Source organism: Ensifer sp. R-19 (assembly GCF_049905105.1).
Lineage (GTDB): Bacteria > Pseudomonadota > Alphaproteobacteria > Rhizobiales > Rhizobiaceae > Ensifer.
Genome location: NZ_CP184569.1, coordinates 1,012,215 through 1,067,014, shown reverse-complemented (window position 1 = coordinate 1,067,014; position 54,800 = coordinate 1,012,215). Strand labels below are relative to the sequence as shown.

At 61.7% G+C, this 54,800-nt stretch carries 56 protein-coding genes, 1 pseudogene and 1 riboswitch (2 of these 58 cut by a window edge); of the genes and pseudogenes, 27 read left to right on the top strand and 30 right to left on the bottom strand.

Annotated features, from left to right (window positions below; all coding sequences use genetic code 11):
- Window positions 1-29, top strand: partial view of a MarR family transcriptional regulator gene (locus ACN9MO_RS05210; protein WP_113132760.1) — the end only. It extends 448 nt beyond the left edge of the window; only the last 29 of its 477 coding nucleotides appear in the window; its start codon lies off the left edge, out of view; it ends in the stop codon at window positions 27-29.
- Between the two features lie 108 nt (window positions 30-137).
- Here the strand turns inward: ACN9MO_RS05210 and ACN9MO_RS05205 are convergent, their stop codons facing one another.
- From ACN9MO_RS05205 to ACN9MO_RS05165, 9 genes are all read right to left on the bottom strand, one after another.
- Window positions 138-2,333 (bottom strand): esterase-like activity of phytase family protein, encoded by a 2,196-nt coding sequence (locus tag ACN9MO_RS05205; RefSeq protein WP_112995501.1) that lies wholly within the window; start codon window positions 2,331-2,333, stop codon window positions 138-140.
- A gap of 88 nt (window positions 2,334-2,421) precedes the next feature.
- Window positions 2,422-3,336, bottom strand: a complete 915-nt coding sequence (locus ACN9MO_RS05200) for a DMT family transporter (RefSeq protein WP_192494661.1) — start codon at window positions 3,334-3,336, stop codon at window positions 2,422-2,424.
- A 78-nt stretch (window positions 3,337-3,414) separates the two neighbouring features.
- Window positions 3,415-3,580, bottom strand: a riboswitch (FMN riboswitch).
- Between the two features lie 125 nt (window positions 3,581-3,705).
- On the bottom strand, window positions 3,706-3,981 hold the full coding sequence (gene hupB / locus ACN9MO_RS05195) for a DNA-binding protein HupB (RefSeq protein WP_057252351.1): 276 nt from the start codon (window positions 3,979-3,981) through the stop codon (window positions 3,706-3,708).
- A 220-nt stretch (window positions 3,982-4,201) separates the two neighbouring features.
- Window positions 4,202-6,622, bottom strand: coding sequence for an endopeptidase La (gene lon, locus ACN9MO_RS05190; protein WP_093232249.1), 2,421 nt, complete (start codon window positions 6,620-6,622; stop codon window positions 4,202-4,204).
- Window positions 6,623-6,996: 374 nt separating this feature from the next.
- Window positions 6,997-8,274 carry an ATP-dependent Clp protease ATP-binding subunit ClpX gene (gene clpX, locus ACN9MO_RS05185; RefSeq protein WP_034803621.1) on the bottom strand — a complete coding sequence of 426 codons (1,278 nt, stop codon included), beginning with the start codon at window positions 8,272-8,274 and terminating at the stop codon, window positions 6,997-6,999.
- A gap of 283 nt (window positions 8,275-8,557) precedes the next feature.
- Window positions 8,558-9,190 carry an ATP-dependent Clp protease proteolytic subunit gene (locus ACN9MO_RS05180; protein ID WP_057252356.1) on the bottom strand — a complete coding sequence of 211 codons (633 nt, stop codon included), beginning with the start codon at window positions 9,188-9,190 and terminating at the stop codon, window positions 8,558-8,560.
- A 291-nt stretch (window positions 9,191-9,481) separates the two neighbouring features.
- Entirely contained in the window at window positions 9,482-11,041 is a 1,560-nt protein-coding gene (locus ACN9MO_RS05175; protein WP_112995502.1) for a phospholipase D family protein, read from the bottom strand.
- A gap of 18 nt (window positions 11,042-11,059) precedes the next feature.
- Window positions 11,060-11,917 carry an endonuclease/exonuclease/phosphatase family protein gene (locus tag ACN9MO_RS05170; RefSeq protein ID WP_112995503.1) on the bottom strand — a complete coding sequence of 286 codons (858 nt, stop codon included), beginning with the start codon at window positions 11,915-11,917 and terminating at the stop codon, window positions 11,060-11,062.
- A gap of 162 nt (window positions 11,918-12,079) precedes the next feature.
- Complete coding sequence (locus tag ACN9MO_RS05165; protein ID WP_113132759.1) at window positions 12,080-12,727, bottom strand: VOC family protein; 648 nt, start codon at window positions 12,725-12,727, stop codon at window positions 12,080-12,082.
- Between the two features lie 204 nt (window positions 12,728-12,931).
- On the opposite strand from ACN9MO_RS05165, the gene ACN9MO_RS05160 reads away from it, so the two are divergent.
- Window positions 12,932-14,170: a cytochrome P450 gene (locus tag ACN9MO_RS05160; protein ID WP_113132758.1), complete on the top strand. Its 1,239-nt coding sequence runs from the start codon at window positions 12,932-12,934 to the stop codon at window positions 14,168-14,170.
- Window positions 14,171-14,207: 37 nt separating this feature from the next.
- On the opposite strand, the gene ACN9MO_RS05155 is transcribed toward ACN9MO_RS05160, so the two are convergent.
- The 7 genes from ACN9MO_RS05155 to ACN9MO_RS05125 all read right to left on the bottom strand — a co-directional run bounded on the left by ACN9MO_RS05155 (window position 14,208) and on the right by ACN9MO_RS05125 (window position 22,242).
- Window positions 14,208-14,552, bottom strand: a complete 345-nt coding sequence (locus ACN9MO_RS05155) for a cupin domain-containing protein (RefSeq protein ID WP_057252366.1) — start codon at window positions 14,550-14,552, stop codon at window positions 14,208-14,210.
- Between the two features lie 212 nt (window positions 14,553-14,764).
- Window positions 14,765-17,953 carry an efflux RND transporter permease subunit gene (locus ACN9MO_RS05150; protein WP_113132757.1) on the bottom strand — a complete coding sequence of 1,063 codons (3,189 nt, stop codon included), beginning with the start codon at window positions 17,951-17,953 and terminating at the stop codon, window positions 14,765-14,767.
- Entirely contained in the window at window positions 17,950-19,380 is a 1,431-nt protein-coding gene (locus ACN9MO_RS05145) for an efflux RND transporter periplasmic adaptor subunit (protein ID WP_112995507.1), read from the bottom strand. Before ACN9MO_RS05145 ends, ACN9MO_RS05150 begins: the two co-directional genes overlap by 4 nt.
- A complete protein-coding gene (locus ACN9MO_RS05140) occupies window positions 19,377-19,781 on the bottom strand; it encodes a FixH family protein (protein ID WP_112995508.1) in 405 nt (134 codons plus the stop codon). The genes ACN9MO_RS05145 and ACN9MO_RS05140 overlap by 4 nt, the downstream gene beginning before the upstream one ends.
- Window positions 19,782-19,892: 111 nt before the next feature.
- Window positions 19,893-20,288 carry a hypothetical protein gene (locus ACN9MO_RS05135; RefSeq protein ID WP_112995509.1) on the bottom strand — a complete coding sequence of 132 codons (396 nt, stop codon included), beginning with the start codon at window positions 20,286-20,288 and terminating at the stop codon, window positions 19,893-19,895.
- A 38-nt stretch (window positions 20,289-20,326) separates the two neighbouring features.
- Window positions 20,327-21,610, bottom strand: coding sequence for an O-acetylhomoserine aminocarboxypropyltransferase (locus ACN9MO_RS05130; RefSeq protein ID WP_112995510.1), 1,284 nt, complete (start codon window positions 21,608-21,610; stop codon window positions 20,327-20,329).
- Between the two features lie 203 nt (window positions 21,611-21,813).
- Entirely contained in the window at window positions 21,814-22,242 is a 429-nt protein-coding gene (locus ACN9MO_RS05125; protein ID WP_093232341.1) for a CoA-binding protein, read from the bottom strand.
- 179 nt (window positions 22,243-22,421) lie between these two features.
- On the opposite strand from ACN9MO_RS05125, the gene ACN9MO_RS05120 reads away from it, so the two are divergent.
- Window positions 22,422-23,258 carry a DMT family transporter gene (locus ACN9MO_RS05120; protein WP_093232243.1) on the top strand — a complete coding sequence of 279 codons (837 nt, stop codon included), beginning with the start codon at window positions 22,422-22,424 and terminating at the stop codon, window positions 23,256-23,258.
- Window positions 23,259-23,270: 12 nt separating this feature from the next.
- Here ACN9MO_RS05120 and ACN9MO_RS05115 read toward each other — a convergent pair whose 3' ends face one another.
- On the bottom strand, window positions 23,271-24,092 hold the full coding sequence (locus ACN9MO_RS05115) for an enoyl-CoA hydratase (protein ID WP_112995511.1): 822 nt from the start codon (window positions 24,090-24,092) through the stop codon (window positions 23,271-23,273).
- 168 nt (window positions 24,093-24,260) lie between these two features.
- Between ACN9MO_RS05115 and ACN9MO_RS05110 the strand changes: the two genes are divergently transcribed.
- The 4 genes from ACN9MO_RS05110 (at window position 24,261) to ACN9MO_RS05095 (ending at window position 26,295) form a co-directional block, all read left to right on the top strand.
- On the top strand, window positions 24,261-24,692 hold the full coding sequence (locus tag ACN9MO_RS05110) for a PaaI family thioesterase (RefSeq protein ID WP_057252377.1): 432 nt from the start codon (window positions 24,261-24,263) through the stop codon (window positions 24,690-24,692).
- 225 nt (window positions 24,693-24,917) lie between these two features.
- Window positions 24,918-25,382, top strand: coding sequence for a 50S ribosomal protein L13 (gene rplM, locus ACN9MO_RS05105; RefSeq protein ID WP_057252379.1), 465 nt, complete (start codon window positions 24,918-24,920; stop codon window positions 25,380-25,382).
- 2 nt (window positions 25,383-25,384) lie between these two features.
- Window positions 25,385-25,852 carry a 30S ribosomal protein S9 gene (rpsI, locus tag ACN9MO_RS05100; RefSeq protein ID WP_057252381.1) on the top strand — a complete coding sequence of 156 codons (468 nt, stop codon included), beginning with the start codon at window positions 25,385-25,387 and terminating at the stop codon, window positions 25,850-25,852.
- A gap of 104 nt (window positions 25,853-25,956) precedes the next feature.
- Entirely contained in the window at window positions 25,957-26,295 is a 339-nt protein-coding gene (locus ACN9MO_RS05095; RefSeq protein WP_110878262.1) for an antibiotic biosynthesis monooxygenase family protein, read from the top strand.
- 29 nt (window positions 26,296-26,324) lie between these two features.
- Here ACN9MO_RS05095 and ACN9MO_RS05090 read toward each other — a convergent pair whose 3' ends face one another.
- Window positions 26,325-26,798 (bottom strand): Lrp/AsnC family transcriptional regulator, encoded by a 474-nt coding sequence (locus ACN9MO_RS05090; RefSeq protein WP_057252385.1) that lies wholly within the window; start codon window positions 26,796-26,798, stop codon window positions 26,325-26,327.
- A gap of 115 nt (window positions 26,799-26,913) precedes the next feature.
- Between ACN9MO_RS05090 and ACN9MO_RS05085 the strand changes: the two genes are divergently transcribed.
- The 3 genes from ACN9MO_RS05085 to argC all read left to right on the top strand — a co-directional run bounded on the left by ACN9MO_RS05085 (window position 26,914) and on the right by argC (window position 29,879).
- On the top strand, window positions 26,914-27,705 hold the full coding sequence (locus ACN9MO_RS05085; protein WP_112995513.1) for a phenylalanine 4-monooxygenase: 792 nt from the start codon (window positions 26,914-26,916) through the stop codon (window positions 27,703-27,705).
- A gap of 127 nt (window positions 27,706-27,832) precedes the next feature.
- Window positions 27,833-28,795, top strand: coding sequence for an agmatinase (speB, locus tag ACN9MO_RS05080; RefSeq protein ID WP_425986808.1), 963 nt, complete (start codon window positions 27,833-27,835; stop codon window positions 28,793-28,795).
- A gap of 151 nt (window positions 28,796-28,946) precedes the next feature.
- Window positions 28,947-29,879 carry an N-acetyl-gamma-glutamyl-phosphate reductase gene (gene argC / locus ACN9MO_RS05075; RefSeq protein ID WP_057252391.1) on the top strand — a complete coding sequence of 311 codons (933 nt, stop codon included), beginning with the start codon at window positions 28,947-28,949 and terminating at the stop codon, window positions 29,877-29,879.
- 77 nt (window positions 29,880-29,956) lie between these two features.
- Here the strand turns inward: argC and ACN9MO_RS05070 are convergent, their stop codons facing one another.
- Window positions 29,957-31,060: a COX15/CtaA family protein gene (locus ACN9MO_RS05070; RefSeq protein ID WP_058321517.1), complete on the bottom strand. Its 1,104-nt coding sequence runs from the start codon at window positions 31,058-31,060 to the stop codon at window positions 29,957-29,959.
- A 174-nt stretch (window positions 31,061-31,234) separates the two neighbouring features.
- Between ACN9MO_RS05070 and ACN9MO_RS05065 the strand changes: the two genes are divergently transcribed.
- The 3 genes from ACN9MO_RS05065 (at window position 31,235) to ACN9MO_RS05055 (ending at window position 33,621) form a co-directional block, all read left to right on the top strand.
- Entirely contained in the window at window positions 31,235-31,447 is a 213-nt protein-coding gene (locus tag ACN9MO_RS05065; protein WP_057252395.1) for a DUF2842 domain-containing protein, read from the top strand.
- 35 nt (window positions 31,448-31,482) lie between these two features.
- The gene (locus ACN9MO_RS05060; RefSeq protein ID WP_058321518.1) at window positions 31,483-32,223 is read left to right on the top strand and encodes a metallophosphoesterase family protein; all 741 of its coding nucleotides are present in this window, start codon (window positions 31,483-31,485) and stop codon (window positions 32,221-32,223) included.
- Between the two features lie 153 nt (window positions 32,224-32,376).
- A complete protein-coding gene (locus ACN9MO_RS05055) occupies window positions 32,377-33,621 on the top strand; it encodes a GNAT family N-acetyltransferase (RefSeq protein WP_112995528.1) in 1,245 nt (414 codons plus the stop codon).
- 55 nt (window positions 33,622-33,676) lie between these two features.
- On the opposite strand, the gene ACN9MO_RS05050 is transcribed toward ACN9MO_RS05055, so the two are convergent.
- Window positions 33,677-35,866 carry a GumC family protein gene (locus ACN9MO_RS05050; protein WP_112995514.1) on the bottom strand — a complete coding sequence of 730 codons (2,190 nt, stop codon included), beginning with the start codon at window positions 35,864-35,866 and terminating at the stop codon, window positions 33,677-33,679.
- Window positions 35,867-36,070: 204 nt separating this feature from the next.
- Here ACN9MO_RS05050 and ACN9MO_RS05045 point away from each other — a divergent pair, with 204 nt between their 5' ends.
- From ACN9MO_RS05045 to ACN9MO_RS05020, 6 genes are all read left to right on the top strand, one after another.
- On the top strand, window positions 36,071-36,646 hold the full coding sequence (locus tag ACN9MO_RS05045; RefSeq protein WP_057252881.1) for a polysaccharide biosynthesis/export family protein: 576 nt from the start codon (window positions 36,071-36,073) through the stop codon (window positions 36,644-36,646).
- A 5-nt stretch (window positions 36,647-36,651) separates the two neighbouring features.
- Window positions 36,652-37,824 carry a glycosyltransferase family 4 protein gene (locus tag ACN9MO_RS05040; protein ID WP_112995515.1) on the top strand — a complete coding sequence of 391 codons (1,173 nt, stop codon included), beginning with the start codon at window positions 36,652-36,654 and terminating at the stop codon, window positions 37,822-37,824.
- A gap of 59 nt (window positions 37,825-37,883) precedes the next feature.
- Window positions 37,884-39,446, top strand: a complete 1,563-nt coding sequence (locus ACN9MO_RS05035; RefSeq protein WP_057252403.1) for an undecaprenyl-phosphate glucose phosphotransferase — start codon at window positions 37,884-37,886, stop codon at window positions 39,444-39,446.
- On the top strand, window positions 39,443-40,687 hold the full coding sequence (locus ACN9MO_RS05030; RefSeq protein WP_112995516.1) for an O-antigen ligase family protein: 1,245 nt from the start codon (window positions 39,443-39,445) through the stop codon (window positions 40,685-40,687). The genes ACN9MO_RS05035 and ACN9MO_RS05030 overlap by 4 nt, the downstream gene beginning before the upstream one ends.
- A 2-nt stretch (window positions 40,688-40,689) precedes the next feature.
- On the top strand, window positions 40,690-41,883 hold the full coding sequence (locus ACN9MO_RS05025) for a glycosyltransferase family 4 protein (RefSeq protein ID WP_113132756.1): 1,194 nt from the start codon (window positions 40,690-40,692) through the stop codon (window positions 41,881-41,883).
- A gap of 397 nt (window positions 41,884-42,280) precedes the next feature.
- On the top strand, window positions 42,281-42,781 hold the full coding sequence (locus ACN9MO_RS05020; protein ID WP_162733626.1) for a hypothetical protein: 501 nt from the start codon (window positions 42,281-42,283) through the stop codon (window positions 42,779-42,781).
- On the opposite strand, the gene ligD is transcribed toward ACN9MO_RS05020, so the two are convergent.
- Window positions 42,729-43,703 (bottom strand): non-homologous end-joining DNA ligase, encoded by a 975-nt coding sequence (gene ligD / locus ACN9MO_RS05015; protein WP_057252412.1) that lies wholly within the window; start codon window positions 43,701-43,703, stop codon window positions 42,729-42,731. The two genes, ACN9MO_RS05020 and ligD, sit on opposite strands and share 53 nt — an antisense overlap.
- Before the next feature lie 58 nt (window positions 43,704-43,761).
- Here ligD and ACN9MO_RS05010 point away from each other — a divergent pair, with 58 nt between their 5' ends.
- A complete protein-coding gene (locus ACN9MO_RS05010) occupies window positions 43,762-44,025 on the top strand; it encodes a hypothetical protein (RefSeq protein ID WP_156414689.1) in 264 nt (87 codons plus the stop codon).
- Between the two features lie 3 nt (window positions 44,026-44,028).
- On the opposite strand, the gene ACN9MO_RS05005 is transcribed toward ACN9MO_RS05010, so the two are convergent.
- Window positions 44,029-44,340: a hypothetical protein gene (locus tag ACN9MO_RS05005; RefSeq protein WP_057252415.1), complete on the bottom strand. Its 312-nt coding sequence runs from the start codon at window positions 44,338-44,340 to the stop codon at window positions 44,029-44,031.
- Between the two features lie 34 nt (window positions 44,341-44,374).
- Here ACN9MO_RS05005 and ACN9MO_RS05000 point away from each other — a divergent pair, with 34 nt between their 5' ends.
- The 7 genes from ACN9MO_RS05000 (at window position 44,375) to ACN9MO_RS04970 (ending at window position 49,617) form a co-directional block, all read left to right on the top strand.
- The gene (locus ACN9MO_RS05000; protein ID WP_162733625.1) at window positions 44,375-44,518 is read left to right on the top strand and encodes a hypothetical protein; all 144 of its coding nucleotides are present in this window, start codon (window positions 44,375-44,377) and stop codon (window positions 44,516-44,518) included.
- The gene (locus tag ACN9MO_RS04995) at window positions 44,515-44,925 is read left to right on the top strand and encodes a hypothetical protein (protein WP_057252417.1); all 411 of its coding nucleotides are present in this window, start codon (window positions 44,515-44,517) and stop codon (window positions 44,923-44,925) included. Before ACN9MO_RS05000 ends, ACN9MO_RS04995 begins: the two co-directional genes overlap by 4 nt.
- A 1,433-nt stretch (window positions 44,926-46,358) precedes the next feature.
- Entirely contained in the window at window positions 46,359-46,625 is a 267-nt protein-coding gene (locus tag ACN9MO_RS04990) for a hypothetical protein (protein WP_057252420.1), read from the top strand.
- A 212-nt stretch (window positions 46,626-46,837) separates the two neighbouring features.
- Window positions 46,838-47,398 (top strand): YidB family protein, encoded by a 561-nt coding sequence (locus ACN9MO_RS04985; protein WP_057252422.1) that lies wholly within the window; start codon window positions 46,838-46,840, stop codon window positions 47,396-47,398.
- 366 nt (window positions 47,399-47,764) lie between these two features.
- Complete coding sequence (locus ACN9MO_RS04980; protein WP_057252423.1) at window positions 47,765-48,256, top strand: hypothetical protein; 492 nt, start codon at window positions 47,765-47,767, stop codon at window positions 48,254-48,256.
- A 594-nt stretch (window positions 48,257-48,850) separates the two neighbouring features.
- Window positions 48,851-49,117, top strand: coding sequence for a hypothetical protein (locus tag ACN9MO_RS04975; RefSeq protein WP_057252425.1), 267 nt, complete (start codon window positions 48,851-48,853; stop codon window positions 49,115-49,117).
- 92 nt (window positions 49,118-49,209) lie between these two features.
- On the top strand, window positions 49,210-49,617 hold the full coding sequence (locus ACN9MO_RS04970) for a GFA family protein (RefSeq protein WP_082615947.1): 408 nt from the start codon (window positions 49,210-49,212) through the stop codon (window positions 49,615-49,617).
- A 409-nt stretch (window positions 49,618-50,026) separates the two neighbouring features.
- Here the strand turns inward: ACN9MO_RS04970 and ACN9MO_RS04965 are convergent, their stop codons facing one another.
- The 8 genes and pseudogenes from ACN9MO_RS04965 to ACN9MO_RS04930 form a co-directional block, all read right to left on the bottom strand.
- The gene (locus ACN9MO_RS04965) at window positions 50,027-50,332 is read right to left on the bottom strand and encodes a hypothetical protein (RefSeq protein WP_113132752.1); all 306 of its coding nucleotides are present in this window, start codon (window positions 50,330-50,332) and stop codon (window positions 50,027-50,029) included.
- A gap of 41 nt (window positions 50,333-50,373) precedes the next feature.
- Window positions 50,374-50,736 carry a hypothetical protein gene (locus tag ACN9MO_RS04960; protein WP_057252473.1) on the bottom strand — a complete coding sequence of 121 codons (363 nt, stop codon included), beginning with the start codon at window positions 50,734-50,736 and terminating at the stop codon, window positions 50,374-50,376.
- Entirely contained in the window at window positions 50,736-51,230 is a 495-nt protein-coding gene (locus ACN9MO_RS04955; RefSeq protein WP_057252475.1) for a DnaT-like ssDNA-binding protein, read from the bottom strand. Before ACN9MO_RS04955 ends, ACN9MO_RS04960 begins: the two co-directional genes overlap by 1 nt.
- A 133-nt stretch (window positions 51,231-51,363) precedes the next feature.
- A complete protein-coding gene (locus tag ACN9MO_RS04950) occupies window positions 51,364-51,720 on the bottom strand; it encodes a hypothetical protein (protein ID WP_057252477.1) in 357 nt (118 codons plus the stop codon).
- 12 nt (window positions 51,721-51,732) lie between these two features.
- Window positions 51,733-52,671 (bottom strand): DUF2184 domain-containing protein, encoded by a 939-nt coding sequence (locus tag ACN9MO_RS04945; protein ID WP_425986783.1) that lies wholly within the window; start codon window positions 52,669-52,671, stop codon window positions 51,733-51,735.
- An 11-nt stretch (window positions 52,672-52,682) separates the two neighbouring features.
- Window positions 52,683-53,147: a structural cement protein Gp24 gene (locus tag ACN9MO_RS04940; protein ID WP_057252481.1), complete on the bottom strand. Its 465-nt coding sequence runs from the start codon at window positions 53,145-53,147 to the stop codon at window positions 52,683-52,685.
- Window positions 53,147-54,295 carry a DUF2213 domain-containing protein gene (locus tag ACN9MO_RS04935; protein ID WP_057252483.1) on the bottom strand — a complete coding sequence of 383 codons (1,149 nt, stop codon included), beginning with the start codon at window positions 54,293-54,295 and terminating at the stop codon, window positions 53,147-53,149. Before ACN9MO_RS04935 ends, ACN9MO_RS04940 begins: the two co-directional genes overlap by 1 nt.
- A gap of 358 nt (window positions 54,296-54,653) precedes the next feature.
- A pseudogene (locus ACN9MO_RS04930) lies at window positions 54,654-54,800 on the bottom strand (DUF1073 domain-containing protein); it runs 1,281 nt beyond the window's last position.

Here is a 54,800-nt window from a genome sequence, read left to right as displayed (position 1 = left end):
AGGCAGCGCAGGTCGCTGTCGCCCGCTAGTCGGCGCCCGCTATTCGGGATCGTGCTATTTATTTCCTGCCAGTCCGAAACAGAAAGAGGCCGGGACATCATGTCCCGGCCTCTTCCGTTTTCTCCGGGCGTTAACGCTTACATCGCGTTGATGGCGCCAATGGAGAAGAACAGGGTTTCGCCGGAGGAGTCGTCGACACCGTCATTGTCGGTGACGACGTAGCCATTGCCGGCTGCATCGACGGTGAAGCCCTCGACCTTGTCGACGACATAGCCGTTGAGCGCCTTCAGGTCGGGAATGAGGTCACGAACCTCCTCCTTCTTGACGACAGGCAGTTCGCCACCAAGTGCTGCCGGCTTCAGTTCCGTCAGCGCGACGCGGTAGATCTTCTTGAGCTTGGCTGCCTGGCCGATCAGGTTGTCGCGCTCGATGATGTAGGCGTAGTCACCATGAACGGAGATTTCCGACAGGCCGACCCAGCCGTCACCGGCCTTTTCCAGGGGGTAGCGCACGGCACCCCACTCTTCGCTCTTCGGCTTGTAGGAGACGAGCTTGACGAAGCCCTTCTCGTCGTCCTTCCATTCGCGCTGAACAGCCATCCACAGCGTCTGGTCGTCGCCTTCGCCAACAACGGTGATGCCTTCGAAGCCGAAGCGGGTTTCGCCGGCGCGCAGCGCCTCAGGCAAAGCGATTTCCTTCTTGATCTCGCCCTTCTTGTTCACGTGGAAGAGCGCGTGGCTGTAGAGCTTGTCGGAATTGCCTTCCGATGCGAGCCAGAAGCCCCCTTCCCCGTCATTGGCGATGCCTTCGATGTCGAGCTTCTGAGCCGGTGCGCCGTCACGGGTGATGGCGAGCGTCTCGGTGATCAGCGCCGGCTTCTGGGTGGCGTCGATGGTGAAGATCGTCGGCTGCGACGAGAAGACCGAGTCGTTGACGGCGCGCAGGAAGCCCGGCTTGTCCGAGACGGCAGCAAGACCGGAGAGTGCACCGAAGCCGATCGGCAGCCCGTCCTTCTCGGCGGAGTGGATCTGCGGATAGGCAGCTTCGCCTTCGCCGCGCTCATAGATCATCACATGCGAACGCGCGCCGCCGTCCTCGACGAGGTCGACTTCATTGGCGGTCGCAAGCAGATTGCGCGACGGGATCGCGACGGCGCCTTCCGGCGAGATGCCCGACGGCAGCAGTTGCAGCAGTTCGGGCTCCGCACCCGTATCCTTGTAGACGCCGACGACGGAAGCGCGCTCGGCGAGCAGGAAGAACAGGTTGTCGTCGCCGAACTTGGCCGCTTCCAGCCCCTCGGGCTCCGCGCCCTTGGCCGACGAGCGCTTTTCCGGGTAGTGGCCGATCGCGGCAACGGCATGCTCGAAGCTCGCGCCCGATTCGTAGAGCACCTTGCCGGTGGTGTCGAAGATCGTGAAGCCGCGCGAGCCGCCTTCGTAGTCACCTTCGTTGGCAACGACGATGCGGTTATCGTTGAGCCACTTCACCGCATCGGGCTCGCGCTCGCGGCCCGGCTGCTCGTCCTTGAAGGCGATGGCGCCGTTGCGCTTGATGTCGATATCCTTGAGGTCGACGGTGCCAGCAGAGAAGTGCGTCTTCACCGTCGCAGTCTTGCCGTCGATGACGACGATGTGGTTGTTCTCCTGCAACGTCAGCGCAATCTCGTCCTTGCCGTTGAAGGAGACGAATTCCGGCTCCGGATCTTCGCCAGCGATTTCGGCAAGACCCGTCAGCGTCACGCGCTTCAGCGAGCCGCAATCGGCAACGCCGTCCTTCAAGGACAGGATCACCAGATCGCCGGCCGGCATCTGCGGGATCTTGCCGTCGTTCACTTCCTCGTCGCGCTCGTTTTCAATGGCGATGGCTGCAAGCGTACGGTCCTTGTTGACGGCAACCGAGTCCGGCTGACCGCCGAGATCGCAGGTCGCATCCACCTTCTTCGACGCCAGGTCGACGATTGCCAGAAGACCGGAAGGCTTGACGAAGCTTTCGCGCGTGTTGACCGCAACGAGCGCCTTGGCGCCGGCAACAGTAACGGAGGTCGGCTCACCGTCGAAAGAGATTGTGCCGGCTGCCTTCGGCGCCTTGGCATCGGTGATGTCGATCAGGCCGACGCGCTTGCCCGGGCTGTCGGAGTAGATCAGCGTATTGCCGTCTTCGCTGGCCGTGATGATCTCGGCGGACGTCGGCGCTTTGCGCGCGTCACCATCGGGCAGATTGTCGGCAACGGCAAAGGACGCAATACGATTGAATACAGGTTCAGCCGCCGCAGGAAATGCCGCGGAAGCAAGAAGGACGGCCGCGAACGCGGTCACGCGCGAAGTAATGATCATTGAAATCCCCCATGGAGAATACTGAAAACATGGGGGTTCTGCGCGACTGCGATGACAGCCGAATGACACCGGCCGGATTTTACACCGTTCAGGTTGCAACAGCCTCCCGTTCGCGCCGACTCTCGTTGCGCATGATGAACAGTGACGCGCCAAGGATCAGGACCGCACCGAACCAGAGATAGCCTGTCGGTGCGTAACCGAAGACCAGCCAGCCGGCAAAGACATTGAGCGGCAGCTTCAAATCATCGAAGGGCTGCACATAGGCGGCGTCGGCAACCGTATAGGCGAGCGTCAGCAAATATTGCGCGAACACTGTCATGACCCCGGCGAGCACGAGAAGGCCGAGCGCCATGCCCTGCGGCACCGCGAAACCGGCCGTGAGCGCAATGGCGCCATTGATCGGGGTCAAAAGGACAAGCAGCCAGATGGTGATGGTTTCGGGACGCTCGCTGCTCGTCAGGCTCTTGGTGATGAGCGACGAGGCGCCCCAGAGCAAGGCGGAGAGGATCGGCAGCAGCGCTGCCCAGGTGAAGCTGTCCGACCAGGGTTCAAGAATGATCATCGCACCGGCAAATCCGACCGCGGTCGCGGTCCAGCGGGCCGGACCGACGCGTTCGCCGAGAAACAGGCGAGCGCCAAGGATGATGAAGAACGGCGAGGTCATCACCAGGGCAATCGCCTGCCAGATCGGCACATGCGCAAGGCTGGAGACCCAGGCCCCGACGCCGAAGGCCGCGAGGGCCACGCGCACGACGTGGCGCCACGGGTAATCGGTGCGCATCGCCGAAAGTCCGACGCGCCGCAGGAACGGCAAAGAAAAGAGAAGGGCGAAGGCATATTGCCAGAAGGCCGTGGCGGCAGCGGGAAAGCCGAGTTTCATCGTCAGCCATTGGGTAACGACATTGAGCCCGGCGAAGGCAATACCGGCCAGCACCATGAAGCCGGCACCGGCCATGGCGCGCGAGGAGGACAAACCGAGGGAAGTCTGATTCATGTCACGCATCCTGAGAAATGGACAAACACAAATCAGGACGCATGAGCGCACGGCACGACGCCGGGCAGCCCTGCTCTTCGTGCCGACGACCATTCTCTTTCATCCGGACTATGACCGTCGGCTCCGGAATTGCACCGGATCTGCTGACCCCTTCCCCGCTTCAGGAGAAAGGCGCTCGCGGGCTTGGGTCACCGCATGATGTTGCAGCGCCCTTACCGCCGGTGGGGATTTTCACCCCGCCCTGAGAATGGGCAAGCCGTAGAGCAAATGGCAGGAGGCCGCAAGGGCAGCCCCCCGGAATGCGAAAGGGTCCGGCTTTCGCCGAACCCTCGAATACCTGGACTGCCGGCCTCGTGTCCGGCCGCCAAGCAAATCTGATCAGCCGTTGACGGCGTCCTTCAGGCCCTTGCCGGCCGTGAACTTCGGCACGTTGCGGGCCGGGATGTCAACTTCCGCACCCGTGGACGGGTTGCGGCCCTTCGAGGCTTCGCGGCGCGAAACCGAGAAGTTGCCGAAGCCGACCAGGCGAATGTCGCCGCCGCTCTTCAGCTCGCCCTGGATGGTCTCGAAAACTGCATCAACTGCAGAAGATGCGTCGGTCTTGGAAAGTCCGGCCTTCTCAGCAACGGCAGACACGAGCTCATTTTTGTTCATGTTTCCACCCCTTTCAGATTGGTTCGAAACGACTGTGTTTTAAGCCGCGGCGGCTTGCGCATCGCCCGCGTCTTGCCTTTCCCAATTGCGCCTAATCCCTTGGAATGCAAGGCTTGCAGGGCGCTTTTACAACAAAAAAGACCGGCCAGAGGCCGGTCTTCCCAATTTTTCTGCAAAATGGGCGCCGCGTGAGGTCGCTGCGCCCATTCACCGGCACTTTTTAGTGGGCGATCGAGGAGCCTGCTTCGTCCTGCGAATCAACCACTGCGACGGTTGCCGGCTCCCTTGCCGGGTCCCATTCGATCGGTTCCGGCATGCGCGCCAGAGCGTGTACAAGCACCTCGCCCATCCGCGAAACCGGGATGATTTCGAGTGCGTTCTTCACGTTATCCGGGATCTCGGCGAGATCCTTGGCGTTCTCTTCGGGAATCAGCACCTTCTTGATGCCTCCCCGGAGCGCTGCCAGCAGCTTCTCCTTGAGACCGCCGATCGGCAGCACGCGGCCGCGCAGCGTGATCTCGCCGGTCATCGCGACGTCCTTGGAGATCGGGATGCCGGTCATGATCGACACGATCGCGGTTGCCATGGCGACACCGGCCGACGGACCATCCTTCGGCGTCGCACCTTCCGGCACGTGCACGTGGATGTCGCTCTTGTCGAACATCGGAGGCTCGATGCCGAAATCGATCGCCCGCGAGCGGACATAGGACGCCGCCGCCGAAATCGATTCCTTCATCACGTCACGCAGGTTGCCGGTGACCGTCATGCGGCCCTTGCCGGGCATCATGACGCCTTCGATCGTCAGCAATTCGCCGCCGACCTCGGTCCAGGCAAGACCCGTGACCACGCCGATCTGATCGTCGCGTTCGGCTTCGCCGTGACGGAAGCGCGGAACACCAAGGTAGTCGTTGATGTTGTCCGCCGTGACTTCGACCGTCTTCGTCTTGCCCTTGATGATCTCGGTCACCGCCTTGCGGGCGAGCTTCATCAATTCGCGCTCGAAGTTACGAACACCGGCTTCCCGCGTGTAGGTCTGGATGACCGCCATCAGGGCTCCGTCAGTCACGGAGAACTCCTTCGGCTGCAGCGCGTGGTCGCGGATCGCCTTCGGCAGCAGATGCCGCTTGGCGATCTCCAGCTTTTCCTCTTCGGTGTAGCCGGCGATGCGGATCACTTCCATACGGTCCATCAACGGCGCCGGAATGTTCAGCGTGTTGGCCGTGGTGATGAACATCACGTTGGACAGGTCGTATTCGACTTCAAGGTAGTGGTCCATGAAGGTCGAGTTCTGTTCCGGATCCAGCACCTCGAGCAGAGCCGACGACGGATCGCCGCGGAAGTCCTGGCCCATCTTGTCGATTTCGTCGAGCAGGAACAGCGGGTTGGACCGCTTCGCCTTCTTCATCGACTGCACCACCTTGCCCGGCATGGAGCCGATATAGGTGCGGCGGTGACCGCGGATCTCGGCTTCGTCACGAACGCCGCCGAGCGCCATGCGCACATATTCGCGGCCGGTCGCCTTGGCGATCGACTTGGCGAGCGAGGTCTTGCCGACGCCGGGAGGGCCGACGAGGCACAGGATCGGACCCTTGATCTTCGACGAACGCGCCTGCACGGCGAGATACTCGACGATGCGTTCCTTGACCTTATCGAGACCGAAATGATCCGTGTTGAGCACGTTTTCGGCATGGTTCAGGTCGGTCTTGATCTTCGACTTCTTGCCCCAGGGCAGACCGAGCAGCCAATCCAGATAGTTGCGAACCACGGTCGCTTCCGCGGACATCGGGCTCATCTGGCGCAGCTTCTTCAGTTCAGCGTCAGCCTTTTCGCGCGCTTCCTTGGAGAGCTTCGTCTTGGCGATGCGCTCCTCGATCTCGGCCATCTCGTCACGGCCATCCTCGCCGTCGCCGAGTTCCTTCTGGATCGCTTTCATCTGTTCGTTGAGGTAGTACTCGCGCTGGGTCTTTTCCATCTGGCGCTTGACGCGCGAGCGGATGCGCTTTTCGACCTGCAGGACGGAAATCTCACCTTCCATGAAGCCGAGCGCCTTTTCCAGACGCATCTTCACGCTGGTGGTCTCCAGCATTTCCTGCTTCTCGACGATCTTGATCGACAGGTGCGAGGCGACCGTATCGGCCAGCTTCGAATAGTCTTCGATCTGGCTGGCGACACCGACGACCTCGGGGGAGATCTTCTTGTTGAGCTTCACATAGCTCTCGAACTCGGAAACGACCGAGCGGCTCAGCGCTTCGATTTCGACCGGATCTTCTTCCGGCTCGCTCAGCGTATGCGCGGATGCCTCATAGAATTCGTCGCGCGGCGTGTAGCCGTCGATCTTGGCGCGCGCGCGGCCTTCGACCAGCACCTTGACGGTGCCGTCGGGCAGCTTCAGCAATTGCAGGACATTGGCGATGGTGCCGACTTCATAGATCGCGGACGGTTCCGGATCGTCGTCGGTGGCGTTGATCTGGGTGGCAAGCATGATTTGCTTGTCGGTGCCCATGACTTCCTCAAGCGCACGGATCGACTTTTCGCGGCCGACGAAGAGCGGCACGATCATGTGCGGGAAGACCACGATGTCGCGGAGCGGCAGAACCGGGTAGGTCGCGCTTTCAGTCGCCGGTGACGTTTTGTTCGTCATGTCATTTCCTTTCCGTCCCGATTTCGGGCCCGTTCCCGGGAGCCCCGCAGGCACTCCCGGTTGTCATATTTTCCACATCAAAGTGGAGTGCCACCGCGTCCATTTCAAGGCTGGACGCGACACCCACCAATCGTGGCCGGGTCCTTCTGACTACGCATCATTTCTGTTGCGGGCCTTGCGACGGAGAACGAGGCTCAAGGACGCGCAACGATAAAGGTCCTTCATTGAATCGTCACATCATTGCGTTGTTTGAGACACTTTAGCAACAATCGAATTGTGAAATCTGCGCTCGGGCGGCTTTGTCTCAACAGCTAAGTGCGCGAACATGAAAAAGCCCGCACAAGGCGGGCTTCTCAAACGATAATTCGGCGTTATCAGGCCGAAACGTTGGTCTTTTCGTCCGACCGCTCGGAGTAGATGTAGAGCGGCCGCGCCGCGCCCTTGACCACCTCGTCGGAGATGACCACTTCGCGCACGCCTTCGAGCGTTGGCAGCTCGAACATCGTGTCGAGCAGGATCTTCTCCATGATCGAACGGAGGCCGCGGGCGCCGGTCTTGCGCACGATCGCCCGGCGGGCAATCTCGCGCAGCGCGTCCTCGTGGAAGGTCAACTCGACGTCTTCCATCTCGAACAGGCGCTGATACTGCTTGATCAGAGCGTTCTTCGGCTCGGACAGGATCTGGATCAGCGCATCTTCATCGAGATCTTCGAGCGTCGCCAGAACCGGCAGACGGCCAATGAATTCCGGAATGAGACCGAACTTGACCAGATCTTCCGGCTCGAGTTCGCGCAGAACCTCGCCGACGCGGCGATCTTCCGGCGAGCGGACCGTCGCGCCGAAACCGATCGAGGTCTTCTCGCCACGGGCGGAGATGATCTTGTCGAGGCCGGCAAACGCACCGCCGCAGATGAACAGGATGTTGGTGGTATCCACCTGCAGGAATTCCTGCTGCGGATGCTTGCGACCACCCTGTGGCGGCACCGACGCAACAGTGCCTTCCATGATCTTGAGCAGCGCCTGCTGCACGCCCTCGCCCGAAACGTCACGGGTGATCGACGGGTTGTCGGACTTGCGGGAAATCTTGTCGACTTCGTCGATGTAGACGATGCCGCGCTGCGCGCGCTCGACGTTGTAGTCGGCGGCCTGGAGCAGCTTGAGGATGATGTTTTCGACGTCTTCACCGACGTAACCGGCTTCGGTCAGCGTCGTGGCGTCGGCCATGGTAAACGGCACGTCGATGATGCGGGCGAGCGTCTGGGCGAGATAGGTCTTGCCGCAGCCGGTCGGGCCGACGAGCATGATGTTGGACTTCGCCAGTTCGACGTCGCTGCCCTTGGCGGCATGCGCCAGGCGCTTGTAGTGGTTGTGCACGGCCACCGAGAGGATGCGCTTGGCCTGCTGCTGGCCGATGACGTATTCGTCGAGGACCTTTATGATTTCCTGAGGGGTCGGCACACCGTCGCGGGACTTGACCATCGAGGTCTTGTTCTCTTCGCGAATGATGTCCATGCACAGTTCGACGCATTCATCGCAGATGAAGACGGTCGGTCCGGCAATCAGCTTACGGACTTCGTGCTGGCTTTTGCCGCAGAACGAACAATAAAGCGTATTCTTCGAGTCACCGCCGTTGCTTCCGCTGACCTTGCTCATTTCCACTTCCTTCCAGCACGCCGGACACTTCAAGCGAAGTATCGCGGACCACTCAATTCGCCCTGTAGCCTATCCTCACGCAGGGCTTCCGGGAGTACTTACCGCACCTGGGCGACCATGCCCGATGCGGCTGCAACGACTCTCCCAACTCATCCGAACACTATGCCCTCAGAATCCAACATAGCATTAACGGTCCATATTACCGGCTTTACCCTGACGATAAAGCCCTTGAGCCATTACAATTGTGTCACAATTACATCTATCGCGACACAAAAGCGCGTTATCAGGCCTGCTCGGTGCCTTCGATCTCTTCGCGCGAGGTCAGTACCTTGTCGACGATACCCCACTCCAGAGCTTCGTCCGCGCTCATGAAATGGTCGCGATCGAGCGTCTGCTCGACTTCCTCGTAGGTACGGCCGCAATGCTTGACATAGACCTCGTTGAGGCGGCGCTTCATCTTGAGGATGTCGCGGGCATGGCGTTCGATATCGGAAGCCTGGCCCTGGAAACCGCCGGAGGGCTGATGAACCATGATGCGCGCATTCGGCGTGGCGAAGCGCATGTCCTTGTGGCCGGCCGCCAGGAGCAGCGAACCCATCGAGGCCGCCTGGCCGACGCAAAGCGTCGAGACCGCCGGCTTGATGAACTGCATCGTGTCGTAGATCGCCATACCGGAGGTGACGACGCCACCCGGGGAATTGATGTAGAGCGCAATTTCCTTCTTCGGGTTTTCCGCCTCGAGGAAAAGGAGCTGGGCGCAGACGAGCGTCGCCATCTGATCTTCGACCGGACCGGTGACGAAGATGATGCGCTCCTTCAGAAGGCGCGAAAAGATATCGTAGGAACGTTCACCGCGGTTGGTCTGTTCAACTACCATCGGCACCAGTGCCAGGGCGGTATCAACGGGATTTCTCATATCGAACCTTCATCAATCGGGCTCGCAAAACCTTTGCGAGCCGGGAATCACGGGATTTGCCTTCTGTCCTTACATAGAGTGTCAACACCCTTCACTTCAAGTCGCGAAGCTTCGATAAGCTTAATCGAAGCCCCCTTTGCTGCGAAGTTCGGCGCTCCTCCACACATGGTTGTCAATAGAACCTTTTTTCGCCGACATGCGCGCCGCAAGCCGCCGCGACCGAGCATTTCACACAGGGTTCGATGACGTCGGTAAACGAACGGCAAATCGTGTATCGGCGGCGCCGCCTTCCTAGAGCTGTGACTCGATCGGCAGAATACGGATCAGGTTGGCAATCATCCGCCTGGCAAGGCTGGCATCCGGCTCGCGCCGCAACAGCCGCTCGGAGCCGTTGGCGCGATCACGCCAGACAAGCCGTGAACCGTCCATCCCGAGCCGGTAGCTGATCGACGGCGAGGTCTCCTCCTCGAACATGCTGGCCAGCTCGCCGGCAAGAGCCGCATCGGCAAAGACGACACCCATTTCCGTATTGAGCGATGCGGAGCGGGGGTCGAAGTTCATCGAGCCGACGAACCCGTTCAAGCCATCGACCACGAAAGCCTTGCTGTGCAGGCTCGCATTGCGGCGCCCGAACAACGTCATGCGGTGCCCTTCGGCAACGTCGCCGTGCTCCTTCAATTCGAAGAGAGCGATGCCGGCCTGGATGAGTTTCCGGCGATACTTGATGTAACCGCCGTGAACGGCTGCGACATCGGTCGCAGCGAGAGAGTTGGTCAGCACCGCGACCCGAGCTCCGCGCGAAACGATGGCCGCAAGCTCTCGCGTGCCGGCAACGCCGGGGATGAAATAGGGAGAGATGATCCTCAAATCCCGCGTCGCCGCTTCGATCAACGGGAAGAGTTCGCGCAGCAACCAGTTTTGGCGCCGCTGCATCAGCGCCTTTTCCGGCGGGTCGGATGCCAGGCGGATCTGCGAACTCCAGTGAAGCCGCCGCGTGCCGTGATAGACGTCGGTTTCCTGAGCGGCCTTGTCGACGCGCTCGATGTAAAACCGGCCCGCGGGTGTCCGGGCAAGCCCGTCGACGGCCTCACGGAGCGCCGGCAAATATTGCTTGCGTGGCGTGCGCAGTGCAGCGATCGGGAGGACGGAGTCGCTGTTCCAGTACCGGTCGAACATGGCGGACGCCTGGTCCAGCACCGGCCCCACCATCCAGACGTCGAGGTCGCGGAAGTTGGAAAGCTCGGCGGCGTCGAAATAGGCGTCGCCGATGTTGCGCCCGCCGGCGATCGCGACCCGGCCATCCGCCACCCACAGCTTGTTGTGCATGCGGCGGGTGGCGCTGAAGGCGCGGATCGCCATCTCGAAGCCGCGGCGAAAGCGGTCGGTCCGCGCCCGGCTGGGGTTGAAGAGCCGCACCTCGATATTGGGGTGGGCGTCAAGCGCGATGCACATGCGATCATGAATGCCGGCGTTGATGTCATCGAGCAGTAACCGGACACATACGCCTCTGTCGGCCGCCGCCAAAATCTCTCGGGCCAGCAGAAGACCGGTCAGATCATCCTTCCAGTAATAATACTGCAGATCGAGGCTGCGCCCGGCGCGCCGCGCCGCATGCGCGCGCACTACCAGGGCCTCGATACTGTCCGACACGAGCGCCACGCCATTTGCGTTCGGGCGGCCGGCAAGAAGGGGCATGATAAGCCGATCGAGTTCCGTACCGGCCTCGGCCACCGGAAGTGCCGTTGACGGCAGCCCGTGCGGGCGCCGTCCGAACCGGCCATAGATGTAGAGGATGGCCGCCACGACCACACCGACGATCGCGGCGACGATGATCAGAACGGAGGATAACATCGAAAGCGCGCCTCGCCGTCAGACCGACCCCGTACGGCCGGCCCCAACCCGATTTCCGTCTCGGTGATCCTGCTGGGCAGCCTTCAAGGCGATGGAGGCTTTCACCGGCAGATGGTCCGATGCGATCCGCGCAAGCGGTGAGTCATGCACGGCGACCGACGTTACCAGGTGGTGCGGATTGCCAAGCACACGATCGAGCGGCAGCAGCGGAAAACGCGACGGAAAGCTCGCGACCGTGGCGTGCGACGGATCGAAAACAGGACTTAGGAAGGACAGTGACGATCTCCGGCCCATGCGCCACTCGTTGAGATCGCCGATGAGCAGCGTCGGCCGCCCGTTCGCGCCGGCTGCCGCTTCAAGGATCGCCTCGGCCTGCTGGGCGCGGGAATGCCTGAGAAGACCGAGATGGGCGGCGATGATGCGCAAGGGGCCGACCTTCAGGTCGAGATCGACGACCAGCGCGCCACGCGGCTCGACACCTGGGAGTTTCAGCTGCCTGACATCGGAAACGGCGCCCTCGCGTAGCAACAGCACATTGCCGTGCCATCCATGCCCCTTCGCCGAAAAGCCGGAGATCGGCACCGAAACGAGATGGGCCTCGCGCCGGAGATGTTCGAGATCGAGAAGACCGGCACGCTCGCCGAACCGCTGGTCCGCTTCCTGAAGCGCAACGATATCGGCGCCCAGTTCGCCAATCACATTGGCAGTCCGCCCGGGATCGAAACGGCCGTCGGTACCGACACATTTATGGATGTTGTAGGAGGCGATGACGATGTCGCCGCGGTTCACCGCAGCTTCGCGATGAACGACCGTGGGACGCCGCTTGCGGATCGCTGCCACGATCCCCGCCGATAGACTGGACTGGTTTTTTGCCATGCCGCTCCCTGCCTGCTGCCCGCATCATTGCGCAAATAGGTCACCGGGCGCCACTGAAAAAGGGTGGAGAGCAGAAGTTGTTTCGCAACTGCGATACGGGAGCGAACGGGTGGATGCCGGGACAGCACGAGCAGCGTCGGCGTCCATTTTCGCCGCTCTCGATCAGTCGGCCGGTCCTGCGAACAGGATCAGATTTCCGTCCGGATCGAGCACGATGAAGGTGCGGGCGCCCCAGGGTTCGGTCCGCAGCGGCTGGTGAAAGTGTACGCCAGCAGCCTGATAGGTCAGGAACAATTGTTTGATGTCATTGACGGTTTCGAGCGTGATGGCAGCCGAAAGCAGGTCCTCGCGCTGGCGGATGTCATCGACGAAGACCGGCTCGCAGACAAGGCGTAGAGCAAGCCTGGCGCTGTCGCGGATCACTTGCCCATAGAATGGCGGATCGCCGTAGACGAAATCGACGGCAAAGCCGAGCTTCTCCGCGTAGAAGTCGCACGAGGCCTTGATATCGGCAACGAACAGCTGAGCGGCGATCGACTGCAGCACCGGCTGCGATATGGTGGGTTTTGAGTGCGGGGTCATTGTCAGGGCTCCTGATCTGAGCGCCTGCCAACCGTCGAATCCCGATTGGCGCGCGATAAGCTCCTGCGCGTCGGCGAGCTTGAACTCCGCATTTAGAATGGCGTCGTCATCAAGGTCACAGTAACGGGGCAAGGCCGCCCTGATCTCCGCTGCGACCGGATGGTACCGTTCGCGATGCCATTTGAGGTACTGCTTCGCCTGCTTCTTCAGGTTTTCAAGGTTTGGCATGGGCGCAACTACGGTGTGTCTCCCGTAGGCGGGCGTGCCCTTTCAGCCTCTTGCCGATGCGCCCTACGCAGCGCCAGGAGATTGACGACCATTTCCGACACTGTCAACGCCATGCCGATGGCCGGAGGGATATCTGCACTTGCCGGCTGAACGCCGGTTCCCGTAGAAATAGACGTCGGTCAAATTCTGTAAAGAGCCCGTTGCATGCCTGCCATAACCATTGACGGCGCCCAAAGGCGCATTTCCATCGATGCGCGTAATCCCGCCTTCTACCGTGAGCCGCTCGCCGCCTACGCCGAGATCCACGCACAATGTCCGGCCTTCTTCTGGGAGGAGCGGCAACAATGGTATTTCGCAGGCTATGACCAGGTAAACGCGCTGCTCCGCGACCGCCGTTTCGGACGGCAGATCCTGCATGTGGCGACGCGCGAAGAAGTCGGCCTGTCGGCGCCGAAGCCACATCTGAGGGATTTCGACGCGCTGGAGGAACATTCGCTGCTGGAGCTCGAGCCGCCGGCGCACACGCGGCTGCGCACGCTCGTCAATCGGGCCTTCGTCTCGCGGCAGATCGAACAGCTGCGACCGGATATCGAGCAGCTGTCGCACGCCCTGATCGATGGTTTCGAAGGCGACGGCGAGGTCGAGTTGCTCAAGACGTACGCCGAAACGATCCCCGTGACGATCATCGCCCGCATGCTCGGCATACCGGTCGAGGCGGCGCCCGATCTTCTCGACTGGTCGCACCGCATGGTCCGGATGTATGTCTTCGACCCGAGCCACGAGACCGAACTCGACGCCAACCAGGCTTCCGCCGAATTTGCCGCCTATCTGCGAGAGATCATCGCCGAGAAACACCGCAATCCCGCCGATGACCTGCTGACGCACATGATCACCTCGGAAAAGGATGGCGAACGACTTTCCGAGGCAGAGTTGGTCTCGACCACCGCCCTGCTCCTCAATGCCGGTCACGAAGCGACTGTGCATCAGATCGGCAATGCCGTGAGAACCATCCTGCAATCCGGACCTTCCGCCGAGGATCTGTTTGCCACAGAGGCGGCAACCGCGCTGACAATCGAGGAGTGCCTGCGTTTTGGGGCACCGCTGCATATTTTCCAGCGTTACGCGCTGTCGGATGTCGAACTCGAAGACGGCATCACCCTTCGCAAGGGCGACAAGATCGGCCTGTTGCTCGGGGCGGCGAATGTCGACCCGAAGAAGTTCACGGACCCGAATGCGTTCCGGCCGACGCGCGATGAAGGCGCGAACGTCTCCTTCGGTGCCGGCCTGCATTTCTGCATCGGGGCGCCGCTGGCCCGGCTGGAGCTCAATCTATCGCTGCCGATCCTGTTTCGGCGGTTGCCGGACATGCGGCTGAAGAACGAGCCCGAGGTGAAGGACGCGTTTCATTTCCACGGCCTGGAGCGTCTCAACCTGGTCTGGTAGTTGCACCGAAGACCGCCCAGTCTTCGGTGCATGGGTGTCACAGGCGGATGACGTAATCCTTGCGGGTTGTCTCGACGACCTCCCAGGTGCCTTCGAAGCCGGGACGCAGGATCATGCTGTCGCCGGCGCGCAAATGCGCCGCCTCGCCACCATCCTGCGTGACAATCGAATAGCCGGAGATGATGTGGAAATACTCCCACTCCTCATAGACGATCCGCCACTTGCCGGGCGTCGATTCCCAGACTCCGGCATAGAGGCCGCCATCGGCCTCTTCCAGGTTCCAGGTACTGAATTGCGGCGCCCCGGAGATCAGCCGGTCGGCAGCGGGCGTGCCGGTTTCCGGCTCGACGGAAGACAGATCGAACTTCTGCATATTCGCCATTGGGCACCTTTGCTGGAGGCACTGCAACCTCCCCCGTCATGGGTTTCAGATTTGGTTTCGTCACACACCTCCGGGGCAACGTCCATTGTTTTTTCGAGGATATTCCCGCCTCCGTTCTGCTGGTGCCGCCATTCCTCGATCGAGGCGGACGTGGACCGGCATTTCGAAGCAACTCGGCTCCCGCCCCATTCCGACCTTGAACCTTCACTCGTCTACCGCTGGATCCTGACGTCTATCGGCGTCAGAAGCCCGGCGCTGGCCGCTCTCGTCGGCGACCGGGTGTCGGCTAGGGCTGGCAGCCGCCAGCCCTTCACCAGGCCGTAGATTGCCGGGATGACCGCCAGTGTCAGCACCGTCGACGAGATCATGCCGCCGATCATCGGCACGGCGATGCGCTGCATGATTTCCGATCCGGCCCCAGTGCTCCAGAGGATCGGCACCAGCCCGGCGATGATCGCCACGACCGTCATCATCTTCGGCCGGACCCGTTCCACTGCGCCGACCATGATCGCGTGATGCAGGTCGTCCCGCGTGAAGGGGCGCTGTTCGCGGTCGCATTCCTCACGGCGTTCGCGAAGCGCCTGGTCGAGATAGATCAGCATGATCACACCCGTCTCTGCCGCCACGCCAGCAAGGGCGATGAAGCCGACGACCACCGCCACCGAGGCGTTGAAGCCTAGCCACCACATCAGCCAGATGCCGCCAACCAACGCGAAGGGCAGCGACAGCATGACGATGAGGGTCTCGGTCAGCGCTTTGAAGTTCAGGTAGAGCAGCAGGAAAATCAGCGCGAGGGTCAGCGGCACGACGATCCCGAGGCGCGCTTTTGCCCGTTCCAGATACTCGTACTGCCCGCTCCAGGCGACCGAATAGCCTGATGGAAGCGACACGCTCTTCGCGACGGCTTCCTGAGCTTCGGAGACATAGCTGCCAAGATCGCGGTCGGCGATGTCTACGAGGATGTAGACCGCGAGCTGGCCGTTTTCGGTCCGGATCGTTGTCGCACCGCGTTCAAGCTTGACGTCCGCGACTGCGCCAAGGGGCACCGTACCGCCGCCGGGGAGCGCGACCTGGACATCACGGGCGATCGACTGCGGATCGCTCCTGAAGGCCCGCGGGTAGCGGACGGCGACCCCGTAGCGTTCGCGGCCCTCGACCGTCGAGGTGACGACCTCGGACCCGAGCGCAATGCCGATCACGTCCTGGACGTCGCCTATGCTCAGACCATAGCGACCGAGTGCTGTGCGGTCGGGCACGATGTCGAGATAGTACCCCCCGATGACCCGCTCGGCATAGGCGCTCGATGTGCCGGGGATCGCCTTCAGCACCGTCTCGATGTCGCGCGCCACCCGCTCCATCTCCTTGAGATCGCCCCCGTAGACCTTGACGCCGACGGGCGTACGGATGCCGGTCGACAACATGTCGATGCGGGCGCGGATCGGCATGGTCCAGGCGTTGGAGACGCCGGGGAACTGCAGTGCGGTGTCCATCTCCCGCTTGAGGCTGTCGATGGTCACGTCTGGCCGCCATTGCGACTTCGGCTTCAGGGTGATGATCGTCTCAAACATCTCCGTCGGGGCCGGATCGGTGGCAGTCAGCGCCCGTCCCGCCTTGCCGAAGACCGTCTCCACCTCCGGGAAGGACTTGATGATGCGGTCCTGGGTCTGCATCAGCTCAGCCGCCTTGGTCACCGACAGGCCGGGCAAGGTCGTCGGCATGTACATCAGCGTGCCTTCGTTGAGGGTCGGCATGAACTCGCTGCCGATCTGGCGCGCCGGCCACACCGTGGCGGCAAGCGCGGCGACCGCGAGCAGGATCGTCAGCGTCTTCGCCTGAAGCACGCCGTGAATGATCCGGCGGTAGGTCCAGATCAGAAAGCGGTTGAGCGGGTTCTTGTGCTCCGGCACGATCCGGCCGCGCACGAACAGGACCATCAGTGCCGGAACGAGCGTCACCGATAACAGCGCAGCTGCCGCCATGGCGAAGGTCTTCGTGAAGGCAAGCGGTCCGAACAACCGCCCCTCCTGCGATTCCAGCGTGAATATCGGCAGGAAGGACACGGTGATGATCAGTAGGCTGAAGAACAGTGCCGGGCCGACCTCGCTTGCCGCTTCTATCAGGACTTCGGCTCTGGGTTTGTCGGGCGGCGCGCGCTCCAGGTGCTTGTGGGCGTTCTCGATCATGACGATCGCCGCATCGATCATCGCACCGATGGCAATCGCTATGCCGCCAAGGCTCATGATATTCGCCCCGATGCCGAGCGCCCGCATCGCGACGAAGGAAATCAGGATACCGATCGGCAGCATGATGATGGCGACGAGCGCGCTCCTCACATGCAGGAGGAAGGCGATCGTCACTAGTGCGACGATGATCGACTCCTCGACCAGCGTGCCCTTGAGCGTCTCGATCGCCGCCTTGATCAGCTCCGAACGGTCGTAGACGGGAACGACCTCGGTGCCAGCCGGCAGGCTCTCCTTGATCGCCGCCAGGCTCTTCTTGGCGCTGTCGATGACGTTGAGGGCATTTTCGCCGACCCGCTGCAGGACGATGCCGCTTGCGACCTCGCCTTCGCCATTCAGCTCGGTGATGCCGCGCCGCTCGTCGGGAACCGCCTCTACCCGCGCCACGTCGCCGAGGCGCAGCGGCGCACCGCCTTCGGTCATCAGCACGATGTTCTCGATGTCCTTGATGCCTTGCAGATACCCGCGGCCGCGAACCATGAACTCGAACTCGGAAATCTCGACCGTCCGGCCGCCGACGTCGCGGTTGCTGGCGCGCACTGCGTCGGCAATCTGCTTCAGCGTCACGTTCTGGGCGCGCAAGCGCGCCGGATCGACGACGACGGAGTATTGCTTGACGAAACCACCGACGCTCGCGACTTCGGCCACGCCCTCGGACTTCGAGGCGGCGAAGCGCACGACCCAGTCCTGCAAAGAGCGCAGTTCTGCGAGCGACAGTTCCTTGGCGACAAGGGCGTACTGGTAGACCCAGCCAACACCCGTCGCGTCCGGGCCGAGGCTCGGCGAGACGCCTTCGGGAAGCCGGCTTGCGGCGGCGTTGAGGTATTCGAGCACGCGGCTTCGCGCCCAATAGGGATCGGTCCCGTCCTCGAAGATGACGTAGACGAAGGAGATGCCGAAGAAGGAGAAGCCGCGCACAACCTTCGACCGCGGCACCGTCAGCATCGACGTCGTCAGCGGATAGGTGACCTGATCCTCGACCACCTGCGGTGCCTGGCCGGGATAGTCGGTGAAGACGATGACCTGCACGTCCGAGAGGTCGGGAATGGCATCGAGCGGAAGCGAGCGCAGGGAGTACACGCCCGCGGCGATTGAGAGGGCGGCCCCAACGATGATCAGCACCAGATTGCGGGCGGACCAGGCGATGACGTTCGAGATCATGGTTTCACCTCGTCCGCAGTGAGGGCGCTTAGCGCCGCATTGAGATTGCTCTCGGCGTCGAGCAGGAAGTTGGCGGAGACGACGATCTTCTCTCCGGCTTCAATGCCTTTCCTGATTTCCGTTCGGTCATCGCCGCGCGCTCCGAGCTCGACGTCACGCGGTTCGAAGCGGCCTTCGCCCTTGTCGACGAACACCACCTGTCGGTCGCCCGTGTCGATCACGGCGCTGTTGGGCACCGCGACGACCGGGGCGGTGTCACCCGAGGCGATCTCGACTTCGGCGTACATGTTCGCGAGCAGCAGGCCCTCGGCGTTGGAGAGCTCTATCCTCACCTTGGCCGTGCGCGTCTGCGTCTGAAGCTCGGGATAAATCAGATCGACGGCACCCTCGAAGGTCTTTCCGGGCAGGTTCCGCACCCGGACCGTCGCATGCGCGCCTTGCCGGAGGGTCGCGGCATCGAACTCGGGAACGTCGGCGATCACCCACACCTTCGACATGTCGGCAATCCGGAAGAGGACGTCGCCGGCCTCGGCCATCATGCCCGTTGTCGCGCTCCGTTCGAGGACGACGCCATCGCTTGGGGAGAGATAAGCGATGCTCCTGGGCACCGTCCGGCTCCGGGCAATCGCTTTGACGGTCTCTTCCGGCACGCCGAGATTGCGCAGTTGCAGCGCACCCCCGACGTCGAGGTCCGGCTTGCCACCACCGCGCAGTTCCGTGGTGTATTCGGCCCCGGCCTTGGCGATGTCCTTCGAGAAGAAATGGAAAAGCTCGTCGCCCTTCAGCACCCGGTCGCCGGTCGTCACATCGGCGACGCCCTCGATGAAGGCGTTTGCCCGCATCGAGACGATCCGCACCAGGCGCTCGTCGAACGTGACCGTTCCAGGCACGCGCACCTGACGGTTGACGACGGCGTTCTCTGCCGTCGCCGTCTTCACTCCCGTCCGCTGTAACTTGCCGAGCGAGACCTTCACGACGGAGCTGTCCGCCTCCTCTCCCTCGTATACGGGAAGATAGTCCATGCCCATGGAGTCCTTCTTCGGCACCTTGGAGGTGTCGGGCAGGCCCATGGGGTTGCGGTAATAGAGGACTTTTCGCTCGCCCGCCGTCGGCGTGGCTTCCGCCTTTTGGGGAGCGGCCTTCTTCACCGTGTCGAAGGAGATGTCCTCGCTCTCGCGCACGGCAACGAAAGCGCGACCGTCTGCGGTCTCTCTCGGTGTGGCCGAGTATTCCGGCGAACCGTCTGGACTACGATAGTAGATGACCTTGCCAGTCGGCTTGACTGCAGGGGGCATGGTTTCCCCGAGCGCCTGCTCGGGGAAGACCTTGTTGATGTCGGTGGCAAGGCCGCGCGTGCCAGCCGCGTACCCTCCCCCGCCGGCGATTGCGAGGGAGCTGACGAAGAGCAGAAATCTGGACGTGGTCACGGCTGTGCCTGCAGAACCAGTTCGCCCTGAACCGTCTCGGTCTCGCCCTGGACCTTGGCCGCCAGCTTGAAGCGCCATCCGCCCTCCATGCTGAGGTTGGTCTTGAACGAGTAGATGCCGGCTTCCGCTGACGGCAGGGCTTCGACCGGAGTGGTCATCGCCTCCATGCCCTCCGGTGCCATGTCCATCCTCGTGCTGAAGATGACCGCATCAGACACGGGTTTTGAGGTCCTCTTGTCGATCAGGCGCACCGCGACGGTCGCCTCGGGACCGTGTGGGACTTCAGACCGGACGAGCTGGAACTCGTAGTCCGTTGCGGCGGCGAAAGACGTGGTGGTTGCAGCCAAAATGATGGCAACCGAACCGAGGATCGCCCTCGGAGAAAAAATGCTTGTGGTCATATTGATTCTCACCCAGGACCGGCGCCTCTGGCCGTGTCCATGAAATAAATACGGTCGGAAGGACGCTCTCCCTCTGGAAAGCGGCCGCCCGGTTTCATTCAACGAGTGAGATCAGACTTTGGGAGGTCGCGCCGGAGGTTCGACGAGGGCAGACGGCAGACGGTTGTCCTGGAGGATCGGATGCGACAGTACGCGGGCCGACAGATCGATGCGCCAGCTATTGGCCTTGCTGCCGTGCGCCAGAATGATGGAAGAGCAGACGAGCGCGAGGGGACACGTCTTTCCGCAATCGTTCTTCTGAGCAGGTTGCCGCTCAGGACAGCAGGACATGTCGTCCATGCCTGTCATCGCATCCATCTGCATGTCGGACGAAAGAGCCATGGCGCTCGCAGCCGTGCCGACGCTCACGGGACCAAGCACGACCCCGAGCAACGCCAACACACAGAGAAAGCGCCGGAGCGCGACGACAGCGAACATGCAGCTATGCTTGCATAGCGCGACGTTCATTGGAAGCCGGTCACGGAAAGTTGCGACCGGCCGACGGATCAGAGCTTTGCCAGCGCCTGCTCGAGGTCGGCGATGATGTCGGAGACATCCTCGATGCCGACCGACAGACGCACGACATCGGGGCCGGCGCCGGCCGCCACCTGCTGCTCGGGCGTCAGTTGCCGATGGGTGGTCGAGGCCGGGTGGATGACGAGCGAGCGTGTGTCGCCAATGTTCGCCAGATGCGAGAACATTTCCAGCCCCTCGACGAAGCGTTTGCCCGCCTCGTAACCTCCCTTGAGGCCGAAGGTGAAGACGGCGCCGGCACCCTTCGGCGAATAGCGCTGCTGCAGCGCGTGGTTGGGATCGTCCTCAAGCCCGGCATAGTTGACCCACGAAATCTTGTCGCTCGTCTTCAGCCACTTGGCGACCGAAAGCGCGTTGTCGCAATGGCGCTGCATGCGCAGCGGCAGGGTCTCGGCGCCGGTCACGAGCATGAAGGCATTGAAGGGCGAGATTGCCGGACCGAAATCGCGCAGGCCCAGGACACGCGCGGCTATGGCGAAAGCGATGTTGCCGAAGGTTTGGTGCAGCACGACACCGGCATATTCCGGACGCGGCTCCGAAAGCATCGGATACTTGCCCGACTTCGACCAGTCGAAGGTACCGCCGTCGACGATGACGCCGCCCATTGAATTGCCATGGCCGCCGATGAACTTCGTCAGCGAATGTACAACGATATCGGCACCGTGCTCCAGCGGCCGCAGCAAATAGGGTGTCGCCATAGTGTTGTCGACGATCAGCGGCAGGTCGTGCTTGCGGGCGACCTCGGCGATGGCGGCGATATCCACGAAGGTGCCGCCGGGATTGGCGAGGCTCTCGATGAAGATCGCCTTGGTGCGCCGGTCGATCTTCGCCTCGAACGAGGCGGGGTCAGCAGGATCGGCCCAGCGCACCTGCCAGTCGAAGGACTTGAAGGCGTGGCCGAACTGGTTGACCGAGCCGCCATAGAGCCGGTTGGCTGCGACGAAATTGTCGCCCGGGTTCATGATCGTGTGGAAGACGAGCAGCTGAGCCGCATGGCCGGAGGCAACGGCCAGCGCAGCCGTGCCGCCTTCGAGCGCCGCGATGCGCTCCTCCAGCACCGCCTGGGTCGGGTTCATGATGCGGGTGTAGATGTTGCCGAACTGCTGGAGGCCGAAGAGTGCCGCGGCATGGTCGGTGTCGTTGAAGACGAAGCTCGTCGTCTGGTAGATCGGCGTCGCCCGCGCGCCCGTGGTCGGATCGGGCTGTGCCCCTGCATGAATTGCGAGCGTGTTGAAACCAGGGTTGTCTTTCGTCATTTCGTCCCTCCCATGACCAGAGCGCGGCCGCCAGCCGGCGCGCCGAGGACGCTCTATCACCTTGAATCTGCGTGTGATCCGCTATCGAACCTCCGTGGCCCAGCGCGGAGGTGGCGGCACTATTCCAGAGCCTACGTGTGCGGTCAAAGAGGATTTTACGAAACTGACGGTTGCGCAAGCCGCAGCCGTTCTGCGGGCCGAGATCAGCCGATCAGGCGCGGATATTCGATTGCCGGACAGCGATCCATGACCACCTTGATCCCGGCCGCTTCCGCCTTCGCCGCTGCGCCGTCGTGGCGCACCGAAAGCTGTCCCCAGATCACCTTCGGCAGCGTGTCCAGCGCCAGGATCTCGTCAACGAGCGCCGGCAAGGCATGGGCGGCGCGGAAGACATCGACCATGTCGATCGGTTCCTTCACGTCGGCGAGCCGGCCGACGACGGTCTGGCCCTGAATGGCCTTGCCGACATGGCCGGGGTTGATCGGAATCACCCGATAGCCCTTGCGCAACAGGAACGCCATGACCCGATGGCTCGGCCGCTCGGCATTCGGCGAGGCACCGACGAGAGCGATCGTCTTGGTCTCGCGCAGGATGTCGGCGAGATAGTAGTCCGGATAGGCGTCGTGATTCATGTGGGGCTTTTGATCCATCTAATTAAACGGCCGTATAATGGGGCCGCTCCCTTCCAAGTCAACTGCGTGCAGCAATGCGCCTCAGACCCTGACGCAATACAAGACTTTACGGTTGCATTTGCGTGCGAGCGGCGCGACAAGCTTCACAAGGCCCGCCACATCGTTTCCGAGGTTCCATCTTGCCGCTTGAAGTCATTGCGCTCGTCCTGTTCGGGGCGTTGTTGCACGCGACCTGGAATGCCCTGGTCAAGGCAGGCTCGGAAAAATCGCTCGACGCAGCAATGATCGCGCTCGGGGCCGCCGCCGTGGCCATCCCCTTCCTGCCATTCCTGCCCTTGCCGAAGCCGGAAGCGTGGCCCTACATCCTGGTTTCGGCCCTGTTCCAGTTCGCCTATTTCCAGCTTGTCGCCGCCTCCTATCGCGCAGGCGATATCGGCCTCGTCTATCCGCTGATGCGCGGTACTGCGCCCTTGATCGTCGCGGCCACCAGTGGCGCGCTGATTGGCGAACAGCTTACCTTCGGTACGATGCTCGGCATTCTGACAATCTCTGTCGGCGTGCTGACGCTCGCCTTCGAGTCCAGAAAGGGCGGCAAACACGCGATCGTGCTCGCCCTCCTCAACGCCTGCGTCATCGCCAGCTACACCTTTGTCGACGGCATCGGCGCCCGCGTATCGGGCAATGCGATTTCCTACACGCTGTGGATGGCGCTGTTGCCGCCGGTGCTGCTCTTCGCCTGGGCCTTTGCCCGCCGCGGCGTCAAGCCGGTCGCCCGCCACGTCTACAAGAACTGGTGGCGGGGCCTCATCGGCGGCGCCGGATCGATCGGCGCCTATGGCCTGGCGCTCTGGGCGATGACCAAGGCGCCGGTCGCAACCGTCGCCGCCCTTCGCGAAACGTCGATCCTGTTTGCGGTGGTGATCTCGGTCGTGTTCCTCAAGGAACCGGTCAGTGTCTGGCGCATCGCCGCCGCCTGCGTCATCGCGCTCGGCGCGCTGCTGCTGAAGCTGGCCTGACGACGCCGCAGATCAGTCTTCCTTCCACTCCGGCATGCGCTTGCCGAGGAACGCGCCAATGCCGTCCTCGGCGTCACGGGCCAGCATATTCTCGACCATGACGCCGACGGCGTAGTCATAGGCCTGCGGCAGGTCCATCTCCGCCTGGCGGTAAAAGGCTTCCTTGCCGATCTTCAGCGCCTGCGGCGACTTCGAGGCGATCACGGCCGCATATTTGTCGACCACCTGGCGCAGGTACTGCTGCGGCACGATGCGGTTGACGAGGCCGAAATCCTTGGCGGTCGAGGCGTCGATGGTCTCACCGGTGAGCAACATCTCCATTGCCTGCTTGCGGTGCGCAGCACGCGTAAGCGCGACCATCGGCGTCGAGCAGAAGAGCCCGATGTTGACGCCCGGCGTGCAGAAGGTGGAGCTGTCGGTACAGATCGCGAGGTCGCAGCTTGCGACAAACTGGCAGCCGGCGGCCGTTGCGAGCCCGTCGATTTCAGCGATGACGGCTTGCGGCAACCGGGTGATCTTCAGCATTAAGTCTGCGCAAAGGCGGATCGTTTGTTCAAAGAAGGCCCGGCCCCGGTCGTCGTCTTCGCGATGCGCGGTCATTTCCTTGAGGTCGTGCCCCGCCGAAAACAGCTTGCCCGACGCGGAAAGCACAACAACCCTGATTTCCTTGGAGGCGGCGACCGCATCGAACTCGGCGTGCAGCGCCTCCATCATGGCGATAGACAATACATTGGCCGGCGGGTTGTTCAGGGTCAGCCGCAACACCGGCCCGGAGCGTTCGCGCAGCAGCAGGCCGTTCTGCTCTTCCTTCTTGAACGATACCACGTCGGCCATCTCTTTCTCCTGAAACTTCTACTCGGGCTTGGTGGTACGCCGGACACGCGCGCGGTGCAAGCTGAGCGCAGAACCAGGCGGCGCGTTCCGTCTACGACCTTTTTCCGCCTTGCGTCCGGCCGTCGGCCGGTTTCAGGTGGCAGGCGAATATGTTGAAGGATGCTATGAATGACCATCGAGCCGAACATGACCGTCGACGAACTCAACCGGTTTCTCGACACGGATTTTCCGCAGGTCCACACCGATGGCAAGGTCTTTCACGTCACGGCGGTGGGGCCAGGCTTTGCCACCATGCGGCTCGATCCGAACGAAAGGCACATCCGTCCGGGCGGCACCGTCTCAGGCCCCACCCTCTTCGCGCTTGCGGACGTTTCCGCCTATGTCGCGCTGATCGCCCATATCGGTCCGGTCGCGCTTGCGGTTACCACCAATCTCAACATCAACTTCCTGCGCAAGCCGGAACCGGAACCGCTCGAATGCACCTGCCGGATCCTCAAACTCGGCAAGCGGCTCGCCGTTCTCGACGCATCGATCGTCAAGGTCGGTGACGACGATCTCGTGGCCCATGCAACGGCGACCTATTCGATTCCGCCGCGTTAAAATGTGGTAACGAAATACCATACATGTAACTTATTGTTTTTACTTATATTTATTTCCATCGCGCAGATTTCACGTTCTTGACGCTTGTTTCGCACTTGCGTATAAGCTGCCGCAGATCGCGGTCCTCAAGGGCCGCTTTCTTCTTTTGTCCGGGAAACCGGGCAAAACCAAGCAACAAGAAACGCCCGGCGGTTCGCCGCCCGGGTCCAAAGAAAGAGTTTAGATATGGCAACCTTCGTTCAGAAGCCTGCAGAGGTGGAGAAGAAGTGGATCATCATCGACGCCGAAGGCCTCGTTGTTGGTCGCCTCGCTTCCCTCATCGCAAACCGCCTGCGCGGCAAGCACAAAGCTACCTTCACCCCGCATGTTGACGACGGCGACAACGTCATCGTCATCAACGCCGAGAAGGCAGTTCTGACGGGCAAGAAGTACACCGACAAGAAGTACTACTGGCACACCGGTTACCCCGGCGGCATCAAGGAGCGCACCGCGCGCCAGATCATCGAGGGCCGCTTCCCGGAGCGCGTCATCGAGAAGGCCGTCGAGCGCATGGTTCCGCGTGGTCCGCTCGGCCGTCGCCAGATGAAGAACCTGCGCGTTTACGCAGGCGCCAACCACCCGCATGAAGCACAGCAGCCGGCCGTCCTCGACGTCGCCAAGCTGAACAGCAAGAACACAAGGAGCGCCTAATAATGGCCGACCTTTCCGCTCTCAAGGACATCGCCACGACCGCGGAACCGGCTGCTCCGGTTCACGTCAAGAAGGTCGACGCCCAGGGTCGCTCCTACGCGACCGGCAAGCGTAAGAACGCTGTTGCCCGCGTATGGGTCAAGCCCGGCTCGGGCAAGATCACCATCAACGGCAAGCCGTACCTCGACTACTTCGCTCGTCCGGTTCTGCAGATGATCCTGCAGCAGCCGATCGTCGCAGCTGCCCGTGACGGCCAGTTCGACATCGACGCGACGGTCGCCGGTGGCGGTCTCTCCGGCCAGGCCGGTGCCGTTCGTCACGGCATCTCCAAGGCCCTCACCTACTTCGAACCGGGCCTGCGCTCCGTTCTGAAGCGCGGTGGCTTCCTCACCCGCGACAGCCGCGTGGTCGAGCGTAAGAAGTACGGCCGTGCGAAGGCACGTCGTTCGTTCCAGTTCTCGAAGCGTTAATCGCTTCCAAACTGCGACACTTGGAAAGGCGGGGCTTTGCTCCGCCTTTTTTTGTTATCATCGCCCCCACCATATCCCGCAGCATCGATCCTCCGAGGCACAGCATGGCAAGTTCCCCCGTCGCCAAGACCCCAGAGCCGCCCTACTACATCGTGACATTCTCCTCGCGACGGACGGCCGGCGATCACGGCTACGACAATATGGGCACGGAGATGGAGAGGCTGGCGCGCGAACAGCCAGGTTTTCTCGGGCTCGAAAGCGTGCGCGGTGCTGATGGCTTCGGCATCACCAATTCCTATTGGGCGGACGAGGAGAGCATCGCGGCGTGGAAAAGTGACGTCCGGCATCTGACCGCCCAGCGGCTCGGCCGCGAGCGCTGGTACGAGGACTACCAGGTGCGCGTCGGCAAGATCGAGCGGCAATACGGGTTCGAGCGCTCGTAGGGCCTGGCAGTCGTCATAACCGAACCGCTTCAGATCGGCAGTTCCGTCGTCGACTTGAGTTCACGCAACACGAAGCTCGACACGACCGTGCGCACGTGCGGATTGCGCATCAGGTAACGCGTCATGAAGGCATCGTAGCTTTCGACGTCGGTGGCCCGGATCTTCAGCATGTAATCGAAGGTGCCGGATAAAGCGTAGCATTCCATAATCTCCGGCCGATCGCGCACCAACGCCGAGAAGGCTGCGATCGCCTCGTCATGATGATCCTCCAGCGTCACGTGAGCGATGATGCAGAGTTTCAGATCCAGCTTTGCCGGGTCGAGAAGCGCCACACGCTTACGGATGACCCCGTCCGTCTCCAGTTCCTGCAGCCGCCGCCAAGCCGAGCTCTGCGACATGCCCGCCTTTTCCGCCAGCTCCGACAGCGACTGACCGCTATCGGCTTGAATCAGCCGCAACAATTTGCGCAACGGCTGGAAATTTTCCTTCACATCGGGCGGCATAGCGAAATTTCCTCTCGCCAACAGGCGACGACCTGACAACTCTGAAACAAATACTCGCTCCATCAGCGATACAATTGCAACAGAAAGAGTTGTTCTGACGACATGAGGAGACGTCATGACCAAGGAAAGCACATACACCGCCAAGCTACCGGAGCCTGACGGCACATATCTTTACACCCCGGAAGAAGATGCGATCTGGGGCGAGCTCTATCAGCGGCAGATGAAGCTTCTCGCTGACAAGGCCTGCGACGAATATCTGGAAGGAGCAAAGACGCTCGACCTGGGGCCGTATCATGTGCCGCAGCTGAAGGACGTGAACCGCCGTCTTGCGGAAACCACCGGCTTCGGCGTCGAAGGCGTGCCGGCGCTCATTCCGCCGTCCCGTTTCTACGAGCTTCTGTCCCAGGGCAAGTTTCCGCTGGCGACCTTCATCCGCCGGCGTGAGCATATCGACTACATCGAAGAGCCCGACATCTTTCACGAAGTCTTCGGGCACTGCCCGCTGCTCACCAACCAGAGTTACGCCCACTTCGTCCGTCGCTTCGGCGAGAAGGCCGTTTCGCTCGGCAAAGGTTACTCCTGGCATCTGTTCCGGATCTTCTGGTTCACCGTCGAGTTCGGCCTGATCAACACGCCGAAGGGCCGCCGCTGCTACGGCGCAGGCATCGTCTCCTCGCCAAACGAGACGCGCAACGCCATGGAGACACCAGGTGTCGAGTTCCGGCCGTTCGACCTGATGACCGTGCTGCGCACGCCGTATCGCATCGATATCGTGCAGCCTATCTATTACGTGATCGACAGCTTCGCCCAGCTCGAAACGATCATCGAGGAAGATATCGCCGCGCGCATCACCGAAGCGAAGGCGCTTGGCGACTTCGCCCCGACCTACGAAGCCAAGGCTTCGTAATCGCGGAAGAATCGGCCGGCAGGGCCTTGCCTTGCCGGCGACGATTGTCCAACGTCTCGCCACCACAAGTTAGAGCGGGATACGAGCACACGGCTCTCTTCATCCCGCCCTGAAGCAGAGACGGGACATGGCCAACAGGACAATCGATCATGCGCTGACGGCGCGCTCACTCACATCGGCGGCATCCGATCCGACGCATGCCGGCATTCTCTCCTTCATGCGCCGCAAATATTCGAAGCAGTTGAAGGGTATCGACGCCGTCGTCTGGGGCATTCCCTTCGATGCCGCCACGTCCAACCGTCCTGGCGCCCGCTTCGGGCCACAGGCGATCCGTCGCGCCTCCGCCATCTTCGACAACGATCCGCAGTACCCCTTCGAGCGCGACCTCTTTGCCGCGATGGCGACGATCGACTACGGCGACTGCCTGCTCGACTATGGCAACCATTCGAAGACGCCGGCGACGATCGAGCGCGAAGCGGTGAAAATCATCAGAAGCGGCGCTTATCTGCAGACGCTCGGCGGCGACCACTTCATTACCTATCCGATCCTGAAGGCGCAGGCGGCCATCCACGGCCCCCTCGCCCTCGTGCAGTTCGACGCACACCAGGATACCTGGCCGGACGAACGGGGGCGGATCGATCATGGCTCCTTCGTCGGACGTGCCGCACGCGAGGGCCTGATCGATACCGACGCCTCCATCCAGATCGGCATCCGCACCCACGCACCCGAAGACTGCGGCATTCGCATTCTCTATGGCTATGACGTCGAGGAAATGAGTGCTGGCGAGATTGCCGAAACGATCATCCGGCAGGTCGGCGAACGCAAGGCCTATCTCACCTTCGACATCGATTGCCTCGACCCGGCCTACGCGCCCGGCACCGGCACGCCGGTTGCCGGCGGCCCGTCGAGCGCCAAGATCCTCTCGGTGCTGCGCAAGCTCGGCGCCCTGACGATTGTCGGCAGCGATGTCGTCGAAGTGGCACCCGCCTACGACCATGCCGAAGTCACCGCAATCGCGGGCGCCACTGTCGCCATGTTCATGCTGGGACTGCATGCGGAGAAACTTGCGGAACGCGCACCGCTGCGCTGAAGAACCGTATCGCCGTTGCGACCAGGGGCGGCTGCTTGTATAGGAACTGACAGGGCTGGCGGCGGTCCGCCGGCCTGTTGAGAAATTGATTCAATTCTATGCCAGAATGATTCCGGAACTATCCGTAAATCACTGACAGAACGGGAAAATCATGAAACCGAAGATCTTCATCGATGGCGAACACGGCACCACGGGCCTGCAGATCCGCACGCGCATGGCCGGCCGCAGCGACCTCGAACTGCTTTCCATCCCGGAAGCGGAACGACGCAACGCCACGATGCGCGAAGATCTCCTGAACGACGCCGACATCGCCATTCTGTGCCTGCCGGACGATGCGTCGCGCGAAGCGGTTTCAATGGTTTCCGGCAACAACAAGGTGCGCATCATCGACACGTCGACGGCACACCGCATCGCCCCGGACTGGGCCTATGGCTTTGCCGAAATGGACAAGGCGCAGCCGGAGAAGATCCGCGATGCACGCCACGTCGCCAATCCCGGCTGCTATCCGACCGGCGCCATCGGCGTGATCCGGCCGCTACGCCAGGCCGGCATCGTGCCCGACGGCTACCCGGTCACGGTCAACGCTGTTTCCGGCTACACCGGCGGCGGCAAGCAGATGATCGCGCAGATGGAAGACGAAACCAATGCGGACCACATCAGCGCGCCGCACTTCCTCTATGGCTTGCCGCTCAAGCACAAGCACGTGCCCGAAATGAAGATGCACGGCCTGCTCGACCGTGCGCCGATTTTCGCTCCCTCGGTCGGCAAATTCGCGCAGGGCATGATCGTCCAAGTCCCGCTCTATCTTGAGGATCTTGCCGCCGGCGCAACGCTGGAGACGATCCACTCGGCGCTGGTCGAGCACTATGCCGGGCAGTCGATCGTCGAGGTCGTGCCGCTTGCGGAAAGCGAGAAGCTCGCGCGCATCGACGCGACCGAGCTTGCCGGCAAGGACACGATGAAGCTCTTCGTCTTCGGCACCGCCGGCGGCAATCACGTGAACCTCGTCGCCCTGCTCGACAATCTCGGCAAGGGCGCTTCGGGCGCGGCCGTCCAGAACATGGACCTGATGCTGTCGGCCTGATCGGCGGCAGCCTGGAAAAACAAAAGACCCCGGCGAGCCGCTCGTCGGGGTCTTTTTTTATCACATATGTTGAAGCGTCAGTCGCGCAGCTCGATCGCCGTCGGCCGCGGATATTCGCCGTAGAAACCACGCCAGTGGGCGATGGCGAAACCGAGCACGACAAGGGCACCGCCCTGGTGTAGCACGCCCCAGCCGATCGGCACCTGCAGCACCAGCGTGGTGATGCCGATGACCGCCTGGGCTGAGACGAGCAGAAACAGAAGCACAGAGCGCCGCGCATGGGTCGTCTCAGGAGCAGCCCTCAGAGAGGCAATCATGTGCATCAGCGCGAAGGCAAACAGCACATAGGCGCCTATCCGGTGAACGAACTGCACCGTCTTCGGATTCTCGAACAGATTGATCCACCAGGGCTGCTGCAGGAACAGGTCCTGCGGAACGATCGCTCCATCCATCAGCGGCCAGGTGTTGTAGCTGAAGCCGGCGTCGAGGCCGGCGACGAGCGCGCCGAGATAGATCTGGAACAGGCTGAAGATGGCGATGATCATTGCCATCTTGCGCGAACGATCCGTGGGCGCTGCGTCGTTCGAATGCGGACTGAGCCCCCGGAAGATCCACATACAAGAGGCGAAGATCAGACAGGCAATGACGAGGTGCGTCGCCAGCCGGTACTGGCTGACCTCGGTGCGCTCGACGAGGCCGGAGGAAACCATCCACCAGCCGATGAAACCCTGAAAGCCGCCAAGGCCGAGGATGCCGAGAAGCGGCATCCGGAGCTTGCGCTCGACCCGGCCAGTCAGCCAGAAGAACGCGAGCGGCAGAGCGAAGATGATCCCGATGGTGCGGGCCAGCAGGCGATGCGCCCATTCCCACCAGAAGATCGTCTTGAACTCGTCAACCGTCATGCCGTTGTTCATCTGCTGATACTGCGGAATGCGCTGATAGAGCTGGAACTCTTCCTCCCACTCAGCGGCCGAAAGCGGCGGGATGACACCATGGATCGGCTTCCATTCAGTGATCGACAACCCCGATTCCGTGAGGCGTGTTGCACCACCGACAAGCACGAGCGCAAAGAGCGTGAAAATAACGACGGCGAGCCAGCCGCGGATCTGCCGGCGGTTGCGCTCGGTCTTGCCGATCTCGTTTCGAAGCATCTGTTCTGTCGCCATTTCGACGCCGGCCATTATTTTGCCTCTGGTATCGCAGGGTTGTCGGCGGCGCGACCGGACGGATCAACGGTCGCACCTTTCGGAAAGCCGTTGATTTGCACCAGAGCGGCATGCAAAACAAGACCGAAACCTTTGCGGCATGCCGTCGCGGTCGGTCCGCGCCCATGCAAGCCATCTGAAAGAAGTGAAATGCCCGTACGCCTCAGAAAGCTGATCGGCACGATCCTGATCATCATCCTCGTCGTCGTTTACGCACTGGCTGCCGTCACCTTTGCCTCGCTGCTGCTCGGCGCCGCACCCTGGTGGGTGCATCTGGCCTACTTCTTCTTCACCGGCCTGCTCTGGATATTGCCAGCCATGCTGATTATCAAATGGATGGAAAAGCCGGCTCGCGATCGCTGAGCCAAAGCGCAGCGGCCATTTGAGGAGACGCAAAAATGAGACTTGCGGTCATCGCCGATATCCATGGCAACGATCTCGCGCTCGAGGCCGTTCTCGCCGACATCGATGCGCTCGGTATCACCGACATCGTCAACCTCGGCGATCACGTGAGCGGCCCGCTCAATGCAGCGCGCACTGCCGACATCCTCATGAAGCGCGCGATCCCCTCGATCCGAGGCAATCACGATCGCTATCTGTTGACAGTCGACCCCCGGGACCTGGGGTTATCGGATCGCTCCGCCTACGATGAATTGCAGCCGGAGCACCGCGAATGGCTGGCCACCCTGCCCGTCGCGCACGTCCACAGGGAAACGTTTTTCTTGTGCCATGCGACGCCGACGAACGATGAGACCTACTGGCTAGAGGCTCTGACGACCGACGGCACCGTCCACATGGCGGCGCGTTCGGCAATCGAGGCTGAAGCCGCCGGCATCAATTATCCGGTCATCCTTTGCGGACACACGCATATCCAGCGCGCCATCCGCCTTTCAGACGGCCGCCTCGTGGTCAACCCCGGCAGCGTCGGCTGCCCCGGTTATGACGACGACCAGCCCGTGCCGCACAAGGTCGAGGCGGGCTCGCCGGATGCACGCTACGCCGTCGTCGAGCAGACGCCGTCAGGGTGGAGCGTCACCTTCCGCAGTGTTCCCTACGACTGGATGGCGATGTCCCGGCTCGCGGCCAGCCGCAACCGACTGGAATGGGCAAGGGCACTGGCCACAGGCTTTATCGATTGAAGCCGCGCCGTGAGATATCCGCAACGCTTCACGCTTTGCTAACTGCGTTCTCCGGTTATTCTTCACTGCCGTTCATAAGAGTTGCTGCATTAAACGGATCGTAGCTGCCTTGAAGTTCAATCGCTCGGCAACAGGGACCGGATGGCACCTTCGATGACGAACTCCGATCTGACCATGGAAGGCTCTGGCGACCGTTGCCCGCGCGTGTCCATGCGTGTGGGTCCGTCCGACGTCACGCGCCGCTTCGATATTTCGATCCACCGCGCCATGGAGCCACTTGAGGCCGAGTGGCGTTCGCTCGACGGTCTTGCCGGCAACTCGCTGCATCACGCCTATGACTGGTGCCGTGCCTGGGCAGAGACGCACGGAAGCGATCTCTTGCTGCTGCGCGTTGCGCTCGATGGCGCGCTTTTCCTCATTCTGCCGCTGGAACTCAGGCACGGGCGCCTGTTTCGAACAGCCCGCCTGATCGGAACGGAACACAGCAACCTCAACACGGGGCTTTTTGTCGACGGCGCCTCCGCAGTCATGACTCCGGCACTGGCCCACGCCTTGGCCCGGGATATTCGAACGGCGCTCCGCGGCTTCGCCGATGTCGTCATGCTCGACCGGACACCGAGCGAGTGGCGTGGTGGCGTCAGCCCCCTTGCCGCACTTCCAGCCATCGCAAACCCCAATTCGTCATTCCAGTTGCCCCTCCTCGGCAGCATTCAGCTCACGCTGGCACAGATCAACGCCAAGCGCCGCCGCAAGAAGATGCGCATCTCCGAACGACGACTGACGGAGATGGGCGGCTACGACTATGTGATCGCCCGCACCACCGGCGAAGCGCAGGCGCTGCTCGATACCTTCTTCCGGCAGAAGGCGACACGCTTTGCAACACTCGGCCTTCCCGACGTCTTTCTGGACGCCGAGACACAGGCCTTCTTCCATGCGCTTGCCTCCCATCAGGACGGCAACCCACAGCTCATGCAGCTCAACGCCATCCGGCTTAAGGGAGAGCACGAGGGACGGGTCGTTGCCGTCGCCGGGATTTCGCTCAAGGGCGACCATGTCATCTGCCAATTCGGCTCGATCGACGAGACGCTGGCAGGCGAAGCAAGTCCGGGTGAATTGCTGTTCTATCGGATGATCGAACGCCTCTCGACGCAAGGCGTGCGCCTGTTCGATTTCGGTGTCGGCGACCAACCCTACAAGCGATCCTGGTGCACGATCGAGACGCCGTTGCGTGACATTACATTACCGGTGACCCTCCCGGGGCGCCTTGCCGCCCTGCGCCATCACCTTGTCGTACGCGCAAAGGCAGCGGCGAAGTCGAACAAGGCCGTTTACGCCCGCCTGCAGCGAGCGAGGCGGTTCAGACAAGGCAAAATCGGTGCACAAAGCACCGGGGACTGAAGGCCGAACAGCAGCAGCCCGCGTTGACTTCTCGCTTTCGACACGCCGTCGTCGGTTAGGCGGCATCCCGGTCAGGATACTCCGGATCGGCTGCCTGCCCGGTCATGAGAACGATGTCGCGATAGCCGGCCGCACCGAAACCGGTCAGAACCTCGACGATCCGCTCATCACTGACCGACGGCGCCGAGAGGATGATCTCTGCGCCATCGCGGCCGGCAATCTTCTCGACAGCCATTTCGTCCGCCGGGCCGCACTCGACTAGAACGAGATCGTAGGCGTTGGTCAGGGCGTCGATGATCATCTTCAGCCGTTCGATGCCCCGCATCGCCTGCCGCGGATCCGCATCGCCCTGAGGAATGACGTGTGCATCGGAGAAGCGGTCGGCGTGGATCGTATCGGTGAAGGGCACCTCACCCGCCAGCAGGTTGGTAATCCCGGGAAGCTGCGGCGAGCGCGCCATCAGGCGCGTCGGGCAGGCCGAACCGGTCAGGTCGATCAGCACCACCTTGATATCGTCCTCAGCCAGCAGGCGCGCCAGCATCACGGTTGCGGTCGATCCTTCGTCTCCGCCCGGCGATACCGAAATCGCAACACGCACGCCGGTGGCGCGAAGATGTTCCGCCACCGCCTCGATCGAGAAGTCCGGTTCGGCGGCAGCCTCCACGGTGTCCGTATCTGCAGCGGGAATTTGCGCCGCCGGCAGCAGTTCGACTGCATCATTATCCTCGGTGACAGGCGCCACTTCAGGCTGCCTATCAGCTGCCATGATCGGGATATCGGTGGCGCTTGCAGCCAAGGCCGGCCGCGGGCGAACCGGTGCAAGCCGCTCGCCCGTTGCCGAAACCGGACGCAGCGCCCGGCCGCTGAACAGTTCGCCAAGCATGATCACGACGCAGCTCAACAGGAACGTCGCGAGGGCGGCAACGATCGTGATCGGCAGCACTTTCGGGAAGCTCGCGCTCGTCGGAACCACCGCGCTTGAAATCACACGTGCATCGGCGGGTGTCGCATTTTCCACCGTGCGCGACGTCGCCTCGCGGTAACGTGCGAGATAGGTTTCGAGCAACTGCCGTTGCGCGGTCGCTTCGCGCTCCAGCGCACGCAACCCCACCTCTTCCTCGCCGGCCTGTGCGGACTGAGCCTTCAGCGCGTTCAGCTGCTGGACGAGCTGCTGCTCGCGCAGTTCGCCGACCTTGGCCTCGTTTTCCAGGCTCGCCAGGATCTTGCGTGTCTCGCTGCGAATCTGTCCGCGTATGCCTTCGAGTTGCGATTTCAGTGCCTTCAGGCGTGGGTGGCCATCCAGCAATGTCGTCGAAAGGTCGGCAACCTGCCCCTGCAGATTCGCTTCGGTCTCCTTCAGCCGCTGGATCATCTGTGATCCGACGACGTCGGTGATCGTGTCCGCCGCCCGGCCGCTTGCAAGGGCCGAGCGCACGCCGGCAGCGCGTGCCTCCGCATTGGCGCGCTCGCCGCGCACCCGGGTCAGCTCGGTCGAAATATCGGTCAATTGCCGCGTCGCGAAATTCTCGGTCTCGCCGGTCGGCAACAGATCGGACGAAGAGCGGTAGGCGGCAACCTTCGCTTCCGCATCCCGCACCTTCTCGCGCAGATTGGCGATCTCCGGTTCCAGCCAGCGGGTCGCCTCGGAATTGGTGTCGAGCTTGGCGCCGCTTTGCAACGTAAGGAAGACCTTCGCCATTTCGTTCGGAATGGCGGCCGCGAGCTGGCGGTCCTTCGAGGTGAAGGCGATCGCGATCACGCGGGACTTCTCGACCTGATAGACTTGGAGCTTGTCGTTGAATTCCTTGAGCACCCTCTCCTCTGGCGGCATCTCCAAGGGGTTCTTCTTGAGGCCGAGCATGACGAGAAGATCCGAAAGCGCCGAGGGTGCTGCCGATGGATCGAACTCCTTCAGCTCATAGAGCTTCATATTGCGCGCGACCTGCTTGATGAGGTCCGCCGAACGCAGCACCTGCACCTGGCTCAAGATCCCGGATTCGTCGAAGACACGATCGGCGCCGGCCTGCGAAGACTGATTGGGGCCGCTGAACTCCGGCTCGCGCGATTCGATCAGCACGCGGGTTTCGCTCTGATAGTCCGGCGCAATCATCTTTGCCGCACCGAAGGCGAGTGCTGTCACACAGGCTGTTGCGAGCAACACCTTGACGCGCCGATCCCAGACAGCGCGAAACAGGCCGCCGAGGTCGATATCCACATCCTGTTGACCGCTGCCGCTTCCCGACATGCTATTGGCTCCGAACCCTCAAATTTTGCCGGAGGGTAAACGAACATGGTAACGCAAGGGTTAATACGATCAACCTCCGGGTGATAAACCCCTCCCCGTTGCAGCGATACGGCGCAAAAATTCTACCGCGAGTTTACCGGCTATTAACCCTAACGGATCGATAACGTCTGAAAAGGTGGGTCGTTTCCGGAGCCTATGAACCGCATGTCAACCGCAGCTATCAAGACAGGTCTCGCGATCACGGCGGCAGTGCTGTCGATGTTGCTCAGCGGTTGCACAAGCTACCAGCCGGCGCCGAAGGCTTTTAGCGAAGCCACCATCCAGCCCTATCGCCTCGACAGCGGCGATCGCCTGCGCATCAACGTCTTCGAACAGGCCGGCCTCAGCGGCACCTATACGGTCGACCAGGCCGGTTACGTCGCGTTTCCGCTGATCGGCACTGTCGCCTCGCGCGGCAAGACCCTGCCGGAGCTCGAAGGCATGATCGCTGCCAAGTTGCGCCAGGGCTATCTGCGCGACCCCGACGTGACGATCGAGGTCGATCGCTACCGCTCGGTCTTCATCATGGGTGAAGTCGGCCAGGCCGGACAATATGCCTACGTGCCCGGGATGACGGTGCAGAATGCGATTGCCGTCGCCGGCGGTTTCTCGCCGCGCGCCAACCAATCCAACGCCGACATTACCCGCAAGATCAACGGCCGCATCATCACCGGCCGCGTTCCGATCACCGACGCGGTTCTCGCCGGCGATACGATCTACGTCCGCGAACGCCTGTTCTGATCTCGATGCAGCAACAGCGTCCCCTGCGCATCATCCATTGTTTCAGATCGCCCGTCGGCGGAATTTTCCGCCATGTGCGCGATCTTGCCGAGGCGCACGCCCGCGCCGGCCATGAGGTCGGCATTCTCTGCGACAGCACCACCGGGGGTAGTCACGAGGATTCACTGTTCGACGAGATCCGGCCCTATCTGGCGCTCGGCCTCGTTCGCATGCCGATTCACCGCTCAGTCGGGCCGTCGGATCTTGCCGCGCTATGGCGCGGCTACAAGGAAATCAGAAGTTTGCGACCGGATGTGTTGCATGGGCACGGCGCCAAGGGTGGCGCCATTGCCCGCCTCATCGGTTCAGCCTTGCGGGTCAACAGGTATCGCGTAGCCCGCCTCTATTCCCCGCACGGGGGGAGCCTCCACTATCGCCGCCGCTCCCTGATCGGGCGGCTTGTCTTCCCGCTGGAACGGGTTCAGGAGCGGCTCGCGGATGCGCTCGTTTTTGTCTGCGACTTCGAGCGCCAGACCTATTTCACCAAGGTCGGTGCGCCACGTGTACGGCACGAACTGATCTACAATGGGATCGACGACGGGGAGTTCGAGGTGATCGCCCCTCGGCCGGATGCTGTCGATTTTCTCTATATTGGCATGATGCGGGACCTGAAGGGTCCCGATTTGTTTGTGGAGGCGTTCGCGCGGACCGAGCGCCTCGTCGGGCGACCGCTTTCGGCGTTGATGATTGGCGACGGCCCACAGCAGCAGGAATATAGCGAACTGATGCTGCAGCAAGGTCTGAGCCGCCGTATCAGGATGCAACCGGCGATGAAGACCCGTGAGGCGTTTACGCTGGCGCGCAACGTCGTCGTTCCCTCGCGGGCCGAGTCCATGCCCTACATCGTCCTCGAGGCGCTTGCGGCGAGAAAGCCGGTCATTGCCAGCCGTGTCGGCGGCATCCCGGAAATACTGGGGGCCGCCAGCGCCGCGCTCGCCGAACCGGCCGACGTTCAGTCACTGGCCGCCATCATGGCGCGCTCGATCAGCGAGAAGGACTGGGCGGTGCGGGTCATGCCTGAGCCGAACACATTCAAATCGCGATTCGCCGCTTCGGTAATGTCGTCCGATATGCTAGAGCTCTACCGGGAATTGTGCCTTTACCAGCCGTCCACGGATAGCGTGTCGTCTACAACGTAAGCGTTTCTTAGTGGCTTTCTGCTATCCGGACTGAGGGACTTCAGCGCCGGAAGACAGCCATGAACAAGTTTGACCGCCCGGATTCATTCGATCCCGAAGCGCTTCGCAAGAAGATTTCGGAAATCCGCTCCCGTGCGCCGGGCGAGATGCCGAGCGGCGAGCCGTCTGCAGAACTCAATCCGCTGGCGCGGCAAATCGCCGAACAGTTCCGGGCCGACACCTATTCGCCGGCCATGATCATGGGGCTGATGCGGCTCTTCGAGTTCAGCGCGCTCTTCGCCATCGGCTACGCGATCAACGCGCTCTACGTTCAACCGGGCTTCGAGCAATTGCCGCTCTATCTGGCGATACTGATGGGAGGCTCGGCGCTGGCGGTTGCCGCGATGCAGATCGCCGATACCTACCAGATCCCTGCATTGCGCGCCTGTCTGCGCGTGATGCCGCGCATTCTCGCGGCCTGGGCGGTCGCCTTCGGTGGGATTGCCATCGCCCTCTTCTTCCTGAAATCCGGCCACCAATATTCCCGCGTCTGGTTCGGCGGCTGGTTCGTCGGTGGCGCGCTCTTTCTCGTCGCCGAACGTGCCTTCATCGCCTATTCCATTCGCCACTGGGCCCGCAACGGCACGATGGAACGCCGCGCTGTTGTCGTCGGCGGCGGCCAGCCGGCGAAGGACCTGATCCGCACGCTTGAGGATCAGCCCGATAACGACATCCGTATCTGCGGCATTTTCGACGACCGCGACGAGCGCCGCTCGCCGAACGTCATCGCCGGCTATCCGAAACTTGGAACGGTCAACGAGCTCGTGGAGTTCGCGCGCCTGGCGCGCATCGACATGCTGATCATCTCGCTGCCGCTGACGGCGGAAAAACGCATTCTCGAGCTCCTCAAGAAGCTCTGGATCCTGCCGGTCGACATCCGGCTCGCGGCCCACGCCAACAATCTGCGTTTCCGTCCTCGTAGCTATTCCCATGTCGGCGATGTGCCCATGCTCGACATCTTCGACAAGCCGATCGCCGATTGGGACTCGGTCGCCAAGCGCGGCTTCGACATCTTCTTCAGCCTGGTTGCCGTGGTGCTCCTATGGCCGATCATGTTGGGCGCCGCCATCGCGGTCAAAGCCACCTCTCCCGGCCCGATCATCTTCAAGCAGAAGCGGCACGGCTTCAACAACGAGACGATCGAGGTCTACAAGTTCCGCTCGATGTATACGCATATGAGCGACCCTTCGGCACGCAACGCCGTGACCAAGGGCGACCCTCGCGTCACGCCGGTCGGCCGCTTCATCCGCAAGTCGTCGATCGATGAACTGCCGCAGATTTTCAACGTGCTGAAAGGCGAACTGTCGCTCGTTGGGCCGCGTCCGCACGCCGTCGCGGCGCAGACCCAGAACCGGACCTATTCCGACGTCGTCGAAGGCTATTTCGCTCGCCATCGCGTCAAGCCAGGCGTTACCGGCTGGGCGCAGATCAATGGCTGGCGCGGCGAGATCGACAATGACGAGAAGATCCGCCTGCGCACGGCGTTCGATCTCCACTACATCGAAAACTGGTCGCTGCTCTTCGATCTCAAGATCCTGTTCCTGACACCTTTCCGGCTTCTCAACACCGAGAACGCCTATTGAGCACCGTCGAGACAGGCCGGTTCCCGATCGCTCGTCCCCAGCTTGCGGCGCTCTCGCTGCTTGGCTCCGGGCTCGTGGCGTTCGCCGTATTTCTCTCCGGCTTCGTCATCTTCGAGCCCGCGCCCTATGAATTGTTCCTGGTCGCGCTCATTGGCCTGTGGGCGCTCTTCGGTCTCAAGATTTCCCGCAGTGTCGCTCCCCTGCTCGCGCTCCTGACGCTGTTCATGGTGGGCGGCATCCTGTCCTTGACGGTCATGGTCGACCTGACCAAGGGGCCGATGTACATGGCGGTCTCCGGTTTTCTTGCGCTATCGTCGGTGTTCTACGCCGCGATCATCGAAGACCGCCACGAGCGCCTCCGGCTGATCTTCAATGCCTGGGTGGCAGCGGCCATCATTACCGCGTTGCTCGGCATTCTCGGCTATTTCGGCGCCGTTCCGGGTGCGGAGAACTTCACACTCTATGGCCGCGCCAAGGGCGCCTTTCAGGACCCCAACGTATTCGGACCTTTTCTCTCGGTGCCGGCCATGTATCTGATCCATGGCATCCTGACGCAGCCGATCCAGAAGGCACCACCGAAGATCGCCGCTTTGATGATCCTCGCGCTCGGTGTCTTCCTGTCGTTTTCGCGTGCGGCCTGGGCGCTCAATCTCTTCTGCGTCGTCGCCTTCGTCTTCGTCATGCTGCTCAAGGAACGCAGCGGCCTCTTCCGCCTCAGGATCCTCGTGCTGGCGCTCGTCGGCGGGCTTATGGTCGTCGGCGCTCTTCTCGTCGCCCTTCAATCCGAGCGAGTCGCAACCCTCTTTTCCAGCCGGTCGCAGCTCGTGCAGGATTATGACGGCGGGCATCTCGGCCGTTTCGACCGCCATCGCCTGGGCTTCCTGATGTCGATGGAGAAGCCGCTCGGGATCGGGCCGATGGTCTTCAGCACGATCTTCCCGGAAGACGAGCACAATGTCTGGCTGAAGTCGCTGACGTCCTACGGCTGGCTCGGTTTCATCAGCTATGTCACGCTGATCATCTGGACGCTTTCGCTCGGCTTCCGCTTCCTGCTGCTCGACCGCCCCTGGCAAACCTACCTGATGATCGCCTGGGTCGCCGTTCTCGGCCATGTCGGCGTCGGCAATGTCATCGATACCGACCACTGGCGCCATTTCTACCTGCTCCTTGGCATCATCTGGGGATGTGCCGCTCTCGAATACCGCCATCGCCGGCAGGCACGCGCCGGCTGGAGCTCCTGATCATGGAACACATCGTTGCGGGCCGGCGCCCGGCCCTTCCCCTGCGCCTGCTCCAAGTGCTGGAGCCAAGCGGCGGCGGCTCGGGCCGACATTTCCTCGACCTCTGCCGCGGCGTGCACGAGCGCGGGCACCATGTGGAGGCAGTTTATTCGCCGGTGCGCGCCGAGGAAGGTTTCGTGCGCGAATTGAAGGCAATCGGCCTGCCGGCCGTCCACGCCGTCGATATGAAGCGCGCGCCGGGACCTTCTGATATCGGCCGCTTTCTTGAATTGCGCCGCCTCATTCGCCGCGGCAATTTCGACATCGTCCACGGCCACAGTTCGAAGGCCGGCGCGCTGACGCGCCTGCGCCTGCCCGGCCCCCATGTTCCGCGTGTCTATACCCCGCACGCCTTCCGGACCCTCGACCCGACGCTCGGCCGCGCCGGTCGCCTCATCTACGGCACGATCGAATGGGGCCTCGCCCGTTTTCTCACCGACCATCTGATCTGCGTTTCGGAGGATGAGTATCGTCACGCGTTGTCGCTGAACATGCCGGAAAAGCGGATGTCGGTGATCGTCAACGGCGTTGCCCCGCCCTCATGCGAGATGGCGCAAACGATTCGCGCCAGCTTCGGGATCGCGCCGGATGCCTTCGTCTTCGGCTTCATTGGCCGCCTCTCGGCGCAAAAGGCGCCGGAGCGGCTGATCGCCGCTTTCCAGAGCGTCGCCGCATCCGTGAAAAACAGCCATCTGGTGATGGTCGGCGCGGGCGAACTCGAAAGGAGCCTGCGCAAGGCAATGGCCGAGAGTGGATTGCAGAACCGCATGCACCTGACCTCGGCCTTCACCGGACCGCAGGCCGCACCGGCATTCGATCTTCTGGTCATGCCGAGCCGCTACGAAGCCATGTCCTACGTGATGCTGGAAGGGGCGGCCGCAGGCAAGCCTATTATCGCCACCGATATCGGCGGCGCCCGCACGGTCATCGAAGATGGCCAGAACGGCTTCATCCTGCCGAACAGTGACGACACGTCCCTGCTCGCCAAGACGATGGTCAAAGCCGCCGCACCGGAAACATTCGGAGAGCTGTCCGCCATCGCGCAAAGACTGAAAGACCGCTTCACCCTCGACGTGATGCTCGATCAAACGGAAACGCTCTATCAGAAGGCGGCCGCCAAACGCCGCGTGCCGGCAATCCTTCAGCCGGCGGAGTAGCGCTGCAAAGAGGGAAATGAAAAACAGATCAATCGCTCTATGGGGGATTGAGGATTGAGAAAAATGGTCGGAGCGGCGGGATTCGAACCCACGACCCCTTGACCCCCAGGAGAGAGGTCTACTTTGTTGGAGGCCTTGTAGCGCAGGCGATTGCGCCGTGTCTAGATCCCAACTTCGGGAATTATTTCGGGACTCAGCGTCACGACCTTGCATCCGCATCAATTCTAAATCGCGGATGCAGCGCGCCGCGAGTTTCCATTTGACCCCGCTCAACATGTCAAAGTTACTATCCATTGCGCCTCCGGCGGCGCACAATGAGATTATCGCTGGACTTTAAGAAGGGCTCCGGCGGCTGGGAGATCATATGCGCTTTCGCCCCAAGGGAGGAAACTGCGCTATGTTTTATCCGCAGAAATCCGGTTACATTCTGCCTCAAGACTTCACTGTCGTCTCGACGGTCTATGAGAAGGTCGTGAATGCGCGCGCAATAAGCCGCCAAAGCGACGAGGGGGAGTGGCTGGCTCGCCGCACCCTCGAATTGTTCATGAGCGGCACGCGTGATGCGCGGGAACTCGAAGCGCGCTTGAAGGAGGTCAGCCTTTCGATTGACCACACGATGACGGCCAGCGGCGGCACCACCGTCGTAGATTTGTTGCCCGACTTGTCGGCATGGGCGCGGAGCCTGACTGCCTCGCCGAGAGAGGCGACTGCTCTCACCGAACAAACGCTCGAATATGCCATCGACCATATAGAAGAATTCATTGCTATCTCGGACGTCAGAGGGTGGTTGGTGCGCCTGATGGTGGAGCTCCGCCTGGGCCGTCGACAGTTGCAAAGATCAGCGCTTAATAGAGATGGTAAACTTCCATCTCCTCGGCCCGCTGGCCGACCCTCTTAAATGACGGATGCCGCAGTTTGCCGTCCTGTGTCCAGGCTCGGTACTCGACCTCCGCCACGAGCAGCGGTTCGGAGAAGATCGCACCCTTGCGTTTCAGTGCCACCGGCGGCCGCCCCGCGGGGATAGCATCGAGCAGTTCGCGAAGCTGCACCGATTCCTTGTTGCTCCACCCGGTACCGCAGCCGCCGACGTAGACGAGGCCGTCGCCCGTCTTGGCAGCCAGCAGCAGGCGACCGATCGCACCTGGCACCGTCGATCGCTCATAGCCGACGATCACGAAGCTGTCGCGCCGCGTGCATTTGATCTTGAGCCATTCCGGCCGGCGGCCCGACCGATAGGGCTTGTCTCGACGCTTTGCGATGATGCCTTCGAGGCCGAGCTCGCAAGCGGCGCGAAAGAACTCGGCGCCCTCGGCGTGCACCTCCTCCGAGAAGCGAATCGCGCCAGTCCTGCCGGCGACGATCGGTTCGAGCAGTTGCCGGCGCTCGACTAAGGGCATCATCCGGAGGTCTTGGCCGTCGAGATAGAGAAGATCGAAGGCGAAGAAGATGATCTCTGCGGCATCGTGCAGGCTCGGACGCCTGCCGACCGCGCGCTGCAGCAGACCAAAATCGGAGCGGCCCTGGTCGTCGAGCACGACAGCCTCGCCATCAATGATCATTGTCGCATGGCCGAGCTCGCGCGCCTCGGTGACGATCGAGCCGAACTTCTTGGACCAATCATATCCGCCGCGCGTGATCGCCCTCACCTCGCTTGGCTCGACGTGCACCGCCAGTCGGTACCCGTCCCACTTCACCTCGAAGGCCCACTCCGGACCCTTCGGCGGCTTGTCGACGAGGGTTGCGACGCAGGGATCGACCCGCCGCGGCATCGGCTCGGACAGCGGTGTGGGAGTTGATCTCTTCCGAGGTGTTTTAGCCATGACGCATTAACGCACGAACCAGCGAAAACGTCTAAGCTGCTGCACAAGGAGGAACGCCATGCCGAAACAGCCGATATTTTCAGCCCCCAAGCGCGGTGAAGCTTATCCCGATCGAGATCTAGATTGCCAAATGGCGATGGAGGAAGTGTTCCGGGCAGTGGCTGAGGAAGCGCAGGCGGCTGGCTGGTCTGAGCGAGAGGTCGCCGTCGCGCTGATCGAGCTTGCACATAATCATTGGTTCGCGCTGGACGCCAAGGACCGCATGTTCGACGAGGCCGCCGGCGTGCTCCTTCGCAAAGCAAAGCCAGCGGCGGTGCATTGAAGGCTAGGCCGCGCCCCTCCTCTGATCTCCATCCGCCGGCGGGATAAAGACCACCGACACCAGACGCGACCCGCAGCGGGGGCACCGGAGCCGGGAAGCAAGTATTGCGAGGGGAAAGTCGCGGCCGCGCGTCGTGACGAGCGTCAGCATATCGAGATCATAGGTCCATGTGCATTCGCGGATAGACTTCAGGCCCTCGCGCTTGCCGTAGGCGCAGCGCGCCTTGAGGCGCCATCCGAGGCTGAAGGCTTCACCGATTGTCTCGACCATGAGGTTGAGATAATGTAAGAACAAAAGAAGAACAATCTTTAGCATTCGAATTCCCCAAATTTGGGGAGGGAGGCCTACTGTGAGCGACGATCCGTCCGCCGCAAAGAAGTCAACCGAAGGCCCCCAGGCGCACCTCTGCGAGCACCCTGGCTGCAAGAAATGGGGCGGCTTCGGCTTTCCGGCCGGCGGTCTGGCCTCCGTCGAAGCAGGCGTGATCCCATGACCGATCACAAGCACCTTGATCAAGGCATCTACATCCGCCTCGTGACCACACGGGAGCCCATAAAGCGAGCGTTCGCCGGCACTGGTCGATCACGGCGGCGCGAGAAATCGAGCGCTCATTGGATTGCTCAGTCCATCGTCACCGGCATCCGCGGCAATCACCGTCTCGAGCGGGACGGTGTGGTAATAGACGAAGCAGAGATCGTCGAACTATTGGCGGACGAACTCTGGAAGGTGCCCGAGGCGATAGCCAAGGATTTCGTCGGCATTGATGCCAGCAAACGGGACGATGCCAAGGCGGCGATCACGCATGCGCTGCTAACGGCCCTGACCAGCCGGTTCGAATGCACGTTCTTTCAGCCGGAGTATCGCGGCATGGGGCCATCGGCCTATCCGTCGTGTCGTTGACAAAAAAACGGCGCGGAACGACTTTGATGACCGTGCGTTATTAGACCGGGCTCCGTTTCTTCCGGGGCTCTGCCACCCTTCCTTCTGGCCCCGGTCGACGCGTTTCGGGGCCATTCTTTTTTTGGCTCGCTCCCTGCCTGCTGGGAACCTTTTCGCCGTATGTGCGTTTCTGGCGTGTCCTGATCCCGACACCCCCGCTCGGGATCACATGGCAGGCTTCACCAAATCCCCGGAGTGAAGTCCGAAGGAGCCTCTGGCCTCGTCACCCCGACGAGGCCATTTCTTTGCGCAGTCTCCATAGGCGAAGGAAAGCGCACGCGGCTGGGAACAATGCTCGTACGGACGGGTTGGAACTCCAACAAAGGAGTTCTGGCGATGATCCTAATCCCACCCGAATTTGACGTCCGCGCCGGGGAGGGGTCTGATTCCTCGGGACTTATCGCCTCCCTAAAATATGCGCTGGCGGCCGAAGCTCCATTTGATACGCAAGGCCTCTGCTTTAGAGTGCTCGGAAACAGCGTCGTGATCGAGGGCCAAGTAAGTGCCCCCGGCGCGGACGAGTTTATCCGCAGGGTGGCTGAGGATATAGCGGGCGCCGAACGGGTTGTCGTACGTGTCGGGTGTCCCGTCGGACCATTTCCGAACGGTCCACTGGATAAAGGTTCGGACCCCGGCGACCGAAGCCTGGCCATCGGAGCGAAAATTGCGCAACGGGTGGTAGTAGTCCCGCCTCCCCATCTGCGGAGTTGGTTGGATAAAAAAAGGCCCCGCTGAACGGGACCTGAGGCGAACCGGCGCCCGGCTTTTGCCGAGAAACTGCGAGCATCAATAACCTCGGTAGGCCCCACACCTAGCGGGGACGCTAATGGCAGCGGGGCCTAGAGGCGCCTCGATCGACCGGGTTGAGGATCGAGAGCAGCTGAAAACGTAGGGCGGCGGAAAAGGTTCCACCATGGGACTTCAGTCCCATATGGCCGCGCAAAGGTCGTAGGTTCGTTGTCGCACCGCCGCATAGGGAACATTCCGCATCGGCGACCGTTGTGCATTGCCGATGACCGCACGGATCAAAGGCTGGGGTTCCATCGACAGTTTTAAGAATGCGGCCCCTTATGTTACACGATCGGTATAGTACGCGCGCTCTGAGGCCCCGTCGGAAACGACGGGGCCATTTCTTTGAGGCAAGCACCTCGGACTTAGGTCTGATAACTCCCCCGCAAAGGTCCTACCCGCATTGCCGAATCTCATTCGCGTTGCCATTCCTAGTTGAGCGTCAACCGCACTTGGCGCGAGTGACCCCGGAGCGCGTCCCAGCCCCAAGCACTGCGCGCTCTGGGGTCCGGCTCTCTACCCCCAAATTTTAGGAACCATTTCTGCGCCTAGCGGATCTACTTAGTGCCGCCCTACCCTTCCTGCTGGATCAAAGGAGGATTGAGATGGCCCAAAGCAAGCGCCGAATGATGAAGCCGAGCGAAATACCAGATTTCGTGTCTGAGCTGATTGCGGACGGCTGGGAGATCACCGCCATAGGCCACGACAAGTACGTGCTTGGCGATATCGAGGAACAGCATCGAGCAAGAGACGAACTCGACCGCATAACCGAAAAGTACGGCGACCGCGATAGCCTGAAGCTGGAGATTGTCGCCTACCTCTGGTCGATCGGGCGATACATAGAGATTGCCTCAGAAGGCACGCGGCATTAGCGCCCACCGAAGCACTAGGCTCAGTACCCATTACTCTGGCAGGCTGCAACCACCTGTTTGTGTGGTGAACAGCGCGGGCCGATTTCGCCTTGCATCTGGCGATTTCAACGGAACCTGGAAGGTGCCGGGACGTTGACGGTTATGCGACCCACGGCGGCGACCCGAAAGAGCCGCAGCGATCATCAAACAACAACACGTCAGGGAGACGAGCAATGGTTAGCAACGCATTGAAGGCGCTTCTGGGGGTTCTGGCGGTCGCCGGCTACCAGAACCGGGATAAAATTGGCGAGTTGTTGAAGGGGCTCAGAAACCCGGCACAACTCGGACCTGATGGTCAACCGCAAGCGGGCGGAGGATTGGGCGATCTTCTCGGAGGACTGGCGGGCGGCAGCCAAACGGGCATGGGTGGTCTCGGAGGTCTTGGTGGCCTGTTTGGGGGCGCTGCCTCAGGAGGTGGGCTCGGTGGAAGTCTTGGCGAGTTGCTCCGGCAGTTTGAACAGAAGGGGCACGGCGAAACGGCTAACTCATGGGTTCGCCCCGGGGAGAATAAGCCAGTCGGCGATCGCGAGCTGTCCGAGGTGCTTGGCCCAGAGGTGCTCAACGACCTCTCGGCACGCACAGGCCTGCCCCCCGCGGAAATTCTAAGCCGTTTGAGCCGCGAACTTCCGACGGCCGTTGACGATCTCACTCCGAACGGCCAGTTGCCATCTGATGTGGATGACGAGGCAGGCGCGCCCGGCTCCGTCCCGTCGGTGAAGCCCCAGATCGTGTGAGGCCACGACGTTCCGGCATTAGATTCAGGTGATTAAGTGTACTAGGGCTCGTTGGAACAGTATCTCTCTCTTTTTGGCCCCGCCCCATCGGGGCCATTTCTTTCCCTGCACGGAAAGATTGATTTAGGGCATTGTCAAATAGAAAGTGAGCCGCCATTACTGGTTGAGCGTCATCACACCGTTGACGCTAGGCCCCCAGGGCGCGACCCGCCCCAAGCACTGCGCGCTCTGGGGTCCACCCGGCGAACTCTTCGGGTATTGCGTTGTCATCAGTTCGGCGCATACTTCAACATCGCTGGGCAGTTATTAGGGCCCCGACGACTGGAAGACGTCACGCTTTCGCCCCAGGTTACAGGAGGTCGCGTGATGTCCCTCACGACCAATTCAAAGGTACTTCTCCCTCACGAAATCAACCAGATCGAACAGATCTTCGTGGACGTCCTGCGCGGGCTCGGCCTGTCGCGGAATAGTGAGGCCGCAGAGGCAATCGCAAGACGCATTATTAGCTGTTACCAAAGCGGCACTCGGGAGAGCGGCGCTCTGAAACACATGATCGGCTACTATAAATCGGCGGCTCTGGAAGAGAACGCGGACTCGCTTTCGCACGGCAACCAGGCGGTTTCGATCCGGGAGATTGCCGACCAACCACTCAGCGCCGACGAACTTGACATGCTCCAACGGACATTCGATCGAGTGTGCATCTGGTGCAGCATCCCGCGATACGGAAAACGTGCCGATCGGCTGGCCCGCCACATTACCGAACAGTTCCGGCAAGGCTTGTGGGATGAAGCCGCTCTTTTCGAGAGTGCCATGTGGTTGGAGGGAAATTTACACGTCACCCGCACACATGACGCTTGATTGCCACCCACTTCCTGGCCCCGTCCTCGCCTTTCGAATAAAAAAACGGCCCCGCTGAAGCAGGACCGGCGAGGTGAACCAGCGCCCGGCTTTTGCCGAGAATTGCGAGCATCATTCACCTCGGTAGGCCCCACACCTAGCGGGGACGCTAATGGCAGCGGGGCCTAGAGGCGCCTCGATCGACCGGGTTGAGGATCGAGAGCATTACAAAACGTAGGGGGGAGGAAAAGGTTCCGCCATGGGGCTTCCCCCCATATGGCCGCGGCCTTCGGAAGCAAAAAGGAGGACGCGACGCGGATGGCCCAACTCCACCCTGCATTAAGGGCTATCGTCATTCGGTCACCGCCTCGGACTTAGGTCTGATACTCTCCCCGCAAAGGTCCTACCCGCATTGCCGAATCTCATTCGCGTTGCCATTCCTAGTTGAGCGTCAACCGCACTTGGCGCGAGTGACCCCGGAGCGCGTCCCAGCCCCAAGCAACGTAGCGCTCCGGGGTCCGGCTCCCTACCCCCAAATTTTAGGAACCATTTCTGCGCCTAGCGGATCTACTTAGTGCCGCCCTACCCTTCCTGCTCGATCAAAGGAGGATTGAGATGGCCCAAAGCAAGCGGCGAATGATGAAGCCGAGCGAAATACCGGATTTCGTGTCTGAGATGATTGCGGCCGGCTGCGAGATCATGGCCATAGGCCACGACAGGTACGTGCTTGGCGATATCGAGGAACAGCATCGAGCAAGAGACGAACTCGACCGCATCACCGAGAAGTACGGCGACCGCGATCCCCTGAAGCTGGAGATTGTCGCCTACCTCTGGTCGATCGGGCGATACATAGAGCTTGCGTCCGATAGCACGCGACACTAGCGCCCAACGAAGCACTAGGCTCAGGACCCATTAATCTGGCAGGCTGCATCCACTGCGGCGATTCCGCGTCAAACGAATATGAGTACATCATTATGACCGAAACGACTGCTGGCTCCTGTTTGTGTGGTACCGTTAAATTTCAAATCTCAGGTGAGTTTGAGAGCTTCTTTCTTTGTCACTGCAAGCGCTGTCGAAAGGACACGGGGTCTGCACATGCGGCCAATTTGTTTTCATCGACAGCGACGATAATTTGGGTTTCTGGTCATGACAGCATCCAGACCTACCGGGTTCCAGAGACCCGACACGAAAAAAGCTTTTGCACTAAGTGCGGATCTGCTCTTCCGAGTGTTCAATTGAAGGGCGCTATGGTGGTTGTACCTGCTGGGAGTATTGATAGCGTGATCGACATCCGACCAAGTGCGCATATCTGCTTTGCAAGCCGAGCGGAATGGGACGCGCGTTTGGAAAACATTCCCCAACTAGATGGTCTTCCGGGTTAGGTTCAATACCCACTAAATGGTTGCGGGAGATCGGATCGGTTGATTCAATGGCGGTGTGAGGAGGCGTTGCCATTCGCATCCACACCTGCTACGACCGGAAAACTTTGAGTTGCGACACATCGACAGCGTAACACGACCGCGATCCAAATAAACCGCATGTGAAATCCCCCCTTCATCATGAAGGCGACGACGCCGGCAACCATTGCACTTTTCTGTGCGTCCGCTGGGGAAACATCTTCCTACGCCAGCCACAATCTGACATTGTGCGCCACCGAAAGGAGGCAGCTCATGTCCTACGATTGGGAAAGCACCAGACGGCAACGGTTTAGGCACGCTCGGGTTTGGCTTTTGATCGCCTTGGCATCTTGGCTGGTTGTCCTCGCTCTAACGCCATAATTTCGTGCGTCGTTTACCTCCTCAACTGCCCGCCTTCGACCCGCTGCAAAATCTCCTTGATCACCTTCAGATCGCCGGACTGCTGGCTGACCAGCGTTTGCAGATCCTTGATCGCGGCGGCTGTCGACGTCGACGACTGTTCGGTCGACGCAACGCGATAGGCGAGGTTGTCGATCTTCCGCACTTCGGATTCGAGTGCACGGAACCGCTCTTCGCTCCGGGCTTCCATTGCGCTGCGCCACTTCTGAAGCTCCTCGATGTCCCGCCCCTTGTTCACCCAGATCGTGACGCCGCCAACACACATGCCGAAGAGGGTCACGAGCTGGACGACATCGTGATCGAGATGCCCTAAGCCGCCGGTCAGCGAGTTCTTCCCTGCACGATGAACACAACCGGCGTGATGCCGTCGAACTTGTTCGGATCCCCGGCGATGACGGCGTAGTCGTTGCCGCTGGCCGTGACGACGTCGCCGACGGTCGGCTCGATCGCCAGGCCGACGGACGAGATGTAGATCTGCATGTCGCCGGTCTTGATCGTGGTGCCGTCGATGTAGCGGGCCTCGTAGGCCATCGGGACAAGTGTTGCCGGGTATGGCGTGGTCACGGGCTCGCCGCCGAGAACGTTGTCGGGAGGAGTGATGCGCGTGACGACGCCGACCTGGCCGAACTTGGCAATGAGGCGCTGCGCCGTGGCTTGCAGACGGGCGTAAAGCGGGTTGGCCATCAGACTACCAGCGCCCCGGGCCAGATCGGCGTCAGGAACGGCCAGAGCAGACCCTCGATTGCGGTGACGACCGGCGTTGCCAGTGCAACCACATCGTCGATGTCGGTCGACGACGAAGTCGCATACTCGACTTCAAGCTGCCCGACCTTTTCGCGCTTGACCGTAGATGTGCCGGTGACAACGGGCGAAAGACTGCCCGGGTTCGTCAGTTCGAGGAATGCCGCCTCATAGGAAGCGTTGATGATGGGGGTTGGCACCTCACCCGATGGGATCGCCTCCCCGTGATAGGTGGACGCGCCGGTGCGTGGCCATGCCCGCTCCTGGGCATATCCGCCGGTGCGGTGACCATTGATCCGAGGTTCGTACCGATCGATCACCAGAGAACCGCGCTGGCGCGCTGCGGTCTTCTGAGCATCGGTCGTGCCATCGGGGAAGACATAGCCGGCCGCCGTAGCGTAAGCCGTGAAGCCGTCGTTATCGCCATATCCGGCCATGTCATTCCTCTCAGATTACATTAGTCTTTCATCAATAAAGGCGGTGCATTCTTGCTCACAGCAGGGAGCGCCAGCACTCACACTGCTGGCGTAGGGAGGGGGCTCGCTGTCTTTACAGCGGCCCCATTTGCTTTCAGGGCTTGGTTGCCAGGTCTTCGAGAGCGGCGATGATCTCGTCCTTCTTGGCCGGCGTCTTGTCGCCGAGCAGCTTGGCTGCTGCTGCCTTGAAAGACATGAACTGCACGTTCGGGTCGGTTGCCATCGCGAGGACTTCGGTCACGGACTTCGAACCGTCGCCTTCGTCAGCACCCTCCTCGTCGCCATCAAGGGTCAGATGGCCGGCATCCACCCAGGCTTTGACCACCGGATGACCCTTGATCGTCTTCCAGTCTGATGTTTCGACTTCGAGCGAGCCGCCGCCGGCAATGACCGGACCGCCCGGGATGCCGAAGCCACCCGGGCGCGTATTCTGAATGGTAATCTTGGACATAGCGAAAACTCCTCAGATGCCGTCGAGGTAGCGCATCGCGCCGGGACGACGAACTTCGACACCGCCGAGGCGGAAGATGCCCGGCACTTCGAACTTCAGCAGGCGCTGCTCGGCCTGCAACCAGCGCAGCGGCATCGGCACGTGCATCTTCACGACGTCGGGCGAGCGGCGGTAAGCCACCATGCGGTGGGTGCTCCCGGCGCCAGCGTTTTCCAGCCCGAACACGGCACGGATCGTCAGCGGCCGGCCGGTCCGAATGGTGTAGATGTTTGCGCGCTGGATGTGTTCCAGGATGGTGGTGGTCATCGTCGCGTCGAGACGCTTTGTGGCGATGAGTGCATATCGGTCCTGGTCGAGCAGGATGGTGTCTGCCTGCTCGATGCCGTTGGAGGCAGTGAAGATCACAGCGAGGACGCTATTGACGTCGGCGAGGATCTCGTCGGCCGTCTTGGTGGTCCAGGTCGCCGTACCGCCCGCCCCGTACGCCGCGGTGAGTGCGGTAACGGAGGTCGTGTTGAGCAAGCCCTGCATGCCGAGCTTGGAGCGGCCGAGGAATGCGACGTTGTCGACGTACTGCTCGTACTTGCGACGGGCCGCATCAGCGCGGTCGTTCTGCAGGCGGATGCCATAGGCCTGGGCATGGGCAAGCTCCTGCAGATTGTACCGGTAGCCGATTGCTGCCATCCAGACACGGCTGTTGCCGCTGTCGAGCTTGAAGTCGACGAACGGGATGTCATCTCCATCCGGAGCAAACTCTCGCGCCTGGCCGACGTCGTCGCCCATCGAGAAGAAGTCGATGGCGGTGGTCCCGTCCGGCGCCGAATTATCGACCGGAACCAGTTCACGATACTGGAAATCCGGATACTCGCGAGCGTAGATGCCCGGCTCGATGTAGTTCTGAGCCGTGCGGAGGAAGTTCAGCGCCAGCGCGGGCGCGTCAGTGGTGAACATCTGTGTTCTCCTTACTTGGTGACGCCCAGGCGCAGGCGCGCGAGCTGGTTGGTACCGCTCGTGACGCTTGCCCATTCGGCATTTTCGATCAGCTGGTTGGCCGACGAGTTGGAAACGTTGGTGAAGCCGCCTGTTGGCGTCATGTAGACGGGATCGCCTTGGGCGACAGCGACAAGCGCAGTGACCCAGATCGAACCGTTTTTCATGACGCTGATCTGGTCGTACGGCTTGTAGACCTCGCCGTTGGCGAAGGGCAGCGTGCGATCGACGACGGCGACGCCGGCGAACTTGCCGATGGCGGCCGGCAGCTTCACCGTGTCCTCGACGGTGTCGTAGATGACGCCGACCCCAAACGGGATGTTGCCGGAGGCGGCCGCAACGATCATCGAGGTGATGAAATGCGGCTCGCTGGTCGCGATCATGCCGGGATAGCCGGCCGGGGTATCACGCGAATAGGAGACGGGAGGGAAGGCCATTATGCGTTCTCCTTCTGATTGCCCATCCAAGCGTTACGATCGCGAGCAAGCATTGCCTCGTAAGCCTTGTTGGAGTCGGTGAGGTCCGCGTCCGACGTCAGCCCCTGCTTGACGACACTGCGGAACGGATCGCTGGGGTTCTTGGCCACGTCCTCGACGAGCATGTCGAAGCGGGCATCGATGTAGGCGTCCGACTTGTCGGCGACCGCAGCATCACCGATCTTGGCGACGACCACAGCCTTGCGGATGGCGGCATCGGACAGGCCCGCGGTCTTGACGTCCTTCGCCAGAACCTTGGCCTTGGCGACGAGATCGGCGCGGGCCTGAACGCGCTTGTCGAGGTCGGCGTCGGAAAGCACCTTGGCCTTCGTGGCGTCAATCTCGGCATCCTTCTTCGCCAGCTCGGCATCCTTGGCGGCCAGAGCCGTCTGATGTGCCGTTTCGGTGGCGGTAAGCTTGGAAACGGCGTCGGCAAGGCGCTGCTGGAGCGTGCCGATCACCGTGGCGCCCTGGTCGGTTACTTCAACCGGGATGCCATCGACGGTAACCGTCTTCAGGGTCATGATCTTTTCCTCTTTCGGTTTCTGATCACTGGTGAACGGGGCGGCGCCCCACTGTCCCGCACCGTCGCCGATGCGAGCTTGCGATCCGGCGCGGCCACGCTCGACGATGGCGACGTGGTTGATCCGGATATCTTTCTGGATGGCGTCGTACTTCTCGCCCTCGGGCGTCGTGCCCGGCTCCCATGCGAGATCGCAGGTGTAGCCGGCGGAAAGCTCGCGCTTGCCCTCGTCGATCGCCTTGATTGCCGCGGCGTCCATAACGACGAGCGGGATGCGGACGAATTCTCCGTCGCGCGCCACCTCATCGCCGATCTGGCCGACCGATACTGCCTTCCATGTGTCGGCGGTGACCACTTCGGTCGGGTGATCGTTCGTCACCGGCTTGTGGGCGTAACTGCCGAGGCTGTCGCGGGCGAAGACCTGATCGGCCGGACGATAGACCTTGACCACCGGCAATTCAGGCTTGCCGACCTCGTGACCGGCATAGTCCTGGATGCCAGTACGCGCTGTCCGGACCTCAGCAACTAGGTAGCCGTCGGCGGTCCGTCGCGTGCCCGCGATCGGCGCAGTGTCTGTAAATTTCATGAGTAGTACCTCAGAAGAAAAACGATCTGCGGCGATGGCGGTCCGACACACCGTCAACGCAAGCAGCGAGATCAGACCATGGTCCGATACTAAAATTTCAGCGCTGGGCTAGGTTTTGGACCCGCACAACAGTCGAAGGAGTTTTGTCGTGACAAAGGTTTTGGTTGCCGCGATGGCGCTGGTAATAGTTGGTTTCTGGGGTTCTGTCGGCGTTCTGATTTACTCACTGCTTGCGTCTTAGTTAGTAGCGGAGCCGTCGTCTCTCCCCTATAGTTGCTCCCGGCAATGGAGGTTGCCTAGGGAGGATTGTATGAGCGACACCACATTTGGGTTTCTGTTGGCGGCCGAGTTGTCGGCCTTACTCTGGGCCGCACTTTTCATGGTGATATTCTCGGCCTCTTGATGAGCCTATCGGGTTCATCGCTCCTGAATTGACTGTGCGACTGCTGCGGCCGCAAGCTCGTCTTCGGAGGGCTCCTGCTCGCTCAGCTTGCCATATTCCTCG

What these genes read in the sequence shown, in the direction of transcription:
- ACN9MO_RS05205 (WP_112995501.1), bottom strand. Translation starts at nt 2,333, where the DNA reads ATGATCATTACTTCGCGCGTGACCGCGTTCGCGGCCGTCCTTCTTGCT.
- ACN9MO_RS05200 (WP_192494661.1), bottom strand. Translation starts at nt 3,336, where the DNA reads ATGCGTGACATGAATCAGACTTCCCTCGGTTTGTCCTCCTCGCGCGCC.
- hupB (WP_057252351.1), bottom strand. Translation starts at nt 3,981, where the DNA reads ATGAACAAAAATGAGCTCGTGTCTGCCGTTGCTGAGAAGGCCGGACTT.
- lon (WP_093232249.1), bottom strand. Translation starts at nt 6,622, where the DNA reads ATGACGAACAAAACGTCACCGGCGACTGAAAGCGCGACCTACCCGGTT.
- clpX (WP_034803621.1), bottom strand. Translation starts at nt 8,274, where the DNA reads ATGAGCAAGGTCAGCGGAAGCAACGGCGGTGACTCGAAGAATACGCTT.
- ACN9MO_RS05180 (WP_057252356.1), bottom strand. Translation starts at nt 9,190, where the DNA reads ATGAGAAATCCCGTTGATACCGCCCTGGCACTGGTGCCGATGGTAGTT.
- ACN9MO_RS05175 (WP_112995502.1), bottom strand. Translation starts at nt 11,041, where the DNA reads ATGTTATCCTCCGTTCTGATCATCGTCGCCGCGATCGTCGGTGTGGTC.
- ACN9MO_RS05170 (WP_112995503.1), bottom strand. Translation starts at nt 11,917, where the DNA reads ATGGCAAAAAACCAGTCCAGTCTATCGGCGGGGATCGTGGCAGCGATC.
- ACN9MO_RS05165 (WP_113132759.1), bottom strand. Translation starts at nt 12,727, where the DNA reads ATGCCAAACCTTGAAAACCTGAAGAAGCAGGCGAAGCAGTACCTCAAA.
- ACN9MO_RS05160 (WP_113132758.1), top strand. Translation starts at nt 12,932, where the DNA reads ATGCCTGCCATAACCATTGACGGCGCCCAAAGGCGCATTTCCATCGAT.
- ACN9MO_RS05155 (WP_057252366.1), bottom strand. Translation starts at nt 14,552, where the DNA reads ATGGCGAATATGCAGAAGTTCGATCTGTCTTCCGTCGAGCCGGAAACC.
- ACN9MO_RS05150 (WP_113132757.1), bottom strand. Translation starts at nt 17,953, where the DNA reads ATGATCTCGAACGTCATCGCCTGGTCCGCCCGCAATCTGGTGCTGATC.
- ACN9MO_RS05140 (WP_112995508.1), bottom strand. Translation starts at nt 19,781, where the DNA reads ATGACCACAAGCATTTTTTCTCCGAGGGCGATCCTCGGTTCGGTTGCC.
- ACN9MO_RS05135 (WP_112995509.1), bottom strand. Translation starts at nt 20,288, where the DNA reads ATGAACGTCGCGCTATGCAAGCATAGCTGCATGTTCGCTGTCGTCGCG.
- ACN9MO_RS05130 (WP_112995510.1), bottom strand. Translation starts at nt 21,610, where the DNA reads ATGACGAAAGACAACCCTGGTTTCAACACGCTCGCAATTCATGCAGGG.
- ACN9MO_RS05125 (WP_093232341.1), bottom strand. Translation starts at nt 22,242, where the DNA reads ATGAATCACGACGCCTATCCGGACTACTATCTCGCCGACATCCTGCGC.
- ACN9MO_RS05115 (WP_112995511.1), bottom strand. Translation starts at nt 24,092, where the DNA reads ATGGCCGACGTGGTATCGTTCAAGAAGGAAGAGCAGAACGGCCTGCTG.
- ACN9MO_RS05110 (WP_057252377.1), top strand. Translation starts at nt 24,261, where the DNA reads ATGACCATCGAGCCGAACATGACCGTCGACGAACTCAACCGGTTTCTC.
- rplM (WP_057252379.1), top strand. Translation starts at nt 24,918, where the DNA reads ATGGCAACCTTCGTTCAGAAGCCTGCAGAGGTGGAGAAGAAGTGGATC.
- rpsI (WP_057252381.1), top strand. Translation starts at nt 25,385, where the DNA reads ATGGCCGACCTTTCCGCTCTCAAGGACATCGCCACGACCGCGGAACCG.
- ACN9MO_RS05095 (WP_110878262.1), top strand. Translation starts at nt 25,957, where the DNA reads ATGGCAAGTTCCCCCGTCGCCAAGACCCCAGAGCCGCCCTACTACATC.
- ACN9MO_RS05090 (WP_057252385.1), bottom strand. Translation starts at nt 26,798, where the DNA reads ATGCCGCCCGATGTGAAGGAAAATTTCCAGCCGTTGCGCAAATTGTTG.
- ACN9MO_RS05085 (WP_112995513.1), top strand. Translation starts at nt 26,914, where the DNA reads ATGACCAAGGAAAGCACATACACCGCCAAGCTACCGGAGCCTGACGGC.
- speB (WP_425986808.1), top strand. Translation starts at nt 27,833, where the DNA reads ATGGCCAACAGGACAATCGATCATGCGCTGACGGCGCGCTCACTCACA.
- argC (WP_057252391.1), top strand. Translation starts at nt 28,947, where the DNA reads ATGAAACCGAAGATCTTCATCGATGGCGAACACGGCACCACGGGCCTG.
- ACN9MO_RS05070 (WP_058321517.1), bottom strand. Translation starts at nt 31,060, where the DNA reads ATGGCCGGCGTCGAAATGGCGACAGAACAGATGCTTCGAAACGAGATC.
- ACN9MO_RS05065 (WP_057252395.1), top strand. Translation starts at nt 31,235, where the DNA reads ATGCCCGTACGCCTCAGAAAGCTGATCGGCACGATCCTGATCATCATC.
- ACN9MO_RS05060 (WP_058321518.1), top strand. Translation starts at nt 31,483, where the DNA reads ATGAGACTTGCGGTCATCGCCGATATCCATGGCAACGATCTCGCGCTC.
- ACN9MO_RS05055 (WP_112995528.1), top strand. Translation starts at nt 32,377, where the DNA reads ATGACGAACTCCGATCTGACCATGGAAGGCTCTGGCGACCGTTGCCCG.
- ACN9MO_RS05050 (WP_112995514.1), bottom strand. Translation starts at nt 35,866, where the DNA reads ATGTCGGGAAGCGGCAGCGGTCAACAGGATGTGGATATCGACCTCGGC.
- ACN9MO_RS05045 (WP_057252881.1), top strand. Translation starts at nt 36,071, where the DNA reads ATGTCAACCGCAGCTATCAAGACAGGTCTCGCGATCACGGCGGCAGTG.
- ACN9MO_RS05040 (WP_112995515.1), top strand. Translation starts at nt 36,652, where the DNA reads ATGCAGCAACAGCGTCCCCTGCGCATCATCCATTGTTTCAGATCGCCC.
- ACN9MO_RS05035 (WP_057252403.1), top strand. Translation starts at nt 37,884, where the DNA reads ATGAACAAGTTTGACCGCCCGGATTCATTCGATCCCGAAGCGCTTCGC.
- ACN9MO_RS05025 (WP_113132756.1), top strand. Translation starts at nt 40,690, where the DNA reads ATGGAACACATCGTTGCGGGCCGGCGCCCGGCCCTTCCCCTGCGCCTG.
- ACN9MO_RS05020 (WP_162733626.1), top strand. Translation starts at nt 42,281, where the DNA reads ATGTTTTATCCGCAGAAATCCGGTTACATTCTGCCTCAAGACTTCACT.
- ligD (WP_057252412.1), bottom strand. Translation starts at nt 43,703, where the DNA reads ATGGCTAAAACACCTCGGAAGAGATCAACTCCCACACCGCTGTCCGAG.
- ACN9MO_RS05010 (WP_156414689.1), top strand. Translation starts at nt 43,762, where the DNA reads ATGCCGAAACAGCCGATATTTTCAGCCCCCAAGCGCGGTGAAGCTTAT.
- ACN9MO_RS05005 (WP_057252415.1), bottom strand. Translation starts at nt 44,340, where the DNA reads ATGCTAAAGATTGTTCTTCTTTTGTTCTTACATTATCTCAACCTCATG.
- ACN9MO_RS04995 (WP_057252417.1), top strand. Translation starts at nt 44,515, where the DNA reads ATGACCGATCACAAGCACCTTGATCAAGGCATCTACATCCGCCTCGTG.
- ACN9MO_RS04990 (WP_057252420.1), top strand. Translation starts at nt 46,359, where the DNA reads ATGGCCCAAAGCAAGCGCCGAATGATGAAGCCGAGCGAAATACCAGAT.
- ACN9MO_RS04985 (WP_057252422.1), top strand. Translation starts at nt 46,838, where the DNA reads ATGGTTAGCAACGCATTGAAGGCGCTTCTGGGGGTTCTGGCGGTCGCC.
- ACN9MO_RS04980 (WP_057252423.1), top strand. Translation starts at nt 47,765, where the DNA reads ATGTCCCTCACGACCAATTCAAAGGTACTTCTCCCTCACGAAATCAAC.
- ACN9MO_RS04975 (WP_057252425.1), top strand. Translation starts at nt 48,851, where the DNA reads ATGGCCCAAAGCAAGCGGCGAATGATGAAGCCGAGCGAAATACCGGAT.
- ACN9MO_RS04970 (WP_082615947.1), top strand. Translation starts at nt 49,210, where the DNA reads ATGACCGAAACGACTGCTGGCTCCTGTTTGTGTGGTACCGTTAAATTT.
- ACN9MO_RS04960 (WP_057252473.1), bottom strand. Translation starts at nt 50,736, where the DNA reads ATGGCCAACCCGCTTTACGCCCGTCTGCAAGCCACGGCGCAGCGCCTC.
- ACN9MO_RS04955 (WP_057252475.1), bottom strand. Translation starts at nt 51,230, where the DNA reads ATGGCCGGATATGGCGATAACGACGGCTTCACGGCTTACGCTACGGCG.
- ACN9MO_RS04950 (WP_057252477.1), bottom strand. Translation starts at nt 51,720, where the DNA reads ATGTCCAAGATTACCATTCAGAATACGCGCCCGGGTGGCTTCGGCATC.
- ACN9MO_RS04945 (WP_425986783.1), bottom strand. Translation starts at nt 52,671, where the DNA reads ATGTTCACCACTGACGCGCCCGCGCTGGCGCTGAACTTCCTCCGCACG.
- ACN9MO_RS04940 (WP_057252481.1), bottom strand. Translation starts at nt 53,147, where the DNA reads ATGGCCTTCCCTCCCGTCTCCTATTCGCGTGATACCCCGGCCGGCTAT.
- ACN9MO_RS04935 (WP_057252483.1), bottom strand. Translation starts at nt 54,295, where the DNA reads ATGAAATTTACAGACACTGCGCCGATCGCGGGCACGCGACGGACCGCC.